The organism is Chitinophaga jiangningensis (assembly GCF_900142605.1).
Lineage (GTDB): Bacteria > Bacteroidota > Bacteroidia > Chitinophagales > Chitinophagaceae > Chitinophaga > Chitinophaga jiangningensis.
The window spans coordinates 519,043-576,713 of the sequence record NZ_FRBL01000004.1 but is presented as its reverse complement, the minus strand read 5'-3'; the positions used below and the strand labels follow the sequence as shown (position 1 = coordinate 576,713).

The following is a 57,671-nucleotide window of genomic DNA, read 5'->3' as shown; positions in this document are numbered from 1 at the left end:
GTATCCCAGCCAGATCAGTCCAAAGATGTCAGTGTCATTTAAAATAAATGACTACCTGAAAGTGCTCGGTACTGTAGGCAGGGGGTACCGTGCGCCTGATTTCAGGCAGCTGTATCTGCACTTTAATAATGCAGCAGTAGGTTACAGCGTAGTAGGTACAAAGCTGGCAGCTGAGATCATCCGGCAAATGCAAGCCGCAGGAGAAATAAAAAGTATAAACTACGACCTTGATAAATTATCTGACCTGAATGCGGAAAGCTCCTGGTCTTATAACGTGGGACTGCAATCAAGCCCGGGGAAGTATACACATGCAAACGTGAATTTCTTCCTCAATCGCGTAAGTAATCTGATAGATACCAGAGCAGTTGCACAAAAAACAAATGACTTCAGTGTTTATAGTTATGTAAACGTAAACAGCATTACTACCTATGGCGCAGAAGTAGAAATAAATCAAGCCATAACAAAACATTGGCAGGTGGCGGGCGGATATCAATACCTGATGGCTATTGATAATGAACTGCTCAACAAAGTAAAGAGTGATGAAGTATGCACAGTCGATGAGCATACACACCAGACGCGTGTGTTGACCCGCCGTGAATATTTCGGGCTGTTCAACCGCTCCCATCATGCCGCTAATCTGAAAGTGCGATACACCAATCCACTGCGGGGGCTGGATGCGAACCTGCGGCTGCTCTATCGCAGCAAATATGGCTTTGTAGATGAAAATGGAAACAATGTACCGGATAAGAAAAGTGAATTTGCTCTGCGATATGCGACCGTGAACCTGGCTGTCGCAAAGAGCTTTATTGATCATCGCCTCCGTTTCCAGATAACGGCAGATAATATTTTAAACTATACAGATGCTGCACATATACCTACCTTACCGGGTAGGGTGTATACCGCGGCTTTTTACTTATACATTTCAACATATCAAATAAATTAAATACACTCTATGAAAGTTTTAAACAAACTAACCGGTATCTCTGCTGTAGCATTAGCCTTATTCCTAACCAGCTGCAGTAAAAGCGATGATAATAGTAAAACTCAACCGGTAGTTGAACTCAAAACCACTACTGTTACAAATCTTGCCGCAGATACTGCGAATAAGGGCTCCTATACGCTTTACAGCCTCGCAGATAATAAGGTTATTGCTAATGCTGATTCCGCCTCTTCGAAATGGGACATTGGCTTTAAAGCAACTTCCATCATCATCAATGGTGGTGTAAGCGGCCCTGGTAAAGCAGTAGGCCAGGTAGTAAACGGCGTTTTCAACAATCTGACGGAAGCTCCGGCTACAGGTTATGTCACAGACTCCACCAGTAACCTCACTTTCAAAAGCTGGTATAGCTACAATGCTACCACGCATATTATCTCCGCCGTTCCAGGCAAAGTACTGATTATTAAAACACCTGGTGGTAAATATGCCAAAGTGGAAATCCTCAGTTATTATAAAGACGCGCCAACCAATCCGGACCTGACTGCTGTATCCAGACTGTACAAATTCCAATACGTACTGCAAACAAACGGTACTGCTAAATTTTAAGACCAATTAACCTGCATTATATATACATGAACAAGATCGTTAAAATTGCCTTTGCAGGCATCGTATGCCCACTTTCTCTTTTTGCACAGAAAGAGGCCGCCAGGCTAAAAGAAGATAAAGCGGCTATAAAAAGTATGTGTGGCTGTATGGAAGTGACTTTCGAGTACACGGAAACATTCCCGGGAGATTCTTCATATAAGCCTAAAGGTTATCATAAAATCACTGATGCGGTAGAATACGTGACTGTAGCGGAGGAAAAAGGGGATCGTATCATTCTGCAACACCTCCTCGTAGCAGGCGGAGAAGTGATCAAGCACTGGACGGAAGATTGGATGTTCCAAAACCAGCAACTGCTGACCTACGATAAAAATGATCGCTGGGAAAAGAAGATCCTTCCCGTGTCAGCGGTGAAAGGACAATGGACACAGAAAGTCTATGGTGTTGATGATGAGCCCCGCTACGAAGGCACTGCCACATGGATTCATGCCGATGGCCGCCACTATTGGGAAAGCACCGCCGATGCGCCCCTCCCGAGAAGAGAGTATACTACCCGCAGCGATTATAACGTATTGCAACGTACGAATCGCCATGAGCTCACCAGTTTCGGCTCCCTGCACATCCAGGACAACAAAAAAATCAAACGCGAAAATGGTAGCGACCTTTTCATCGTAGGAGAAAAAGGGGTGAACACCTACAAACGCATCGATGAAAGCAAATGTGAGCAGGCAAAAGCATTCTGGGAGCAAAACAAGGCCTTCTGGGCTGTGGTGCGTGCACAATGGGAGAAGCTATATGCAGCTGGTAATACCATTGAGCTGAAAAAGAAGGTAAACGACCAGCCATTCTATAAAGTAATGATGGACCTGGAAGCGAAATCCCGCAGTAAGGAGCTGAGCGGCGCTGCATTGGAAATTGCTATCAGCGGCGTGTTGCAGCAGTTTATTCCGAAAGATATACAATTGGGAAAGCAATAATACGCGTGCACAACGGTCATGTTGTTTGTGCGTCTGGGAAACCGCTAACCAATTGGGGAAACATTTTCAGCTCCCCCAACCGGTAGTTGTAATTAGTTAAGTATGATCCAATCGCCGGGATCAGGGATATTGCATTCCTTCCCGGCTACTGCTACCGCTACCGCCAGGTCTTCGCGGGTCAGCGGGCAATGATTGATCGCTTCCATATGAACAGCAATTACATTGGTATTAGCAGGATGATTGATCACCTCCAGTACATCGTTGGCCGTCATGGTAATCGGATCGCCCTGTAGAAAACGGGCAGCACCGGAATTAACCACCGTATGATTCGGTTTATAGGTGTCCAGTGCCTCTTTTACTTCATCGCACCAGATTGTATCACCGGCAATGTATAAACGTTGTTTGCCGTCCGCAATAACAAAGCCCGACACAGGCGCCATGAGCTTTCCTATTTCTCCGGTGCCGTGCTGGCCACCGGTACGGTGTATGGAGAAGTGTTGCCACTTCATACTATCCACAACGGGCAAAACGTTGGTAAAGCCCGCGGCGGTAATTTTATCCGCGTCTTCCGGCTGACAGATAATAGTAGTGTCTTTAGGGATCATCTGCTGCGCTGCTGCATCCCAGTGGTCACGGTGGGTGTGTGTAACGATCACCGCATCGAGATCTTGCAGCATGGTTTGCAAAGCAATGTCGCTGAGGGTAATATCCGCCGTAGGGTTGCGGACAGGGTTGGCAGTGTTGGCAACGGGGTCCATGCTACCCTTAGGACCCAGCATGGGATCCACCAGGATTTTCTTGTTGTCCCATTCCAACAGGAACGTGGCATTTCGTAAGAATAGTAATTGCATGTTGATCAGGTTTTCCTGAGTTTGATGGATTGAACAAAATGGTTACTGCCTTTCTCCAGTATCAGTCCGGCTCGGTAGCGTGTAGGTGCAATGTTCTGCTCCAGGTTGGGTTTGTTGATGTCGTCCCAGATCTGGGTAGCCAGTTCCACGGTGGCGCCGTCCGACAAACTTGCATACCGGTGAAAGAATGAGTCCGGATTCTGAAATGCTGTCTGCCGCAGGGACTCAAAGCGGGCGATATACCATTTACGGATATCTTTTTCAGCAGCATCCACATAAATAGAAAAATCAAAGAAGTCGGATACGAAAACAGCCGGGTCTTTCTGCTGCTGACGCGGACGAACCTGCAATACATTTACCCCTTCCACAATCACTACATCTGGTTGCTCTATCCATTGTAACTGTCCCGGCAGCACGTCATATTCCAGGTGGGAATACAGTGGCGCCGCCACGCGCTCCTTACCGGATTTTACGTCCGCCAGGAAATGGATCAATCGCTTGATATCGTAGCTCTCAGGGAATCCTTTACGGTTCATGATGTTGTTTTGCTCGAGTACCTTGTTTGGATACAGAAATCCATCTGTCGTAACGAGGTCTACACGCGGATGTTCCGGCCATGCCTGTAATAGTCGTTGCAAAACCCTTGCTGTCGTGCTTTTGCCTACAGCCACACTCCCCGCGATGCCGATGATATAGGGTACCTTATGCTGCTGGCTACCGAGAAAACTGTTGGTAGCCTGGTGTAAACGTTGAGAAGCGCTTACGAATAAGTTGAGCAGGTGTGCCAATGGCAGGTATACCTGGGTTATTTCATCCTGGGTCAGTGGCTCATTCATACCGTGTAATTGTTCCAGGTCATAATCAGCCAGCTGCAGTTTAGCATCGTTGCTTCTTTCTGCCCATTCTTTGCGGGAGAAAGTGATATAGGGAGTATAGCGGTCGCGTTTAAGAGATGTGGTCATGTTCTTAAGCCTAGTGTATATAAACGGTTTTAACGTTTAAAAATTCGTGTGTGCCTTCCAGTGATAATTCCCGGCCATAACCGGATTGCTTAACGCCCCCAAATGGTAACCTTGCATCTGAGCGCATCATCGCATTTATAAATACATTGCCGCTTTCAATCCGTGTGGCCAGCCTCGCTGCCTTTTCCAGGTCTTTGGTCCATAATGCGGAGCCAAGGCCAAATTCCGTTTCATTGGCCAGGGCGATAGCAGCATCTTCGTCAGCAGCTGAAATAATAGCCGCCAGTGGTCCGAATGTTTCTTCCCTGAAGGCAGTAGCATCTACGGTGACACCAGTCAGCAGTGTAGGGGCAAAGTTACATCCTTCATGCGTGCCACCCAATACCAGCCGCGATCCCTGCTTTACACTCTCCCCGAGCTGCCGGGCCAGGTCGTCTGCCAGGTCGGGGCGTGCCATCGGTCCCATATTAGTGCTTTCCTGCATCGGATCACCTTGTTTCAGTTGACGGATGATATCGCTGACGGCAGCGGTAAATTCTTCCAATACCGGCTGTTCCACGATCCAGCGCTTGGCTGCAATGCATGATTGCCCTGCATTCTGCATGCGCCCCTGCACGGCCGTTTTAGCGGCTTCTTTTAGGTCGGCGTCCTTTAATACTATAAACGGATCACTTCCGCCTAGCTCCAACACGGTTTTCTTAATATACTTTCCTGCCAGCGCAGCCACACTTTTGCCCGCCGGGGTACTGCCGGTAAGCGTTACGCCCTGGATGCGGGGATCGGCAATGATGGGCTCTATATGTTTGGATGATAGCAGCACCGACTGGAAAGTACCCATCGGAAAACCTGATTCAGTAAAGAGCCGCTCTATTGCCAGCGCGCAGCCGCTCACATTGCTTGCATGCTTCAGAATGCCCGCATTTCCCGCCAGGATGTTGGGAATTGCAAAGCGGAAAACCTGCCAGTATGGGAAATTCCAGGGCATTATAGCCAGGATAATCCCCTTAGGTTCATAAGATACATAACTTTTTTGTGCATCTGAAGTAATAATACGTGGTTGGAGTATGGATTCAATATTTTCTACATAATAATCAATGGTAGTAGCGCATTTCAGCACTTCTGCAGTGGCTTCCTTCAGGGTTTTACCCATTTCCCGGGTAATAATGGTGGCATGTTCGGTCACATTGTTGCGCATGGATGTTGCAATTCCGGCCATCCACTCCCTGCGCTTGTCCAATGGCGTTTTCAACAGTTCCCGGTAAGCCTTTTCGCCGGTAAGCAGCTTGGTGGCAATCTCATTTTCCGTGTGCTCCTGGTATTCCGCAATTAATTCCTGTGTGTAAGGATAGATACTCTTAAACATAACTATCTGCTTTTAACGGTGAACAATCCCTACAAATTTACCGTTTCCGGACTTATGAAAAGCACCCCTTCAGTTGAGCCGTTTGGGTTATCTTTGCATCTCGAAAACCGGATTTTATGGCCTTAAGCAAGTGGAATATCGCCATCATGGCGCTCTGCACGGGATTGATAGTTGCAAATATCTATTATAGTCAGCCCCTGATGGTATTGATGGGAGAGGAGTTTCACGTATCAGAATCCAATGCGGGGCAGGTAACCTTTTTTACCCAGGTAGGGTACGCCCTAGGACTCCTATTTTGCGTACCACTGGGGGATATGCTGGAAAAACGGAAGCAGATTGTCATAATGACACTGGCCTCTGCCGGCGCCCTTGTGGTATCGGCCTTATCGCAGTCGATCGGCATGCTCAAAGCTGCGGGCCTGCTCATTGGTTTCACTTCCGTTGTACCACAGCTCATCCTTCCGCTGGCGGCCACGCTCAGCACCAACGAAAACAGGGGGAAAGTAATCGGCATCGTTACCAGCGGTTTGCTCATAGGCATCTTATTATCACGCACATTAAGCGGTATTGTAGGCCACCATTTCGGCTGGAGGGCCATGTTCTGGATTGCGGCAGGGATCAGCGTATCGCTGGCCGTCCTCATGTTTTTCTCCTTTCCGAAGAGCCAGCCTACATTTAAGGGGCATTATGGGGACTTAATGCGTTCCCTGCTCACGCTCATCAGGGAACAGCCGGTACTCAGAGAAGCGGCGGCTATCAATGCCTGTTGCTTTGGGATGTTTGGCCTTTTCTGGACAACCGTGGTTTTCCTGTTATCCGAAGCACCATTTCATTACGGGAGTGACAAAATAGGCATGATGGGCCTTGCCGCAGCTGCCGGTGCTTTGGGGGCACCACTGGTGGGCCGCATAGCGGATAAAAAGAATCCGCGTATAGCCGTTGGGTATGGCATCTGCTTCCTGTTTCTCGGATACTTCCTGTTTTATATTTTCAGTGCAAATATTATCGGCATCATTGCGGGGATCATCGCGATAGACCTGGGCGTACAGGCGATTCATGTGTCTAACCAAACGCGGGTGTATTCCCTGATCCCTTCTGCACGCAACCGGCTCAATACCGTGTATATGACTGCCAGTTTTATCGGTACCTCACTGGGCTCAGGCATCGGGCTATGGGTGTGGGCTGCCGGCGGCTGGACGGGCGTTTGCATCGCCGGTACCTGCCTGATTTCCATTGCCGCCATCATCTATTTATTCACCTATAATAAGCGATAAACCATGCAGTATGAGATTTCGCCTGTACCTGTATCCGCCTATCCGGAAGTAACAGCTGTATGGGAAGCCTCGGTGCGGGCCACTCATGATTTCCTGACCGAAGCAGATATACAGTTTTTCAAACCGCTGATCCTGAATGAATTTCTGAAAGCGGTGACCTTATGCTGCATCAAAGATGAAACGGGGCGTATTGTAGGATTTGCCGGTACTGCAGAACAAAAACTGGAGATGTTGTTTGTGGACCCTGCCGCAAGGGGGAGGGGCATTGGAAAGGCCCTGCTGGCGCATGTAATAGCCAGCCAGGAGGTGACCAAGGTGGATGTTAACGAGCAAAATACCCAGGCGGTAGGTTTTTATCTCCATAATGGATTTAAAATAATTTCCCGCTCAGCGTTGGATGGGATGGGAAAGCCTTTTCCGCTGTTATTAATGGAGTTGGAGAAATAACAACGGTCAGGCATATACGTACGTAGTTGCCTGACCGTTAAAAATAAAGAGATATTCTGCATATGCTTGTATGAGTGATTTTTTCTCCGGATGTGTAATTCGTTTGTGCCATAAAAATAAAAACGCCCGATCTCTTGCTGATCGGGCGTTTCATTAATATGCAGATAATTACTATTCTACTCTTGTAATCTTGAGTGTATTGGTAGGCAGATGCAGTTTTACCGGTGTGGAACCAGTGTTTACTACTACATCACCCGCTTTGATGAAACCTCTTTCTTTCAGGATATTGATCTGATCGAATACGATATCATCCAGTGATTCTTCTTCTTCGTAGAAGAAGGCACGCACGCCCCAGCTCAGGCTCAGCTGATTTACCAGTGTTCTTTCTTTGGTAAATACATAGAGTGGAGAGCGTGGACGGTAGGAGCTCAGCATGAAGCCGGTGTAACCGCTCTGGGTCATACCGATCAGTGCGTCAGCGTCCAGGTCTTCGGCGATTTTACATGCATTGTAACACAGTGCATCGCTGAGGAAGGTAGGAGAGTGGCGGTGAGGGATCAGGTTACGGTTGTAAATGATCGCTTCTTTTTCCACTTCCTGGATAATTTTATTCATGGTCTGGATTACCAGCACGGGGAACTGACCTGTAGCGGTTTCGCCAGACAGCATCACCGCGTCAGCGCCTTCCAGCACCGCGTTTGCCACGTCGGTAATTTCAGAGCGGTTAGGGCGGGTACGGTCCATCATGGATTCCATCATCTGCGTAGCCACGATTACAGGCTTCGCACGGTGGATACATTTACGGATAATATCTTTCTGGATCATTGGGATCTGCTCTACCGGCAGTTCCACTCCAAGGTCACCACGGGCGATCATCACGCCATCGCTTTCCCAGATAATCTCTTTCAGGTTCTGGATCGCTTCAGGTTTCTCGATTTTAGAGATCACCTTCATTTTAGAATTGCGTGCTTCCAGGCGCTTGCGCAGATCGATCAGGTCTTTTACGCTTCTTACGAAGGAGAGCGCCACCCAGTCACATTCCTGGTCAATGATGAATTCCAGGTCAATGATATCTTTTTCTGTCAGGGCAGGGAGAGATACTTTGGTATCTGGCAGGTTAAAGCCTTTTTTACTGGACAGTACGCCTGGCAGCGTAACTTCCGCTTTAATTTCTCCTGCAGGAGTAATTTCTTTTACTACAGTCTCGATTTTACCATCATCCAGCAGGATTTTCTGGCCTGGACGCAGATCTTTATACAGGTCTGGGTAGGAAACATAGATTTTCTCCATATTACCCACCACTTTTTCGTTGATAAAAGTGAGGATATCGCCGGCTTTCAGCGGGAGGGCGTTGTTCTCAATTTCACCTACGCGCAGTTTAGGACCCTGCAGGTCGGCGAGAATTGCTACGTTGTATGGTTCAGTTTTGTTGATCTGGCGGATGTATTCGATGATCCGCAGTTTGTCCTCATGCGAGCCATGGGAGAAGTTCAGACGAAAAACGTTTACACCTGCTTTTACTAGCTCCAACAATTTGTCATAGGTATCACTAGCTGGGCCTACGGTAGCCACAATTTTAGTTTTGTGGGAAGAGTGCTCTCTACCGGCAGCATTGTCCATCTGCTTGTGATAATATTTGGAAAGATCCTTTGTACTCATAAGTCTTATTTTTTAACTCGCAAGAATTTTAACTATCTTAAACCATTCAGGGTCAATCTCCTGTTTTGCTTTCACCGCTTTGTCCAGTGGAGTGTACTGAATTTTATCATTCACTACACCGATCATTACATTGTGAATACCTTCGCGGAGCGCTTCAACGGCTGCATAACCCAGTCTGCTCGCAAGGATACGATCCTGGCAGGTAGGGGAACCGCCACGCTGGATATGACCGAGGATGGTCACACGTGTATCCAGTTGCGGGCAACTTTCTTTAATTCTGCGGGCTACTTCGTTGGCGCCTCCGGTTTCATCACCTTCCGCCACCACAATTAGATTAACGAGTTTTTTACGACGTTCGTTGGCCTGCAGTTCTTCAATAATTTCGTTTACTTCTGTCTTACGCTCGGGCATCAATACGTGCTCGGCGCCAGTGGAGATCCCGCTGTGTAATGCAATGTAACCGGCATCACGGCCCATTACCTCAATTACAAACAAGCGATCGTGTGCATCTGCAGTGTCCCTGATCTTGTCAATGGCTTCAATCGCAGTGTTTACAGCTGTGTCAAATCCAATCGTAGAATCAGTACCCGCAATGTCCTTGTCAATAGTACCAGGCAAGCCTATACAAGGAATGTCAAATTCCTGGCTGAACTTCTGCGCTCCATTAAATGATCCATCACCGCCTATCACGACAATGCCATCAATGTTGTGCTTCTTCAGATTCTCATAAGCCTTTTTTCGCCCTTCATATTCATAGAACTCTTTGCACCGGGCGGTCTTCAATATGGTGCCTCCGCGTTGAATGATGTTGGCAACAGATTTTGACTCCATCTGGAAAATGTCGTTCGTCAACATTCCCCGGTAGCCATACATGACGCCAAATACATTCAGCTGATGATAAATGCCCGTTCTTACGACAGCACGAACTGCGGCGTTCATGCCAGGAGCATCTCCTCCTGAGGTAAGGACTGCAATGTTGTTCAATTTTTTCATATAAATTGCTAAAAAAATATCTTAAGGGCGCACAAAAATAACATTTTGGAATTGTTTTTCTAACTGTTATCTCATGAAATAACCTAAATTTTTAATTTTCATCAAACAAAGTAGAATTTTTTTTTAAAAATTATAGGCATGTTGAAAAAAACTAATAGGAGTTTGTTAATTATGAGTATGACTATTTTGACGGGACAGGCCATGGCACAGCATTCTGGAAATATCAAGTATCCGGAATCGAAGAAAATCGATGTAACAGACGATTACCACGGCACAAAGATTTCCGATCCCTATCGCTGGCTCGAAGACGACAACTCACCAGAAACCAAAGCCTGGGTACAGGCACAAAACAAGGTAACACAGGATTATCTTGCCACTATCCCTTTCCGAAAAGATGTTAAAATAAGATTAGAAGAACTCTGGAACTATCCGAAGTCTTCCGCTCCTTTCAAAAAGGGTAATTATTACTATTTCTACAAAAATGACGGACTTCAGAACCAGTCCATCCTCTATCGCTCCACCACCCCGCAGGGCCCTGGTGAAGTGTTTATCGATCCCAACAAATTGTCCGATAACGGTACCGCCGCCCTCGGCAGCATCTCCTTCTCCAAAGATGGTAAATATGTTGCCTACCTGATCGCCAGGGCTGGCTCGGACTGGCAGGATGGCTTCGTAATGGACGTAGCTACCAAACAACTCCTCTCCGATAAACTGGAATGGATTAAGTTCAGCGGTTTCTCCTGGAAAGGCGATGGCTTCTACTACAGCCGCTACGATAAGCCGGACGAGTCCTCTAAACTCTCCCGTAAAAATGAATTTCAGAAAGTATACTTCCATAAGGTAGGCGACCCGCAGGAAAAAGATGTGCTGGTTTATGAGGACAAACAACATCCCCTCCGCAACGCCGGCGTTGGAGTAACCGAAGATGAACGTTTCCTCATCCTCAGCACCACCGAAGGTACATCCGGCGCTGAAATCAGTGTTTGGGACCTGAAAAACCCTGCTCAGAAGAATTTCAGTCTCCTCATACCTGGTTTTAAATTTGAACCGGATGTAATCGACAACAACGGTGATAAACTGCTCGTGCGCACCAACCACAACGCGCCGAACTATAAAATCGTAGAAATCGATCCTGCTCATCCGGAAGAAAGCAACTGGAAAACCATCGTTCCTGAAAAACCGGAAGCCCTGCAGAGCGTAGGTACCGGCGGCGGTAAGCTGTTTCTCAACTACCTGAAAGATGCTTCCTCCTATGTATATCAATATGATTACAATGGCAAAAACGGGAAAGTGGTGAAACTGCCGGGCATCGGATCTGCCGGTGGCTTTGGCGCAGATAAGGACCAGAAGGAGTTCTATTACAGCTATTCCTCTTTCGTTACACCGGCTACCATCTATAAATATGAGATCAGCAGCGGTAAATCTACCCTGTTCAGCAAGGCACAGGTGAAATTCAACCCGGAAGAGTACGAAACCAAACAGGTGTTCTTCCCTAGTAAAGATGGTACCAAAGTGCCGATGTTCGTTTCCGGTAAAAAAGGATTCAAACTGGATGGCAACAATCCGGTGCTGATATATGGTTACGGTGGCTTCAATATTCCGCAAACGCCGGGCTTCAGCGTGTCTAACCTCTATTTTATGGAGCAGGGTGGCCTCTACGCAGTAGTATGCCTCCGCGGTGGCAGCGAATACGGCGAGGCATGGCACAAAGCCGGTATGATGGAAAAGAAACAAAATGTTTTCGATGACTTCATTGGCGCCGCCGAATACCTGGTAAAGGAAAAATATACCAACCCATCCAGGATCGCCATCCGTGGCGGCTCCAACGGTGGATTGCTGGTAGGAGCCTGCATGACGCAACGCCCTGATCTGTACAAGGTAGCATTGCCAGCAGTGGGTGTAATGGATATGCTCCGCTTCCAGAAATTCACCATCGGCTGGGCATGGGTAACCGAATACGGTAGCAGCGATAATGCGGAGCAGTTTAAGTATCTCATTAAATACTCACCGCTGCATAACCTGAAACCAGGTGTGTCGTATCCGGCGACCATGGTTACCACCGCTGATCACGATGATCGCGTGGTACCAGCCCACTCTTTCAAATTTGCAGCTACTTTGCAGGAAGATAATGCCGGCCCTAATCCGGTGCTCATCCGCATTGAAACGCAGGCAGGACATGGTGCCGGTAAGCCTACTTCCAAACTGATTGATGAGGCAACTGACCTGTGGTCGTTTACTATGTATAATCTGGGAATGAAGAAATAGGTTTTTTACGAAATAGTCGGAAGACCTTCGGTCCTCCGACTATTTCGGTAGCGCATCCCCGGCGATGCGCTACCGAAATGCGAAAATCTACCGAGGGGGAGGTCGCGCACCAGCGCGGCCTCCCCCTCGAATTTTACCGGCACCGAAGGTGCCTGGTAAAATTCGAGGCCAGCCAGCAAAAAATTTTCCTTATCTTTAAAAGATAGCGTAAGAACTTGGCTTATGAACGTACTAATCACAGGCAGTAACGGACTTCTGGGTCAGCATTTGATTCCACTATTTCTGAAAGACAGTAAATACAATGTCATCGCCACCGGGAGAGGACCCAACCGGATCCCGCAACGCGATAACTACGTCTATGAGCCCTCGAACCTCCGAACCCCCGGGGCGGCAGCATCTCTCATAGAAAAATATAAACCTGAAATCATTATTCATACTGCGGCCATGACGCAGGTAGATGAATGTGAGAAAAATAAAGACGCCTGCTGGGATATGAACGTAGGCGTTACCCGCTACCTCGTGCAGGCAGCAGAAAAATCAAATGCATTCTTCCTGTTTGTATCCACCGACTTCATCTTTGATGGCCTCAGCGGACCATATTCGGAAGAAGCACTTCCCAACCCGATCAACTACTACGGTACCAGCAAGGTGGCCGCAGAAAGAATTGTGCAAAACAGTAAGCTGCAATGGGCTATAGCACGCACCGTGCTGGTATATGGTACCGTACACGATGCACAACGCAGCAACATGATCACCTGGGTTAAAAATAATCTCCAGCAAAATAAAAAGATAAAGGTGGTAGACGATCAGCTGCGTACACCCACGCTCTGCCAGGATCTGGCACTGGGCTGTAAGCTCATCGTGGATAAAAAAGCTACCGGCGTTTTCAATATTTCCGGCAACGAAACCCTCACGCCTTACGATATGGCCCTGAAAACAGCCAATTACTTCAATCTCGATACTTCCCTGATCGAAAAAATCAGTTCAAAGAGTTTGGCGCAGCCCGCGGCACGTCCTGCAAAAACAGGCCTGATCACCGAAAAGGCTGAAAAAGAACTCGGCTACAACCCCCGTACCTTCGCTGAAGGATTGGAAATTGTAGCCGAAGAGCTTAGCGGGAAATAAATATGCTATTTAGTGCTTTTCCAGGTGAATGGGTCTGAATTTGCCGAATTCCTGCCGTACTTTTTCAAGTGCAGCAATAGTATCTGCATTGTCAATTTCTACTGCCAGGTGGTATGCACTGTCTTTTTGATACATGATAACCTTCCGTCTCCATCCCAACTGGCTCTTCAGTTCCTTTGCAGCAACTGCACTGTCTTTTGTGGTCATATACACTGCCACGTATTTTGAAGTATCAACGATAGGCATCGCTGCACTACTGTCTACCGACATACTATCCACCGGTGCGGTCTGTACAGCCGGCGTATCCTGAATCACAGAATCCATCGGGATATCGGTAGTCGTATTTGCATGGTGACTTTGCTGGTTAATGTACCACCAGGCGCCTGCTGCTGCAGCAACAACTGCCAGGGCGGCTACCGCCCACCACCATTTAAAACTGCTTTCTTCTTCAATAGCCTCCAATACATTTTCTACTTCCTCCGTCATCACAGGTTCTATAGGTTCTACAGGAGCCGGAGCGGAAGTAGTAACCTCCTCTTCTTCTTCCCGGATAGGAAACAGGTCGAGAGATTCCTGGGTTACCGGCAGCTTTTCGGCAAAAAAATGAATGTTTCCTGCAAAATCGCCCTGTAAAGTCCCAATTCCGGGCAATTCCATCGGTTTGCCGGTACGCAGCTCGGCTTTTATTTCCTCCAGGTACTTATCCAGTTTACGTTGGGCAACGGAAGGTACCAGGTTCTCTTTCAGGGCAATCCATTCCACGCAGGATCCGTCATCCTGGTAGGTTTGACTAAATAACACCTGATCCCACGGGGGTGTCAGCGTTTGGCTGTTGACGTTATATTGGGCCGGGAAATGTTGTAAGGTAAAGGTGCCTAACTGTGGGATTACACAAACGCGCTGTCTGAAGAGTACTTCCTGTATGTATTGCTGCAAGATCATAGAGATAGTTAATAATTACATTGACCAAAACGTGATTGTATCGAATGCCGCGAAAGAAAGGGACCTTCGGTCCCTTTCTTTCGCGGCTCCTGGTTGCTGCCGAAGGCAGCAACCAGGAGCCGCCACAATGAATACGATGTCACAATAGCTTAATTACCAATATGAATTTAGAATTTAAATAGCAACCCACCAACTATATTAAAGCCATAGGATGGATATAAGTAATAGCGTTGGTAGTGGGAATTGAAGATGTTATTGGCATTCACCCACAAACCAAAGTTCTTCGTAATGTCGTAAGAGGCTCCCAAATTCATATCCCAGGCACCATCTGTTTTACCGAAATCAGTTTTATCAGGGAACAGGTAATATGCACCGCTCATGCTAAACAGATCAGCATTCAGGTGCAGCTTTTTACCAAGCAGATACGTAACATTCAGATTTCCCTGGAAAGCAGGCAGTGCCCATGGCTTCTGCTGCGTTTCCTGTTTGTTATAGTTAAACCAGTCGAACGATACGCGCGCCTGGAATTTTTCTTCCTGGATGTATCCTACTTCCGCATGCAGCTGGAACGCGCGCATTTCCGCCTCGTTCAGGGTGATGAAACGTTTGGAATCCAGGGTGTCATTGATGAACAGTGGCAGGTTGTACCAGGTTACAGACGCAAACTTGGTATTGTAGTTAAAGTGACTGCCCAACGTTCCTTTGATACCGGTATATTTTTCCTCTATACGGGTGTTCTGCATATCGCTCAGGCTACCGAGGAAATACGGATTACGTCCGGTGAGGTTGCGGTAAGAATTCTTCTCAATATAGCTGATCCATCCACTGCTCAGGATCAGTTTCTTACGGATCAGGTGCGTTTCGTTTACGATGTCTGGCAGCAGGTAGAATTTGCTCACACCAGGCGTATTACTCCAGGTAGGGTTTACACCTGCATGTAACACAAACCCGGGGTAAATGATATCTACCGCAGGATGAATCGCTACTACGTTATTGTTGATTGTTTTATTGTCGCCTTGCTTGTAGTTCGACAGGTCCAGCACTCCTTCCGCCTGCAGGAATATGTTTTCGAAGATCTGCTTGCGCACTGGCAGGTTCACCATGAAAGCGCCTTCGTTGCGTTTATAATTATCGTTGAAATAGATAAACTTCACTTTCGGCTTAATGGAAAACGCCCAGTCGTTGTTTGGCAGGTTGGAGCCGGAAACGGTAGCGGTGATCTGGTTAAACACCTGGGCGATATCGCTTTTTTCTACCGGTGTCGTATGGTCGTAACCGTAGTAATGCAGGCTGTTACGATCGTAGGCCAAGCTACCATTCAACTGAAATTTGTCCATCAGGTAGGTACCGGCAGCCAGGGTGTTCAATGTGCTGTAGTCCTGGTTTTCAATATCCTTTCCTTTTGATCCGGTATAATTTACAAAGAGACCATAGTTATACTGCTCATGGCGGCCGCTTCCAAAGCCCGCCTGCACGTATGGGGTGCTCAGGTTGCCATATCCCAGCTTCACAAAATTATTCTGCAGCAGGTCCAGCGAATCTTTACCCAGCGCCAGCGGTTTCAGCGGCGCCGCCTGATACATGAAGTTGAGGTTTAAGGAAGGAACTTCATACTTCAGTGAAGGCCGGGCAGTGTCCACACCTGGCAGGGAGGCAGTCAGATTCAGTTTGGCTGCATCGCGAAGGCGGGGCTGGTAGGTAGAAATGATGTCGATGGTTTCCTGTTTCAGGGAATCCTTTTGGGCAAAAGCTTGTTGATGCATCAGCCCGGTGAGGCCGAATGCGGCTATAAAGAAAAATCGTTTACCGTATATGTGATGAATGTTCATGCTGTCGTTATCTTAAATCCGGAGCCCGGACGCTGATGAAAAATTATTTCTGTTTTTTGCCGGCTGCTTTTTCATCAGCTTCGGCTTTAGCCAGTTTATCTTTAGCTTCCTGTTTCAGTTCCGGAATGGTAGAGTTGGTAGCGATACTCTGGAAGGTTGCTTTCGCATTGAAGTAATCCTTTTGTTTGGCATAAACATCACCCAGCAGGATATACGCTTTTGCTACCCAGTACTCGTAAGATGCGGTATTTTTGATCACATCAAAGCCTGCTTTCTCTGCGGCATCCAGCTCATTTTGCTGAAGATAGCTGTCAGCAATATCATAGCGTGCTTCGGCGCCGATCTCTGATTTTGTTAAACCGGTAACGGTTTTAAACTCAGTGATAGCGGCAGCATACTGACCATTTTGTTTCAGTGCTTTTGCATGATAGAAATGACCGAGGATCTGATCGTCGGTACTGTTGTTACTACCGGCCAGCAGCATTTCTGAGTAGTTGGTTACTTCATCCCAATGTTTCAGCATATAGTTACTGCGTAGCAACCCACGGGTGGCGGCCATCGTGTTTTCTTTGCTGCTGCTCAGGTCCTGCAGCTGTAAGTAGTAGCTACGTGCCTTATCGTAATTTTTAACCTGGTAGTAGTTGATATTAGCGGCCTGCAAGGCAGAACGTTCGGCGTACAGGCTGTTGTTGCGGGACAATACAAACTCGTACGCAGGTAAAGCCGTCGTATAGTCTTTATTGTTATAGCTGCACTCCGCCTTGTAGAAGTTAGCCGGTAATATGAACTGCCCTTCAGGGAATTTGCGGATGTAGTTGTTGAATGCGTTGATGGCGCCGTCGCAGTCGTTGCTGGTAAAGCGTGCTTCTGCTGCGGCATATGCCAGGGAGTCTTCAGCGGAAGCGGTTACGGTGCGACCGGTAGATTTCAGGAAGGCGAGGTAATCATCGGTTTTGCCTTGTCCTACGTAAATCGCTTTGATGCTCTGTAATGCTTCGCTGCTTTCCGGTGCACCCGGGAACTTCTCTACCACCTGGCGGTAATAGGTCAGTGCTTTGGACTCGTTGTCCTTGTTATAGTAGCAGAGACCTAATTTCAGCAGGGCACGGGGTGCATTGGGGCCGTTAGGTTGTTTCTGCAATACATTTTCCAGGTAAGGAATCGCTTCATTGAACTTCTCGGAGGCGAGATAAGTGTTAGCGATTTCCATATCTGTTTCATTGCCGAAGTTGCTGTTAGGGAACTTGTTGCCCAGCTGTTTCAGCAACGCCAGTTTCTCACTCTGCTTGCCCTGCAGGCCGAGGATAATACTTTTCTGGTAGGTGGCATAGTCGGCGCCTGGTTCATTATTGCTGATGATACGATCATACAGTGATAATGCTTTCGGGAACTGACGGAGCATATAATAGCAGTCGGCCGCTCTCACCATGGCATCGTTGCTGATGCGCTGTGCATTGGGGCCACTGGCTTTTTGAGCGGATTCGAACCATGGCAGTGCTTCGCTGAAACGGTCTTGTTTGAGCAAACTATAACCGAGGTTGTAGCTGGCAGTTTGCGCATTAGCCTCACCGGAGAGGATGGCCGTGCTGCCGAGATAGGCGTTCAGGTTACTGATAGCTGCTTCGGTTTTGTTCTGGCGCAGGGCTATTTCACCTTTCCAGAAATATGCGAGCTGTTTGATCTGCGCATCGTAAGGATTTTTGATGGCGATATCCAGCAGGCGGTCGGCCTCAGCGAGCTGGCCATCATTGATCAGCTGTGTGGCGCGGCCATAGGCCACTTTCTGGTAGGCTTTCAGCACGGTCTGATTTTTTTCAGGAATCATTTCGATGGTAGCCAGGCCTTCTTTATAATTATTTGAATTCATGAAGAGGTTGACCATGATTTCACGGGCCTCTTTATTGTAGGTCGAATTCGGATATTTCTGAACAAATTGCGTCAGCTCGGTGAGTGCAGCGTCAGGGTAACCCAGTTCATAGGATAATTTACCGTAGTTGAAACGGCTGATTTCCTGTTGCTGTGCGTTGGAGCTGTTGTTGGCACAATAAGCGAATGCGTTGCGTGCATTGGCTTTCTGCCCGGTGCGGAGGTAACAATCTCCCAACAGATACATAGAGTTCTGACCCAGGGAATCTTTAGCGCCACTCAGCTGCTTAAAGCCGGTGATCGCTTTTTGCAGGTTCCCGGTTTGATAGTAGGAGTAGGACAGCTGGTAGATATCTTCATTTCTTACTTCGTCGGAATTATCCTGGAACTCTTGCAGGTAGGGGAGTGCCTTTGGATAATTTTTCTTTTCGAAGTAGGCTTTACCCACCAGTTGCTTCAGTTCTGCTTCGTAATATTGGCCGCCCTGTTTGATCAGGGGCTCCCCATAAGCGATCAGCTGATCCGCTTTACCCTGGAAGTAATAGATTTCAGCGATGTAGTATGGAACGATGTTGCTATATTTCGGTTCTTTCACCACGCGCTGGAAGCTGTTAAGGGCTTCGTTGTACTGGCGGTTATTGTAGGCGATAAAACCGTAGTAGTAGTTGGCGGGCAGGTAATATTTCCCTTCAATTTCTTTGATGGAGGCAAACAGCGGTTGTGCTTTTTTGAAGTCCTTCACATTGAAGTAGCAGTAGGCCAGTTCAAACTTAGCATCGGCAATTTCATCGTTGGAGAGGTTGTCGATATTGGCTTTTTCGTAGTACGGAATAGCCTCTTTCAGTTTGTTGGCGTGGAAGTAATATTTGGCCAGCTGGTAGGATACCAGTTGTTCGCGGGCGTTGTTATTGAAATATTTCAGATAATCCAGCGCGATCTGTTCTCCATTTGCCTGCTGCAGTTTCAGCGCACAGATGGTATAGTAGTAATACGCATCTGACCTCACGAGGTCACGATTGGTTTCGTGCCAATAGGTGATGTTGTCGATAGTTTGCTTGAAAAGCTGCATGGACACGGCGTATTTTCCATGCTGGAAATATTGTTGCGCATCCTTGAAGGTTTTTTCCGGATCAGTGTAAATGCGCGTCTGCTGGGCGTGAGCGGCAGGTAAAGCCGCCAGTGTGGCACCGGCAAAGGCAAAAAGGGATAAGTACAGATGTCCCGGAACAATGATTTTTCTTATGACCTGCATGTTTTGCTATTATCTTGAATATGCGATTAAAACGAATACCGGGCAGAAATATTTTCTGTCCGGGCGAATACCTCCTGTTACATGATCCTCCAATCCGCTGTTTTGCCTTTACTAGTACGGGGAATAGTGCCGACAGAACAGATGAAAGCAAATATATATGTTATCTCCATTCTTTTCCGATTGTGTTCTACACAATGTGGATAACTCCGTATAGGCGGCAAAGGCATATACGCTATCTTGCGGAAAATCACTTTTCTTAGCAAAAACCTTACCTACTATGAGAAAACTGTTTTCGGCGGGTCATACCAATGGTGCCATATCTTTCTCGATGCTCTTGATGCGATTGGTTTTCGGGGGATTGATATTATTACATGGATGGCCAAAATTGATTGGATTTGCATCAAAAAAGAATACCTTTCCTGATCCTTTTCACGTAGGCCATGCCGTTTCGCTGGGTATGGTGGTGTTTGCGGAAGTGGCCTGTGCTATCTTCCTGATGCTGGGTTTATTAACCCGGCTGGCCAGTGTACCGCTCATTATTTGCATGTCAGTCGTTATTTTTGTGGTGCATGCACATGAGCCTATTGATAAGATAGAATTGCCGCTCATGTATCTGGCGGCTTACCTGACCATCCTCTTCGTAGGACCAGGGAAGGTAAGCATCGATAATCTGATTGCGTAATTAAAAACAGCATGGACCATGTTTATTAGTACAACTACAATACGGGTAAGATACGGAGAAACAGACCAGATGGGATATCTCTATTACGGCAACTACGCGCTTTATTATGAAGTGGGCAGGGCAGAAGCGATCCGGGAGCTGGGATTTACCTACCGGGAGCTGGAGGAGCAAGGGGTGATGATGCCTGTGGCGGAATTGAATGTGAAGTATTTCAGGCCGGCCACTTACGACAACCTCATAACGGTAAAGACTATATTAAAAGAGTTACCTAAGAGCTCCAAAATACAGTTTCATAGTGAGCTGTATAACGAAAAGGGCGAGTTGCTCAATGTGGGTGTTACCACGCTGGTGTTTGTAGATGTTAATACCAGGCAGAAATCGGGTCTTCCGGAAGTACTGAGAGAGCGCCTGGCACCATTCTTTAATTAAAAAACCTGCGACGTGGATAAAATTACTGTCAGTATCATCACCATTGGCGATGAGTTGCTTATTGGCCAGACCATCGACACCAATTCCGCCTGGATGGCACAGCAGTTGAATGCCATGGGCATCTGGGTGCATCGTCGTGCAGCCATTGGGGATATACGGGAAGATATTTTGGCTACGCTGGCAGCCGAAGCGGCCTTGTCGGACGTAGTACTGATGACAGGTGGCCTGGGCCCTACCGCGGATGACATCACCAAGCCTACCCTCTGCGAATATTTCCATACCCGCCTGGTGCAGGACAGGGATACCCTTCAGCGGGTGCTCCATATGTTCGAGAGCAGGGGGCTGCCTATTTTGCAGCGTAACGTAGATCAGGCACTGGTACCGGAAGCGGCCACCGTGATCCAGAATCACCGGGGTACGGCGCCGGGGATGTGGTTTGAAAAAGACGGAAAGATTTATGTATCCATGCCAGGGGTACCGCATGAGATGAAGGGCATCATGGAAAGTTTCGTACTGCCACGCCTGGAAACCCATTTCAACACCCCGGCGGTAGTACATCATACCCTCATTACCTCCGGTATGGGGGAATCGTTTGTAGCGGAGCGACTGGTAGACTTCGAAGCGAAACTGCCACCGCATATCAAGCTGGCCTATTTGCCAAGTTATAGTTTACTCAAGCTGCGCCTTACCGCCCAGGGAAAGGATAAAGTGAGCACCGCCACGGAGCTGAGTTTATACTTTACTGAGCTCAAGGAAAGATTACAGGATATATATGTTACCGACCAGGATGTGAGCATCGGCGAGGTGCTGGGGCAGGTGCTGCTGAAGCGTAAAAAAACGATGGGTGCCGCCGAAAGCTGTACCGGCGGCCTGATAGGCAGCTGGATTACCGCTGTTTCGGGGAGCAGCGCCTATTATAAAGGGGGCGCTATTACTTACTCCAACGACATGAAAATGAAGATGCTGGGGGTAAAAAAAGAAACCCTGGCTGCCCATGGCGCTGTGAGCGAGGCTACCGTAAAAGAAATGCTGACCGGGGCGCTGGACCTGCTGGAAGTGGATTATGCCATAGCCGTATCCGGTATTATGGGCCCTACCGGCGGAACCGATGAAAAGCCCGTTGGTACGGTGTGGATGGCTGTTGGCAGTCGCGAAAAAATGGTGACTGTGAAGTATCAGCTGCGCTACGACCGTGAACGAAATACACAGATGGCCGCTGTTTATGCGATGAATGAATTAAGGAAGCTGATATTGGAACTGGAGCCGGAAGAATTGAATTGATACAATTCCCTTATTTTTGTTCCGCACTAAACAAAGCTAAAATTCAAGCTAAAATCAATCTTATGGCTATTGTAGAACTGGTAATGCCGAAAATGGGAGAAAGCATCATGGAAGCTACCATCCTGCGCTGGCATAAAAAGCCGGGAGATTCCGTTAAAGTGGATGAAACTGTGCTGGAAATTGCTACCGACAAGGTGGATAGCGAGGTCCCTTCCACCGCGGAAGGTATCATTGCTGAACTCCTCTTTTCAGAAAATGACGTGGTGCCTGTGGGTACTGTCATTGCGCGCATTAATACCAATGCCGATGCAGCAGCGGACACAACACCTGCTGCCCCTGTAACTACTGAACCCAAATTTACTGCTGCAGCTGCTCCCGTAGTAGCTGAGCAGGTAGCTGAACCTACGCCTGCCGCTGCTGGTGGCGGCGCACGATTCTATTCTCCGCTGGTACTCACCATTGCCCAGCAGGAAGGAGTTAGCTTCGCTGAACTGGAAAAACTGCCAGGCAGCGGAACAGAAGGCCGTGTAACCAAAAAGGATATACTGCAATACGTAGCTGATCGTAAAGAAGGTAAAGTAATCGCAGATGTAACGCCTGCCAGCAACCAGGGCACTGCTGCCGCAGCGGCCGCTCCGCGCCCGGCAACGGCCGTTACCGTTCCTTCTGCTACTTATAGCGGCAATGTGGAAATCATTGAAATGGACCGCATGCGCAAACTGATCGCCAATCACATGGTGATGAGCAAGCAGGTGAGCCCGCATGTGACCAGCTTCGCAGAAGCGGATGTAACCAATATGGTAAAATGGCGCGACCGCGTGAAAGGTGAATTCGAAAAGAGAGAAGGCGAAAAGCTGACTTTCACGCCGCTGTTTGTAGAGGCGATCGTAAAATGCCTGAAGCGTTTCCCACTGATTAACTGTTCACTGGACGGCGATAAGATCATTATAAAGAAAGATATCAACGTAGGCATGGCTACCGCGCTGCCTTCGGGTAACCTGATTGTACCGGTTATCAGAAGTGCAGACCAGCTTAACCTGGTAGGACTTACCAAACAGGTAAACGGCCTCGCTAATGCGGCACGTAACAATAAACTGAAACCGGAAGATACACAGGGCGGTACTTTCACGCTCACCAACGTGGGCACTTTCGGTAGCCTCATGGGCACTCCTATCATTAACCAGCCACAGGTAGCTATCCTGGCGGTGGGCGCCATCAAAAAGCGCCCGGTGGTGATCGAAACAGAGCAGGGCGACAGCATCGCGATCAGGCACATGATGTACCTGTCCATGTCGTACGACCACAGAATTGTGGACGGTTCCCTGGGTTCTACTTTCCTGTCGGCCGTGGCTACAGAGTTAGAGAACTTTGATCCTAAAAGAGGAATTTAATAATGGTTACCTGGGGCCGCAAGCCTTGGGAATCCGAAACAAAAAAAGAGAGCTTTGCTCTCTTTTTTTGTTTCGGTAGAAATGCGGCTTTCCGCCGCTGTTATCCCGTAAGAATTCACAGATAAAAGGCGATTGTTGATTTATATGGCATATAACCGTCTTTCCGCCGCGATTATCCCGTAAGAATAAGAATATCGCAGATAAAAGTCGATTGCTGATTTGTATGGCATATAACCGGCTCTTCACCGATTGTCCATTAAGAATTTACGCCAATAAAAAAGGCGATTTCCGAAGAAACCGCCTTTTGAATTTTTTTAACAGCTTTACCGATAAAAAATAACTTAGTAGCGTCCACCACGATCGCCACGAGGACCACCATATCCTCCGCCACCACGGTTATTTCCACCACCTCTGAAATTATTGTTCGGTTGTTTTGGTCTTGCTTCGTTAACCATCAGTTGTTTGCCTTCAATTTCGCTACCGTTTAAGCTTTCCATAGCTTTGGTTCCTTCTTCTTGATTAGGCATTTCCACAAAACCGAAACCGCGTGAGCGACCAGTTTCATGGTCCTTGATGATTTTTGCGGAGGTAACCTCTCCAAAGTCGCTGAAAATCTGATGCAGATCCTCATCGTTCAACCTATAATGCAGGTTGGCTACGTAAATGTTCATGATAACTGAAATTAAAAAAATGAAAAATAATGTACTGAAGTTAGGAAATTAAAGCCAATAAAATAGTAGCCCTCCAAAAATATTTAAGATTTTATTATGTTTTTAGCATAACTACCCCCTTATATCGGCTACCAGCTTGTATTATAAGCGAAAAAATATTTTTTTCAGAAACCTGTTTTTGCAATTTATAAGCACATTTTGCGGGAAAATTTTCGTAAATTAATAGTATAATCCATTAAATTAAATTATCATGGGAGCCTTGAGCGAAACCTGGTTTGCGGATGGCTACATAGATTTCGAATTAAAGAAATACACGTTACTCGCATACCTGCAAGACATCAATCAGTACTTTGGTCAGCAAAAATTATATCCTCAGCTGGCCGATATCATTTTTCATTATAATAACCTGGTATCTTTTAGGGAGAACAAGCAGTTCCTTCAGCAGCGATTTCCCAAAAAGCTCAGTGAGGTAAACCTGGAAAAACTGCAGCTACTGTATGAGCAGATCATAGCAGACGATGAGCTGATGCAGGAGTTGGAAAGCATTATTGAGTACGCCATGAAAAAAATGGATGGTACTATCCGGGAGGGCACTGAGCTTTACGAATTTGTGGAAGATCAGCTGCACATTGCACCGGTGGGACTGGTGCCGCTGGAGAGTTCTGAAGGGTACATGTTCCTCAGCGATGGCCGCTTCCGGGAAGTGTTGGTATACACTTACCGGCTCACCATCTTTGAACGGGCCGATGAAAAATTCAGGGGCATTCATATGAGCTTCCTCGATACTTACAAGAAGGACCTGATGCATACCTTCGAATACATCAAATCCCAGCTGATCCGCAGTCATAAGCAGTTACCCAATCCCGCTGTTTACAGCGTGGAAACAAAATTAGTACTGCCAATCAACGAAACGTTGTTGCCGGTAGCCAAAAGAACCCTGGTGAAATATATTGCTGCCTGAGGTGTTATTGCAGCGTGGCGCCGCTCAGGCGGGCAGTGTCTCCTTCAAACTGTACATCCAGTATATGGTCTTTCAGGAAAGGGGCATAGTACTGCTGCATGATCCCTACTATCTTGCCTTTGGACTTTTCTATGTAGGTAGGATTGTTCTCCAGCTGCGCCCGGGAGGTCTGGTACAATTTCTTCTGTACATCGGTGTAGGTTTCGTCGTCCTGTGAAAGAAACAGTCCTTTTCTGTTGGCCGTTTCCATCCTATCCACCTTGAGCTCATAGCTGAGCAGCTTTGGTGCCGGTAACTTTACAGTTATCCGCTTTTGGCTGATGTCTACCTTAAAATTATTATCATTTATATCCACACCAAACTTAGCCTGGTAGGGAATAGTAACCCAAATGGTATTTTCCAGAAATGTCTTTTTCAGGTTGTCTGTCCAGTCGCTGGCGCCTTCTTCCAGGTTGCTGCGCTTGATGCTGGCAGAACCCTGTACGTCCAGGCTGGCCAGCTCCGCGATTTCCTTTACTATAAGGCCATTGGAGATAACCTGCTGACTCACGTTCTTACTGCCAAAAAAACGGCCAAGCCAGAACATGGCAAGCGCAATTAAAACAAATACCAGTATGTAAATGATTTTCTTCATGACTGAAAATTACGAAAATTTGTGGGAACGGCTGCGGCGTATATGCATTACTGTTAAGGCGCCTTCGGCGCCAGGAGAGCGGTCTTTTTTTCACGCAAAGCAGCAAAGCAGGTAAGCAGCTAAGGCTTGTGTTTTGTTGTTTGTAAAGTAGCTAATGCTTGTGTTTTGTTGTTTGTAAAGTAGCTAATGCTTGTGTTTTGTTGTTGGTACAAAAATAGCAATTGTATAAGCGGCTAAGTATCTAATTATCAAAAGGTAGTTTAATATAACGAAGCATTATTGAAAACAATTTTATGCAGGTATTTCTTAAAACAATAAATGCAGGTCTTTGCTGCTTATGCCCCTTATGCTGCTTTGCGAGCAAAAAAGACAAAACGCAGGCACCTAAGGTGCCTACCGCGTAAGCTCCGCAATCAGCCCCGCATGCTGCGGATATGCCGCCTGCAACGGCGCTCTTTCTGCGAGTTCAAAGTCAGCAAAATCGAACCCGGGCGCTACGGTGCAGCCGGTGAGGGCGTAACCGCCTTCCACCTCTGTACGGCTGGCAAACCAGTTGCCGGCTGTGATAATCACCTGCAGGCGCTCACCTTTTTCGAAGTCCCTGCCGAGTTTATGGGTAATGAGGTTGCCACCCGGTTCTATTTCGTAGATAGTCAGGGAGTGACCATCATAAAAATGCCAGATTTCATCCGCTGCAATGCGGTGAAACGCTGAAAACTCGCCATATTCCAGGAGAAAATAGATGCAGGTGGAAGCATTCCGGTTACCGGTCATGCCCGCCGGGAGGGTGCTCATATCCAGCATCCACTCGGAACGGTATGTTTCCCGAAAGGCGCCTCCTTCTACGTGCGATTGTAATTGCAGCTTTTCCCGCCACCAGCTTGCTGAATATTGCATAGGTAGTTATTTGAGGACGGAAAGGTAGCGAAAAACCAGAATTTCAGGACTCTTTTTTCGTATATAGGTCAGGTTTAGCCACCCCCATGAACCGGGAAGGGTCTTCCAGCGGCTTAAAACCGAACTGGGCATAGAGGCCATGGGCATCTTTGGTACCTAATAATATCCTGCGAAGCTGCTGAGATTCAAAGTAATCCATGATTACCCGCATCAGGAATTTGGAGAGGCCCTGTCCGCGGTATTCGGGCAATATAAACACATCTGCGAGGTAGGCAAAGGTTGCTTTGTCAGTAATCAGCCTGGCGAAGCCCACCTGGGTGTCACCTTTGTATACACCATAACACAGGGAGCCTGCTATCATTTTTTCTACCACCTCGAGTGGAATATCCTTTGCCCAGTAAGAGTCCTGGCTGAGGAAACGCTGAATGAGCGCAGTATCCAGTTTACTGTTATCGGTAGATATGCTAAATGGGCCTTCGAAAATTTCTGTAGTCATCTTGGGTTAATTTGCGAAGGCCCAAGGTAGCTTATTCGTAATTAACTCGCAACTGCTACCATTTGGCGGTTGCCGGAAGGCATCTGCGCAATGGTGGTAGCTACTGGTTCAAAATAATCAGGCAATTCGCCGTTAAACAGCAGGTAATCCTTTACAAACATGGCCTGGTTGTAATACACATTGCGGCTCATGCTGGCCTGCCACTGCGGAAAATTCAGTTGCTGTAATGATTTTAAGGCGGTCTTAAATCTTGTCATGCGGGTGAAAAGCTGTGGCGGAATACCGGTAACGGAGGTGAATATACGCTCCATGGTAGGGCGGGAGAGGTGGAAGATATGTGCCAGCTCATCCAGTGAAATATTGCCTTTGCGGGCAACGAGGTAGTCCACCATTTCATCCACCTGGCGGAGGGAACGACTACCGGCATCCAGGCAATCGCGGTACGCATTGTTCAGGATGGGAATAATACCATCTGGTGTCCTTACTTTGGCTATCCGGGCAGAGATATTGGCCCACATGTCGCCGCAGGTCACGTCCAGATTGCGGTAGTAGTTGGTGAAAGCGGGCGTATCCAGGCCCAGCAGTTTGTAACAGCCATATACGTTCAACTGCACAATCACCATTTTCACAGGGCCCTTCACCTGTAACTGACAGGCACAGGTAAAGTGACCAATGATCGCGTGGGCAGGCAACGTATAGGCAGGATGGTTAGCCGGCTTCACCGTGGCTTCGCCCTCCTGAATGAAGACCATGTACTGGTCGCCCAGTGCAAATAAACTCTGTGGCAGCTGAATAACGCCACGGGTGTTGTCTTCCCAATAGTAATACTGCTTAACATACGGACGCAATGCGTCTTCCGGGTGAAAAATGTGGAAGTTCATAGGCACAATGTTGCTGGTTTTATAGGATAATTTCTCGCTGCATAGGGTCATCACTGCTACATGATGATATTGTAAATATATGATAAAATATTATATAAAGATTTTTTTATTATTGCTCAGGTTGGTATTTGACCGATACCTTCGGTATCGGTTGGGGAGGGGTGCGCTACGCGCACCGCTGCTGATCATTTCTTATAAGTGTTGTGTGGCGTGCAGAGCACGCCACACAACACACCACCACTGGTGCCGAAGGCACCAGTGCAAAAACGAAAGGCCTGGCTGTTATAGCCAGGCCTCATATACTTATCTTAACATCCACTATTTCACCAGGTCAAATCCCCAGTTCACCCCCTTCTGCGTAGCCGGAACACCATATTCCATCCACTCAGGTGCCGCAGCACCCTTCAGCAGGTGATCAAAAAACTGTTGCTCACGGCGGGAGATATCCTTGCGGTTCTGGCGCTGTACCAGGTTGTGTGCTTCATTATTATAGTTCAGCATCCAAACCGGTTTGCCCAGGCGGCGTAAGCCGGTAAACAGCTCAATACCCTGGTACCAGGGTACTGCGCCATCGGCATCATTGGCCATAATCGCCAGCGGCGTAGTTACTTTCGGCAATGAAAACAGCGGCGAGTTTTGCAGATACAGCTCCGGTTTTTCCCAAAGGGTAGCGCCAATTCTGCTCTGTGAATGCTCATACTGGAACTGCCTGTTCATACCACTTTCCCAACGGATACCACCATACGCACTCGTCATGTTAGCCACCGGCGCACCTGCCCATGCAGCTGCAAACATATTGGTTTGGGTAATGAGGTAAGCCACCTGGTATCCTCCCCAGCTCTGGCCCTGGATACCCATATGCTTACCGTCTACATACGACTGCTTCGCTAAATCTTCGGCAGCACTTACGATATACTCGTATGCGCTTTTACCAGGGTAACCTGGTTCATAACTAATGTCCGGCGCAAACACCAGATAACCGCGACTCACAAAGAAACTGATGTTCAGCCTGGAAGGAGTTGGAGCGGGGGGCTGGTAGTTATACAGTCCGTCGGTTAACTTCTCATAAAAATAAAAGATAACAGGATACTTTTTGTTGGCATCGAAGTCCTCCGGTTTGTACAAAATACCTGCTGCTTTTTTACCGCTGAAAGTAGTCCAATTGTAAAGCTCCGCAGTACCCCAGTTATAATTTTGCTGCTGTGGATTAGTGCTGGAAATTTTTACCGCCTTGTCAATCGCAGCACCTACATAAACATCCGGTGAAGCCACATAGCTGGCTTTTACGAAGGAATACACGTCCGCATTTTTTGCTTTGGACAGGTCGTTATAACTGTTAGGGCCCAGTACAATCTGCACCGGATTAGCCAGTTTGGCTTTACCGCCGGGCAACTGCATGGAAAAATAACCATTGTATTTAGTAGTGTCCGCAAAGGCAGTCATGATACGCATTTGGCCAGCTTTGTACGCTGTTTCTTCGGGGTCCAGGCGCACAAAACGCAGTGACACCGCATTTTTGCGACCGTAGCCGTTAGTCACATTCACCGGCGCTTTAGCAGCGGTAGGGTCTAACTGCCAAACGTCATAGCGGTCGTATACATACACGTAGTTGTCCTGCTCCATCCAGCCGGCCAGTCCGTAAGCCTCCGGTAAATCTGGATGATCATCTTCCTCGTCGTATAATTTCACCGGCACTTTGGAGGAGATATTAGTGGTGGCACCACTTTCGTTGTTGTACGTCCACCAGCTTTTATCTGCCAGGTCGTACCACAGTATATATTTTCCTTTGGGAGATATCGAGTACATGCCGTCCAGCCGTTCTTTTACCTTTTTGCGGGTACCGTCTGTCAGGTTCACCAGGTAAGCCGTTTTAAGACTGCGACCTATCCATTGCAGCTGGATACGGTCATTCTTATCAGTATAGCCCAGTGCATATTTGCCGTCACCTTTATCGGATGCAATTACTGTTTCCAGGTCTTTATCCGCCAACTGAATAGCCCTGTTAGTTCCAGGATAGTACACAGCGAGGTAGGTTCTTTTCAGTTCCTTATCTGCATTTTTCAGCTGCATGGGTTGCAGGTAATCGTCCTTGTAGTTCCAGATATCCACTTTTGCTACTTCGAAATCCACGATGGTAGTGTCTTTCGGAGGCAGGATCGGAGCAGTGCCAAAGAAGAGGCGTTCATTGTTTTCTGAGAAGCTAAGGTTACCGTTAGCACTTACGTTCCATTTGGTAGGGATGGCACTGTTGGTTTTATCCACTACAACGATGGCGCTGTCGGCACCTGGCTTATAGAAATAAAGGGAGTAAAACTGCTGCAGCGACTTCGCGCTGTCGCGGGTAGCCAGGTAGGCCGCCTGTTCTCCTTTATTATCCAGTGTAAGCTGTTTATAATCGCCATAGCCGCGGCTCAGTGTATCTGCTTTGCGGCTGGCAGTATGCCAGAGCAACACGCCGGTGCTGGAAAGGGAATCTTTTTTATTGCCGCTGATGGCTACCAATATGTTGTTGCCTGGTTTGGCGATTGTATAGGCGCCGGCGTTTTTAATTGTATCCTGTGTGCCTTTGAGCAGCTGACGGATCACGAGTAAGCCATTGTCACTTTTATCGGCGCCTGCTTTGTCGTCGTCTTCACGGTCCTCATCTTTTTTAGCAGCAACCTTTGTGTTTTTGGCTTTGCTGGTATCAGCGGCAGGGGCTTCAGCGAGGTAGGCGAGCAGGCCACTGCCTTTGGCAGGCGTTTTAAAGGATTTTACGTTCGCGATTTTTTCGATCTGACCAGTGGCCAGGGTAACGATCACGAGTGAATCCTTGGGCATGTCGGCTGCCTTTTTCTTTTTGATTTTAGCCTCACGTACTACTTTAAAGGGAGGTTTGATGGTGCTGATCACAAATTTTGAATCTTCTGTGATCACTGGCAGGCCACCACGAGGCACCACGGTTTCCTTGCCCGTTTTGCGGTCAAAGATAATGAGGCGGCCATCGCCTTCCTGCGGGTTAATGGTATAGGCGATCCATTGCCCGTCGTTGCTGATCACTTTTGCTCCGGCAGTTTCCCATCCATCGTACACGCTGTGGTCCAGCGGTTTTTTGGATGGCTGTTGCGCATAGGTCATAAGGGCGGTTCCCATCAGCAGGGAGCCCAGAACGTACTTTCTCATAAGCGCTAATATAGATTGCAGATTTTAATTGGTCAAGATACAAAACGCGGGGTGTTACACATAAAAAAAAGGATGGACGTACAAAAGGCTACATGGAAAGCCGGCTGTTTTTCGATAGTTTTGGCACAAAGTGGACCGGATTCATGAAGCATGTCATGACAGATGAAGATTTATTGCAAGCTGTTTCAGCTGGAGATACAGCGGCTTTCAGGATCTTTTTTGACTCCAACCGCCCAAAACTATATGGATTTATCCTGAATATGGTCAAATCCCGGGAGGTGGCAGAAGAGATTGTGATGGATGTATTCATGCGCATCTGGCAGCAGCGGGAGCTGCTGCAGTGGGTAAATAACATCGATGGGTTTCTTTTTAAGGTAGCCTACAATAAAACAGTGGATTTCCTGCGGGCCGCTGCCCGTAGCCCGGAGCTGGAACAGGCCCTCTGGGAGGAGCTGCAGCCGGTGAGCGACGTGTATGCCGATACCCGCCTGCTCCTGCGCGATTACGAAGCACGCCTCCGCGAGGCCATGGACCAGCTGCCCGCCAAACGCCGGCAGGTATATATTCTTAGCCGGGAGCACGGCTATTCGCACGACCAGATCGCCGAAATGCTGCATATCTCCAAAAACACCGTCAACAATCATATCGTAACCAGTCAGCAATTTATCCGGAACTACCTGGTAAAACGGCTGGACCTGGGTAGCACCGCATTTATTGCCTTTGTCATCAGCCGTATCTAAAAAAAATATTTCGGGAGCATAGTTGTCCGATTAATTTCTGTCGTCAATACTTATAACAGTGAACAAATCATCTATGCCGGAGGCAGACTGGAAACATATTGTAGATAAATACCTGAATAACACCTGCACGCGCGAGGAGCTGCATCAGCTATTGCAATGGGTGAACGAGGAGCCGGATAATGAGGCGCTCATATCCCTGTTGCGTTTACGCTGGGAGCAGCAACAAGTCCTTACTGCGGATGATCCGGAACGCTGGAATCGGCGGTTCGATCAGCTGTTGACCACTACGCCGCCGCACCGGAAGGTGGTGATCTCCAAACGCGCCATCATAGCGGCAGCAGCTACCGTATTGCTGATGCTTACCACCGGAATAACCTATTATTTATACAGATCCCATTCATCCATTGTTACTCCCCCGGCAATGGTAAAGTTTAATGATGTACCGCCGGGCGGTAACCGGGCGATGCTCACCCTCGCTGATGGTACGCAGATTTCGCTGGACAGCGCCGCCAACGGCGTGCTGGCCACACAGGGGGGCACCAGCATCAGCAAACAGCAAAACGGGCAGATAGCCTATAATGGTACTGCCACAGATGCCAGGTACCAGTATAACACCATGAGCATTCCCAAAGCAGGTAAATATTCCCTGGTTTTGCCTGATGGCAGTAAAATCTGGCTTAATTCCGCATCTTCACTACGCTATCCGCTGGCTTTCGGCAAGGAAAGGCGCGTGATGCTTACCGGTGAAGCCTACTTTGAAATAGCCCCAGATGCCAAACGTCCGTTTATCGTGGAGGTAAACAAGAGTGAGTTGCACGTGCTGGGAACCTCCTTTAACGTAATGGCCTATGCCGAAGAAGCACAAACCAAAACCACACTGGTAGACGGCGCACTGGCCGTAAACTACCAGGGCAGCCACACCCTGCTGAAACCTGGCCAGCAGGCCACCATCACCACGGAGAATAATAAGATAACAGTAGAACCAGCCGACCTCGAAGAAGCACTTGCCTGGAAAAATGACCGGTTTTATTTCAACAACACGGATATACGTACCGCCATGCGCCAGCTGGAGCGCTGGTATGATGTAGATGTCACCTTTCGCGATACGCTGAATATGCGGCTGAACGGTACGGTAAGCCGGACAGTGAGCATATCCGGAGTATTAAAACTGCTTACCCTTACCGGAGAAGCCAACTTTAGCATCCAGGGAAAAACAGTCTCAGTAGGAAAATAGCTGTAAATATTTATCAACCAAAAATCTAACACCATGAAAAGCAACTAGTCTATTTCGCAGCATTAATAAAAATGCCGGAGGTCTCGAACACCACCGGCACGTTTGAAATAATGCGTCCACATTTTTTGACAGAACGTATTCAACACTACCCAAACAGTAACAAAAGTATGTATTTGCGCACTCTAATCAAAGGTACGCACAGGCGTAGCCTTTGCCAGATCACAATTATTCGTGTGATGCAACTGAATTCTATTTTTATACTCGCTTTTATGCTGCAGGTAAACGCTGCAAGCTTTGGTCAGGCCAAAATCACCCTTTCGAAAAACAATGCACCGCTGAAAGAGGTGTTTAAGGAAATCAGCCGCCAGACGGGCTTTGATTTTCTCTATACCAACAAAGTACTGGCCGCCGGACGTCGTGTAAGCTTACACGTGAAGGATGCTGAATTGAAACAGGTGATGGGAGCATGTATGGCCGGCCAACCACTCAACTACACCATTGTAGATAAAACAGTGGTCATCAAATTGCAGGCAGCTACCGGTGCCAGCACCCTTTCCCCGGCCGAAGTGCCGCCGGTAGACGTTCGGGGTAAAGTAACGGACGATGCCGGTAACCCCATCCCGGGGGCAACCGTGATGCTGAAAGGTGCTACCAAAGGTACTGTCACCGCAGCTGACGGGTCATTTCATCTCTCCGTACCAGAAAATGCCACACTGGTAATTACTTTCATGGGCTTTGAACCCCGTGAAATAACGGTGGCTCCAGGCAGCGGTGCGCTGGACATCATCCTGAAAACTGCCAGCGCTAAGCTCGATGAGTACATCGTTACTGCGATGGGTATCAAAAAGGAGAAAAAAGCACTGGGGTATTCCGTACAGGAAGTGAAGGGCGCCGACCTTACCAAAGCCCGCGAACCCAATCCGGTGAGCGGTTTAACCGGTAAAGTAGCCGGCCTGGTGATCACACCTAACCCTAACCTGTTTGGTGATCCCGGTATTCAACTCCGCGGGCGCAGCAACGTGCTGATAGTAGTAGACGGGGTGCCGGTCAGCTCTGATTCCTGGAACCTAAATGCGGATGATATTGAATCCTATTCCGTACTGAAAGGGGCAAACGCTGCTGCACTCTATGGCTCCCGCGGCCAGAACGGTGCCATCGTTATCACCACCAAAAGAGCAAAAACAGATAAAAAAGGTTTTAAAGTAGAGATCAATTCCAGCACACAACTGCAGGCAGGGTATAATGCTATCCCTAAGTATCAAACGGAATACGGCCCTGGTGATGATTTTGAATATGCCTTTAAAGATGGCCGTGGCGGCGGTTTAAATGATGCCGACTATAACATCTGGGGGCCTCGCTTTGAAGGGCAGCTGATCACACAGTACAACTCCCCTAAAGATCCGGTTACCGGTGCGCTCACACCTATCCCATGGCTGGCCAGAGGTAAGGATAACCTGACCAACTACCTGCGTAACGGGCTATTGAGCACCAATAACATTGCCATCTCCACCGCTAATGACAAAGGCGACCTGCGCATTTCTTTTTCCCAGGTAGCACAACGTGGACAGGTACCTAATACCAAATACGGCAGCAGCAATGTCAACTTTGCCGGCGGCGTGAACGTAGGCGATAAACTGCGTATAGAGGGTGCCGTTAACTATAGCAAACAATATACACCCAACTATCCGAGCCTTGGCTATGGCCCCAGCAGCATGATTTACCTGATTACTGTATGGGGTGGGGTGGATTATGATATCAACGACCTGCGCAATTACTGGCAGCCGGGTAAGGAAAATGTACAACAATACAACAGGGAATATACCATCTACAACAACCCCTGGCTGATTGCTAACGAGGCATTGCATTCCTACAACAAAGATGATGTGTACGGACACCTGCAATTGCTGTATCACATTACGCCGAAACTGGATTTTAAAGTACGCACTAACGTTAGTACCTGGAACCGCAGGCAGTCGTGGCGTTATCCGATGTCGGCCGACTTCTACGAACCCTACCGCCGCGTAGGTGGCTACCGTGAGTATTACGACTACTTCTGGGAAAACAATACCGAAGGTGGCTTTACTTACAAGGATAAAATCAGCAGTAGCTTCAATTTTACCGGTTCCTTAATGGGCAACCTCAGAACAGTGAAAGTGAGCAGCCTGAACGGTACTACCAAAGGCGGCCTTATCACACCGGGTGTTTTTGATCTCTCCAATACAAAAGAACAAAACAGCCCTACCAATGACTTTGGTAAAAGACAGGTAGGCAGCCTGTATGGCTTCCTGGACATGGATTGGAAGAGCATGATCTTCCTGAGCCTGACCGGCAGGTTTGACAAATCGTCCACCATGCCGCTGAAAAATAATACCTATTTCTATCCTTCTGCCTCCCTGAGTGTGATGCTGTCGGAAATGCTGCACCTGCCTGACTATGTATCCATGCTGAAATTGCGTGGTGCTTATGCCAACGTAGCGGGCGACCTGGCCAACACCAGCAGTGATTATGATATTTACAAGCTGTTACCTGTGTACAATACCAGTGGTACCCGTTGGGATAATAACGTAGGTATCAACTACACCGGTACTTTATTTAATCCTGACATCCTGCCTAGTCGCGTGCAAACTGCCGAAGTAGGTGTGGCGGCTAATTTCTTCAATAACCGCCTGGGTATTGATGCGGCCTACTACCGTAATATCGAAGGCCCCGGTGTGGTGAACGTGACCGTTTCCTCCGCATCCGGTGTAAATACAGTACAACGGAATGCCAATACGTTTATCCGTAAAGGTGCTGAAATAACGCTAACCGGAACGCCTGTACGTAAAAAGGATTTCAGCTGGGATGTGATGCTGAACTGGTCTACCAACCACCGCTGGCTCAAGGAAATTGACGGCATTCAGCAGCGTATTGACATGATTAAGGTGGGTGACAGATACGATGGTTATTACATCACTGATTTCCAGCGCGACGACAAAGGAAATATTCTCGTGGGTAATGACGGATTACCATTATACAATCCTTTCCAGACAAAAATTGGTTTTGAAGATAATAAGTTCATGCTGGGCATGAACAACAATTTCCGCTACAAAAACTTCGGGCTTAGTATGCAGATTGATGGCCGCTTTGGTGGCCTGATATCCAACTATGTGGACTATTACCAGTGGAAGTCAGGAACAGCGCCGGCATCAGCCAGCGAATACCGCTACCAGGACTGGATGAACCGCGATAACCCGGATTGGAATGGAAACGTAATGACGAACGGACAAAAAGTTATTTCTGGTAAACTGAATGCTGACCGCGATGGTAACATCATTTCCGATGACCGCAAATATGCACCTAATGATGTACCGGTGTTATGGAGGGACTGGGCTACCGATTATTACATTGCCGACAAAAACCTGGTGCACGATGCTACTTTCGTGAAACTGCGCGAAGTGGTGCTTTCCTATAACTTCCCGGCTACCATGCTGCAGCGCACTAAATTCTTTTCCACTGCCAGCATTTCCCTGGTAGGCCGTAACCTGTTATACTTCACCAGCAAGCATAACAAGAATATGGAGCTGGACCAGTACACTGCTGATAATGCCGGCTTCCAGACACCGGCGGTGAAGAGCTATGGCGTGAATATTAACCTGTCCTTCTGATCTTAATAAACTGAAAAGAAAACATGAAAGCGATTATATCCAAATATTTATTAGGTGCTGCCCTTGTTACCGGACTTTGGGGTTGTGAGAAGATGGGGACCCTGCAAAAAGATCCATCGGCCGTATACGATGGTAATCCTAAACTCGTGTTCACCGGCATCTTACTAAATATGAAAGAGGGGCCCTGGAACGATGTGCAGCGCCACAACCAGTATGCCACGCAAAATAATTCCTACTATTACGGCCAGCCGTACGACTGGACTACCAGTGGCGAAGGTTTTTCTGCGTACGACCGTTTACGTGATGTACGCCAGCTGTTGCTGGAAGCGGCTAAGTACGGGGATGTAGCCAAGGGATATGTTCCACTGGCGCGGTTTGTAAAGGCCTGGTTTCTCGTGAGGGCTACTGAAATGTATGGGGATATTCCGATGACGGATGCCATTAAAGGCATTACAGAAGGGAACTTCACCCCTAAATATGATGAGCAGAAAGAAGTATATCGTTACTGCCTGCAATTACTGGATTCCGTAAATACGGAGTTGACGCCGCTGGTAGCCAGCAATGTGAAAGTAGAAGGCGACTTTTATTATAAAGGCGACCTTGCAAAATGGCAAAAGCTTGTTAACTCCTTCCGCCTGAGAGTGTTGATGAGTTTGAGTAAACGTGCGGCGGATAACGCTGATCTGAAAATTAAGGAGCAGTTTGCTGAGATCATTGGTAATCCGTCCAAATATCCGCTGATCCTTGGTAATGCGGATAATTTCCAGTTGGTGTACAACGGTAATGCCCGCGATAATAACTATCCGCTGTGGCCTGCGGACGGTATTGTGATTAAGAGAGATAATGATAACAACCTGGCAAACACCATCGTGGATATCCTGAAACGTACTTCCGATCCACGTTTGTTTGTGATGGCGCTTCCTACCGATTCAGCCAAAAAGAGCGGGGATGCTGCTTATGCCACCAAATTTACCTCTTTCAGAGGAGGTTCTGTGGGTATGATTCAGTCCGACCTGAAAGCGCTGGCTACTGCCGGCAAGTTGTCCAACCTGAATTTCGATTTCTGGGAGGTAACGCCTTCCGGTGTTCCATGCATTCAACTGGGTGCTGCTGAAACCAATTTTACCATAGCGGAGGCTATTAACCGGGGTTGGGTTAGTGGAGATGCCAATGCTTACTATACAGCGGGGATCCGTGCTAACATGGCTTTTTACAATGTAGCAACTGCTGCCCAGGATGGATTTATCGGTGGTGCTGAAATTGTTTATGCCGGTAATACTGCTGCGGGTTTAAAGCAGATATTAGAGCAAAAGTATGTGGCATTTTTCCAGAACTCAGGCCGTCAGGCGTTTTATCAGAACCGCCGTACCGGCGTTCCGGTATTTGAAGTGGGGCCTGCTAACAAAAACTCGCAGATGATTCCGGTGAGATGGAAGTATCCTTCTTCGGAGTATAACGCGAATGAAAGTAGTCTGAAAGCTGCACTGCAAAGGCAGTATGGCGGGTCGGATACGCAGAATGATAAGATGTGGCTGGTGAAATAAAAAATAACAATTGTATCGTTTAAATTATGCCTCTATACCGCAATATATACCAGCATTTATGTCTATCAAATTTTGAATAAAGTATTTATATGATGGATTGAACAAAGTCGGGTTTTAATGACTTATCTGATATCCACCCTACTAGTCTTTTATTTTATTTGAATTTAGAGGGAGTTAACATGCCAACCTAGTCATCACAATTGTATTTAAAATTTTAATACCATTGTGATGGCTAGGTTTAATAAGTGGACTTATACAAATAAGTATATTTATTACTTATAATTTATGATAATTGCTGTCACTTTTGTCACTAATAAAAATTTTTATTTGGTTTTGAATTGAATCGCGCTCTAATATAGTTATAAGTGGACTTTGATTGTTCACACTCACATATACTACTGCATCTTTGATAATTATTCCTAGTGAATCAATTGTTATCCTAAGTGAGATATTGCTTTCGGTGCTTCTCAACAAAATTTGTTTGGAAAAAAAACAAGTTTGTGAAGATGTACTGCATTTTGCTTGGAAGCTTAATAATGTATCCCTATTATTTAAGATTGTAATTATTTCATTATTAGACACTATTCCGCTAAGCTCCAAATGTTTATTAGAAATACAGCAGGATGTCAGGAGTAATATCAGTATTCCGATTGATTTAAATTTATGCATTATTGAAGTTATTAAAATAATTTTCGCCCAGTATTCAGAAAACCAGAATAGTAGTACCTTAATATTGCTGCAAGTTGACCTCGTGTTGCCTGACCTGGGTTTTTTATTATCTCTTGATATTTTGCCTTTCCTTGGGGTGTGCGAGTGTCCAGATATCTCTGAGGGTAAGTCATGAAATTAGTTTTTAGATCGACCTCTTTCTGATTGTAAGCAGGTGCACTTCGTGGAAACAAGCTACCCAATAAGCCTTCTCCTGGTACAGTAATTTTGTCCCCAAAGGAGAATGGATGGTCTAGGCCTCCTGTATGCCCAAATTCGTGTGTCAAAGCATTGTTATTATCAGTTGTGCCATCAGAATTGATGTAGCTTGAGTTCATAGTGATTTCTGTTCCTCCAAGTTGGCTTTGTCCTATAACACCACTTTCGAGGAAGTCATCGCCAACTATTTTAACTAAGTGTTCCTCCGTCTTTACATCTTCTTCCTTTTCAACCGCCCTCATATTAAGGGTTGAGGTGATCGAAAATTCTTTTCTATCCATTGATAATAATTTGGAAAATATTGCAGATTGAGTCTTTATATAGTTGTCTAAATCAATTTTTTTTCCAGACTTATTTACGACAGCCGCGTTAACTACAATATTTACGACAAATTTACCTTGCTTGTCTTTGGTAATATTAATACTCCAATCTTCTCCATTCGGATCTGAAAGTAGGACGGGATTATTTACAGTATAAGAGAACGGAGATGTAGGATAAAATTTTTCAGCTTGAGGATCTGGTGAATGCCACCTTCCTAATTGTACATCATACATTCTTGAGCCATAATCATACCATTCCAAGCCAGTGCCATCACTGAACTCTTTGGTTTGCAACTCTTTTCCGTTATACTTTAATTTGTTTTCCACATAAGCTGGTGCTTGGAAAGCACTTGTACTAATTCCTGTCATTGTCAGTCCAAATGGATAATAATGCGTCTCCTCCAATATTGGGCCAGTCGATTGCGTAACAACCACATCATCAAAATACACATCCTGTTGACTTTCATTGCTTGTATAAACATAGAGGAACCCACTTTTTTCGATAGGCATTTTGTCCTGTGAAATTGTTTGTAACTGATCTGGTTCCCCTTTTACCTGTTTAACTCCACTATTATTTTCTACTAATTTAAACTGATCATCAAACATAACAAAATTAAGATAAGCTTTTGGCTTGTCCGACTTGTGCTTATCCTCATCCTTTTCCTTTAGGCGTTGATAATCATGGTTGTAAAAATCCGTGTTGAAAGGTGATTGACGTGATTGTGCCGTATTCCCATGGACTGTTCCTGCAGCACTATGACCGAAGGCCGCAAGTAGATCTGCCAGCATGTTTTCCACTTGTGGTGCATGGTCGGTTTTAGACTGTGGGCTGATGGATTTGTAAAAGGCCTTAGCGCCGATCTGTATGGTGTCACCTGCCATTACACGTAAGACTATGGAAGGCCCTATCTTCTTAGAGTTGCCCTGTGCACTCAATTTAGCAACAGATTTGTTTGCCGAGCTTCCATCCGCAGGATAGCCCGCTGGCTTTGTTACTCTGGTATCGTCAATATTGCTGAAGAGTAATGATTCAGTGGGGGCATTAGCTGTTTCCATGGTAGCAGCATAGATGGCCGTATTATTTTGTTCAGTTAGGACCATCCTGATATTTCCGAGGTGATCTTTCTCGAAATAATCATAAACGAAAGATGTTGGGGCACCTGACGTAACAACGGCACGTGCACGGCCTTCTTCGTGAGAAAACTGCTGTAACCTATTTTCTTTATATTCAAAAATCCCTTCGTAATCAGTTGTGATAGTTTTGGCTGGGTTAGCTGTATTGTCATACACAACCTTACGCAATTTTTTACCTGTTGCATCGTAAAAATACCGGATACTGCCTTTACCGGTTATGTCAATTATTTCAGGAAGATTGAGGTAGTTGTAGCTGATAGCTGTAATATTCTTATTGTTGTCTTTGGTTAAATTACCATTGTCATCATACCAATAGTCCTGCGTTTCATCTTTATTAATTTCCTTAAAATCTCCCAGCATACTGGAAGGATTGTTACTGGCATCCGTAACATAGTTTAATTTATTAGTGCTGCCGTTTTTATAGTCATACTTCAGATCATCAATAATGGTCTTTGTGTTGCCGTTCATGCCCCATTGTTTCAAGGCTAGAATATTTCCATTCTTGTCATAGGAAATATTGTCGACACTAAAATTAACCAGGTCTTTTGTCCAGGATGCACTTCCGCTATTCTGCTGATTGAAATCTGCCACCGTAACTCTGTTTAATCGATCATAGACATAATCGTATTTACGACCAATATTGTCAGTTCTGCTGCGCCAGATGGTACCAGCAATATTGCCATTATATTGTTGCTGGGCATAGGTGGTGCCTGCAATAATTGCCGTAGAGCGATCATATCCTAACTCAAACCCAAAAAATTTATTTGTTGTGGGAGAGGATACAAAGTCTCTGTTTACACCGAGTAACCATCCCCGAATATTATAATCATAGGATAATTCATCTAAACTATTGCCAAGGGTTTTCTTTGATATATTACCAAGTGCGTCATACTCATTTTGTGAAACTGGCTTTAGTGGTCCAATATCGTCAATTTGTTTGCGGATGGTTAAAATACGGCCGGCGGGGTCATAGTCATTGACGGTTAAAACTTTTGTTTCCGGTGTCTCACCACTTGCTGGATTCTTTTGTCTTACATAACTACTTACCAGTTTGCCATTAAAGTCGTATAAGTTAGAAATAACCTCTAAGCCATTTGTGATATTATCGGTAATTATCTGGATAGGCTTTCCCCTATAATCATAATATGTGGTGGAAGTAAGCCACTGATTGGTCCCCAGTACCCTGTTTTTGACACCTGTAACCAAGCCAATTGTTTGTGCATTGGCTACAGACGCAACAGTATAGAGATTGTTTCCTGCAATTGGTTTTGCGAGATCACTGGTGATGCAAGATTGACTGCCGGGGAAAGTATAATTATCATAAAAAATGTAACTAAGCGGAGTAATCAACGCAGGATTGAGATTTGGTAGTGGATTATTGATTGAGAGATTTATTACACCAAGATTTGCCGTAGGATCAATATATGCTTGTATTTCGGCATTAATGGGCGTTTCAAATCCTGCTTCGAAAGTTATGCTGTTAGTGGCGATGTATGTATTGCGGTCATGTGTTGCCACCATCAGGTCGCTTATGCCGGGGAAAGTATAACTGGAATTGCCAGTTGTATTTATTGCAGTATTCATTGCGGCCTGCAGCGATTCCCTGGATATGTCAGACTGGTAAAGCGCAGTTTCTACCGGGCGGTTTAGGTTATCATACAGTGTCATTATCCAATGCTGATTGCCGTTTTTATTCATATTTCCGTCCCTGCTAAAAACCAATCGGTTCCGTATATCATACACCATTTCAATCGGTTTGGCACCCGGTATTTTTTTATAGATCATGCGGCCCTGTTCATCATATCGATATTGAAAGCAATATTCCTCTTCTACTGCAGATAATGGAATGTTTGCAATAATCTTTTCCACGGCCATCGGAGGAATGACAAAACGTAACCTGTCTAAGTCATCATAAATATAGTAGGTGCAGGACCAACCACTGTGAGCGCCAGGTGGCGTGAAAGCTTCCTGCACCTTTTTCAGTATCAGTTGTTCATTTTTATTTTTATACTCAATGGTTCGGTTATTATGTTCATCAGACACAACAGACTTAAACAATTGGCCAGCACCATATTCACCAACCAAAGTGGGCAGCGTACCAGTGATACTCCATATTTTTACTGAATCTAATAATGTATTTACATCAAAATCTGTTTTAATAGGGTGATTACCAGCTGCTTGTGCCCAGCTGTTTCCTGGCGCATAAGTTTTGAGGACTCTGTTGAGTGGTGATTGGTCATACTCAACCTGAGTATATAAGAACTGCTCACCCTGAAGTGCAGGATTTAATGCAGGATCTTCATAGAAAATTTTCTGCGCAGCGAACGGGTCGGTTTTAAATTTTCCATCGTCGATATTTCCTGTAGTAGGCACGTACGGTAAATATTTATAGGATTCACGGCCAAATTCATCATAGAGTATGGGTGCAACGATATCTCTGTTATTTCCACTGGCTCCTTTGATTACCGTTTGTAACAGCCGCCCAAGTCCATCAAAATATTGGGTAGACTGTTTAATCTCTGCCGTGGTCCTGGAAGGATCAGTAACAAAGGAGGGGGCAGTTGTCGGAAGAGAGGGCTCCCAGGTTCGCACATAATTTATGGAATTGGTAGTATAGGCACCAGGTACCGCGACAGGTGTACCGGTTTGCGCATGAACTGAACCTATGTAGAAACAGCATAAAAGGGCAGCTATGGTATAGGATTTCATTGATCGTACGAATTTGGAACTAATTGTTAAAAGGTTTTTGATACTGGTAATCGAATTGACGGATTATCATCCCGTTTTGGTCGCGGATTAGCAATAAACGTCCAATAGGATCATAGCTGTAATAGGTAAGCATTCCTTTTTCATCACAATGGCTGGTAATACCAATCATAGGATCATAGGTATAAGTTTCCATTTGTGCCTCGGAAGGGCATAAACGAAGTTCATCCACCTGGCCACTATTCGGGAAATTGACGGAGGGTATCCCAGATATAATGTGCATAAATTGCGACCAACCATTGAAATCTCTTAGTTTTACAGGATAGCCATTCTGTGTACCAATAATTGTAAGTGCACTGGTCCCTTGGGTCCAATAAGTGAGAATGTAGGTTTTACCCGCATTTAAACCATCTTTTGAAAGTCCTCCGGTCAGGTTATAACTTTTACTGCCGGTTGGTGCGGTGGCGTCTGGCACCGGAGTGCCGAAGAATTGCCAGTTCCCTTTTTGATCCGCTTCAAAGGATGTATAGGCAATATCATTTCTATCTGCATTGGTTGCCTTAGCAATCGGATAAATATTCTTGTAATCCCATAAATAGGACATCAGTAAGTTACCGGTTAAATGACAGGTTGTAACATTATTGAAATTATCATAGCTGTCAAATGTTGCTTTCTCTTCGTAGCGGTTATCATATACAAAATCACCTCCTGTATTGATATAGCTTTGTATAAATTGGGCCAATGGAATTGGGGTGGCTACTTTTAATTGTAATACCTTGCCCGTTACGGCTTTGTCATCCCGATAGCAAGTTAGCATGCCACCTGTCACATAATCAACACCATTGATAGACTTGATTTGCAATTGTTCCACAGGGACCAAAATATTTAATCTTTTCAGGTTACGAATGCCATTTGCTATACTACTGGTTATCGTGGTAGTATCATAGTCAAAGGAATAAGTGGTTTTGGCTGTAACGAGCTGTTGTGTGCTGGTTAGCTGGGAGGAAGTGACTGGTAAGTTATGGAAAGCCGAATTGGCGTTTGTATTCGTTTCGGTGGAAATGCTTTGTGTTGGTGAAATATAGTCTGTAGTGACGGTTTTAGAAAGGTAGTATTGTTCTGTGAATAAGGTGGACAAGCTTTGATTAATGATTCTTCCGACCGATGCAGAGCAATACGCGCCGTAGTCAAGCTTAATTCCATTTGCCATATTCAACGAGCTGTTAACTGTATATTCATTATTAATTTCACGTACCAATTCAAAATGGTCTTTATCCTCTCCTTTATAAATTTTCTGATTAGCTAATAATCCTCCTCTCCAACTTGTATTTACAGGAGCGACGAATGGCTGGGCGTAACTGCCTGCAATATTTTGAGATGTCAGAAACTTACTTTCAATTTTACCAAGCAGTTTGTTTTCGCTGGAGTCATATTCTGTTACAAAAGCATACTCAATGTGACTGCCTGCAGCTGGAACAACACTTTCATCATGTATTGTATACAGATTGCCACATTCGTAGCAAGTGAGTTGTGCATTTGGGTTTACAACAAGTGACGTTTGGCGGGTCAGGTAATTAGGTATATTCCGGAACGTTACCTGATCCAGACTATCACTGTAAATAAAGCGTTTGACAACAATAGGATGGCTTCCAGTATTTTCTATGGTGGAAATTTTAGCAATCCGACATCCCCCTACAATAAAGGGCTGTGCTGGATTAGGAGTTTCAACATAGATGTAAAATTGGCAATGTCTTGGTATATACTGGTTTGTGTTGAGATCATACGTACGCCCGGCTGTAAGGGAATAGGTATATGTGCCAGCCGGAAGTAAAGCAAATACCTCTCCCCCAGAGGTTCTGGTAACATAATCATAGTTCATTGAGACAGCCTTGCCTATGTCATCTAGTTTGGGCCCAGTGAAAGACAGTTGGGGGTCTTCAAAAAAGTCGGGGTCATAGTTTACAAATGCAGTAATTCTAACATATTTATCCTCGTCAAGGGTGAATGAACCCTCTATATGTCCTGTCGTATTGTCAAATGTACTCCCGCCCGCCTGGAATACATAAGAGCTGGCATTATCAATTTTGAAAAAAGATGATTTTTTGAGAATGTCAGAGTAGGAACGAACTTTTATTTGGTTCGGTTCATACTCCAATAAATTTTTCCCCCCTGTTGGATAGGTAATCTCTTTTAACATACCAGTGAGTGCACCATCAAAGTTGCTTTGACGATTTGCATATGCAATATTATAGGACTTCCAATAGGGGGCAATTTTATTGTAATCTGCCTCCGGGATTAGAGAAGTATTGCTAGCCCTATTATAGTATCCCCAATGATCTTTGCTGAAATCATAAAAGCTAGGAAATGTCCACATTTCATTGTAGTAACTAAAGTTCCATTTTCTTGCAGAGATATTGTTGTTATGCTCTGTGACTCCCGTCAATTTCAAACGTTTATTGGTGTCAAAATACCCCTGATTGAAGTGAAATTCTTTTACTTTTTGTCCATTGTAATTTCCAATTTGGAAGCCGGTAATGGAAGGCACTGCCGCAGTATTGGAAATCAGCATAATATCCTGCCTGTAGGTAGGACTTTGGTTGAATTTAACATAACCCTGATCAAATAAGATTGAATCAGGTAACAGGTATTCGATTTCTACATGTTCGTCAAAAGGGTTTACCATAGAAATAGGACACCCTGATGGAGCGCCTGGATTGGCTAGATGGTCAATCCTATATTTTGTCTTAGAATAATTGAAACTGTAAGACTTATACTAAAATTCAATAATGCGGTTTTCAGCAGTTATTACTTTACTTAATTTATAAGCTGAAATATCGTTGAAAGAAGCCCTGACTTCTATCTGCGTGGGATCGGATATGCCGGTACGTTCAATTGAATTAAAAAAATACTGATTTCCTTGATTATCATTAATTTGAATACCATTTGTCAAATGTATCACCTGTAAATCGGATTTGGGCATCAGGACCGCTTTATTAGGGTTTTCAAAGAAAAATGAACCCGCACCTGAAGGTAAACTGTAATGATAAAGATCATATTCACCGTCTTGCAAATCATTAATTACCTGATCCAGGTAGTTACTCCGTTCAAACTCTGTCATAGTTCCGCTAAAGAACTTTGTAAGATTGGCAGTGCCCATTGTCATGAGGCCATAAGGGCCAAAGTCATTGGTGCCGCGCTGATTGAAGGATACCATACCACCAGCATCTAACACCCATCCCTCCCCAACCGAAGAGGCAATTTCATCCACTTTCAGACCATTACTTTGGTACCGTAAAGTAATTGGAAGCTTGAAGTTGCCAACTTCAATAGTGGCAAGGTTGATAGACAAATTGGTAGCACCCGTGCTCTGAGAAACAGGTATTTCACCAAATTTTTCCATCTGAGCTACGTCAGGTGACTTAGGGACAATTTGTGGTAAGGTGTAATTTTTTGCTTGTCCAATAGTATTTACGGTAAACGACATGAATGTCAGAACTAATAATAATGTTTTAGGAACACTCGTTAGGCCAGGTCCTTTTTTCTTTATAATCCCTTTTTTATTCATAGGTTAATTTTTCATATCGGTATAGAGCAATTCTAGCAAATAGATTTTCGAGCGCTTTTGCTTGTGATATTCACCAGAATACAACTATTTACCAAAATAACTATTATGGATGTTAAACGCAAAAAATCTGCACTATTGTATTGGTCTGCAATTGTTTACTTTATGCCGTTTTCAGACTTATTAAGCTGATACTATTAAGTAATAGTTTCCTGCCTACCCGAACTACTTATCAAGTTCTCTTCTTTCTCCCAACTTATCAGGATCTGTCGCATATGCCCTGCCGTTGTTCCTTATTCTTACACATTGCTATATGATGGCAGTGGATGCGGTTAAAATTGTTGCATTACTATTTAAAACCGCGTTTTATGAAAATGAAAATTACCCTATTGATTTTTGTACTGTTGGCGCATGTATCCCTCCACGCGCAGCAGGTAGTAGAATCCGACACTTCCGGCAGCGGCAGGCCCCGCGTGATCAGGTTTGATCCAAAGCAACGTCCGCTGCGGGCTAATGAAGCACCGGTGTTTTTGAGGTCGGCACTGAAGCTGGGTCCGGAAGATAGTCTGCGACTTACCAGGCGTATCGCAGAGGATAACGGCCGTAGTCATCAGTATTTTAACCAGTATTACAAAGGTTATCCTGTAAGAGGTGGCAGTTACGCCGTGCATGGACGGGATGGCATCATTGAATCAGTGGATGGAGAGCTGGTGGAGATAGGCAAAGTATCCGTTGACGTTAGGGTAGATGAAAATGCGGCATTGGCTAATGCGCTCAGCGACATCCACGCTGCTAAGTATGGCTGGCAGGATGAAGCAGTGCAGGCGCGTTACCGGGAAGTAGAGCGTGACCCTAAGGCCACGCTGTATCCAAAAGGATCACTGATTATCTTCAAAGATGAACGGCAGACAAAAAGTTTCCGGTTGGCCTGGCAGTTCCACATTAAAGCGCTGGAGCCAGATCTGGATCTGGATGTATTTGTAGATGCTGCCACTGGCCGCATCCTGGCGAAAGAATCCCGTATGTTGCATGTAAACGTACCCGGCACCGTAGCCTGTTTGTATTGGGGTACCCGTAATGTAACGATGGACAATAACACCCCGGGTAATTACCGCCTGCGTGAAGTGCGTACTACCAATGGCAGAACCGCGAATATCCATACCTTCGATAATCATGGTTCCAGCTCTGCTACAAATCCCGGCTTTACAGATTTTAACGGTACCACCACCAGCTGGACCACCCCTAATGCCGGCCACGACGTGCACTGGGGCGCTGAAATGGTATTTGATTACTGGGCTACCGTGCGTAACCGCAACAGCTATGACAACCTGGGTGGTACCCTGGAATGCTTTGCACATGCCGGCAATATAGATAATGCCGGCTGGGACCCCACCGTCAGAAGGGCCATTTTTGGAGATGGCGATGTTAAGTTTAAACCAGTGGTGTCGATAGATGCTGTAGCGCATGAAATTGCCCATGGTATAACACAATCCACCTGTGCTTTAAACGGAACGCTGGAAGCGCGCATGCTCAATGAAGGGCTGAGCGACATCTGGGCGTCGGTAGTGGAGAGCTGGGCAAATGCCTGTTGCGACCGCTGGGAGATAGGAGAGTACATCGTGAAAGACTATACCTGCCTGCGCAGCATGCGGAATCCTAACCTGAAGAATAATCCCGATACCTACGGCGGTACTTACTGGGATAGTGATCCTTTTTCCGCTGCGGCTATTCATACCAACAGCACCGTATTTAGCCATTGGTTCTTCCTGTTATCCGAAGGTGGCAGTGGCACTAACGACATTGGAAACAGTTACCGGGTTACCGCGCAAACGATGGACGTTGCAGCCAATATCGTATGGCGCGCGCAGCAATTTTACCTGAACGCCAACAGCGGTTATTCGGCTGCAAGAACAGCCATGATCAGTGCTGCAACTGATTTATATGGTGCAGGTAGCTGCCAGGTAAAGGCAGTGCAGGATGCCTGGTATGCGGTGGGCGTGGGTGCTGCCGGCCCGAGTGCACCACTGGTGCTTACCGGCCCTGAAGGCTTCTGTAGCACGGCTACCTATACTTGCACCGGTGTGCCATCCGGTCAAACCGTTACCTGGTCCGTTAACCCGACAGGTGTAGCGTCAATGTCAATATCCGGCAACAGTGTGACACTTACTAAAGTTAGCGCCGGCAGCTTTACACTCACTGCCAGTTTGCCTAATTGCGTGAATATTTCCAAGGAGGTATCCACCATACCTACGATGCGGCTCACTTCCACCATGAGTGGTTCCTGCAGAGATGGCGGATGGCAGGATTGGTTTATTTCCGCATCACCCAACATGCCGCTTACCAATTACGTATGGACATCCACACCGGGGGGCAGTACCAGTCAGATTAATATTTACAGTCCTTCATCCTCCACTTCATGGGTGGCCGTAAAAGGCGGTGGCGGAGTGAATATTACTGCTAAAAATGCCTGCAATCAAACGGTAAATGATGGGGTTACCGTGTATGCACCATGCCCGATGACTTTATTTGCGGTATCACCTAATCCGGCAGTGAGTTCGGTAAGTATCACGCCGAAGCAGGATGGAAATATGATGAAAGCGGCAGGTACAGAAAGGGCGTTGCAAATACAGGTGGTGTCCGTGTTTGATCAGATGGGTAACCGGGTGAAACAACAAAAGTTCAGTAATACAGGAACAGCGCAACTCAATATCAGCGGGTTGAAACAAGGTATGTACTATATTGAAATTGAATATAACGGTACCAAGGAAAGACAACCACTGATAGTTGGTCAAAAATAAGAGGAAGCCGATTTATTTTTATCAGCCTGATGCCGCCGGCGGCATCAGGCTTTTTATTTTAATGCGCTGTGGACAAGCTTTCCGGATGGCGGCTTACTCTTACCATTTGCAATACCACGGACAATATGATGCAGGCCAGCCCTCCGTAAAATGCCGCGTTGAGATATTTGTTCTCATGAAAAATAGCGAAGGCCAGTATGATGCTGTAAACCGGCTCCAGGTTGAAGCAGAGATTTACAGTGAATGGAGAAATCTTTTTGAGTGCGCTCATGCTCAGGAGGTACATACAGATGGTGCATGCCCAGGAGAGGATGAGCAGGTACAGCCAGTCCATGGTGGATGGCAGCAGGCTGGCTACCGGAAACAGGTGCAGGTATAACGGTGCGAATATACTCAGCACGGCCAGGCCGGTAGTAAGTTCGTAGAAGGTGATGGTTTTGGTATCAAATCGCTTAATGAGGCGTTTGTTGAATACCGTAAACAACGCGGCAAACATGGCGGAAATAATCCCCAGAATAATACCGGTGCGGTATTGTGTATCGAAGTGGAAGATGAGTAGTATGCCGGCCAGGGTGAGCATGCTGAGCAGCATTTCCACCGTATCAAAGCGGCGGCGGTTGATCAGCGGATCGAAGATGGCGGTAAACAGGCTTGTTAACGAAAAACACACCACGCCTATGGATACGTTGGCGTATTTAATGCTACCATAGAAAAAGAGCCAGTGTAAGGCTACGATCACCCCTGTGCTGCCGATAGGTATAATATCTTTCCATGACAGCCTTTTAAGGGCGCCCTGGTAGCGAAACAGGAAATACATGCTGATGCAGGTGATCAGAAGGCGATACCATACAAGCATTCCTTCGTTGAGGGTAATGAGTTTACCTAAAATACCGGTGAACCCTGCGAGGAATACCGAAAGATGGAGTTCGAGAAATGCTTTTTTCATGTTGGTCCGCCGGTGGCGGGTTTGCAGTCCGGTGCAATGGCGGGGAAGCCATTACACCGGTGCTATCTAGTTACTTACTCTTTTCTTGTACTTGCGGAAGAGGCTTTGCCACTGGATTTTCAGTACACCCAGTACGCCTTCTTTAATAATGCCCTTACTCATTTTGGAGTATCCTTCTTTGCGATCCTTGAAAGTAATAGGCACTTCAGCGATTTTAAAGCCCAGTTTCCAGGCGGTGAATTTCATTTCTATCTGGAAGGCATAGCCCACAAACTGTATCTGGTCGAGGTTGATGGCTTCCAGCACAGCGCTGGTATAGCATACAAAACCTGCGGTAGGATCTTTAACAGGCATCCAGGTGATGAGGCCTACATAAATGGAAGCTCCTTTGGACAGCACTGCCCGGTCCCAGGGCCAGTTTTCAGTTTTACCGCCACTGACATAGCGGGAGCCTACTGCAACATCTGCACCGCCTTTGGCGCAGGCATCGTAGAGGCGTACCAGGTCTTTGGGGTTATGGGAAAAATCCGCATCCATTTCGAAAATATAGCGGTAACCCTTGGCCAGAGCCCATTTGAAGCCATGGATATAAGCCGTGCCAAGACCTAGTTTGCCGGAGCGCTCTTCAATGAAAAGTTCGCCGGGATGCTTGGTTTGCAACGATTTTACAATGGCGCCGGTACCATCCGGGGAGCCATCATCAACAATCAGGATATGAAAATCCTGCTGTAAGGAAAATACAGCGTCAATGATGTTCTGGATGTTATCCTTTTCATTGTACGTAGGTATTATGACAAGCTTTTCCAACTCAGCAGATAATGTTTTTTGGACTGCGAAAATAGTTCAATTCGGCCGCAAGATAGAATGTTCTAAAAAAAGATTACATTTTTTTTAACATCATATTATAGTAGATCTCGGACAATTTCTGCTTTGTGTTCAGCGGGAAATCGGCTTTCATCATCCAGTCGTAGTACTGTGGCTCGGCCTTCAGTACTTCTCTTACCGCCCTGCCTTTGTATTTACCGAAGTTGAAAACTTCCTGTCCTCCCTGCATCACAATTCTGCGGGCAAAGTCCACGTAGTCCTCTTCTTTAGTGAAGGTGGCCAGGGAGTCGATATCAGATTGTAACTGCTCGTAGCGGGTCAGCTGCGCTTCCAGGATCTCGTAGGTAGCCAGTGCATCCGCTTCGGCGCTATGGGCATTTTCCAGGGTTTTATCGCAATAAAACTTATAGGCTGCTGCCAGGGTACGTTTTTCCATGAGGTGGAAAATACGCTGTACATCCACGAATTTACGCTTATTGATATCAAACTCGATTTCCGCACGGAGGAACTCTTCTACGAGTAAAGGAATATCGAAGCGGTTGGAGTTGTAGCCCGCCAGGTCGCAGTTGTCCATAAACTGTTTGAGTTCATGCGCAGCCTGTTTAAAAGTAGGGCAGTCTTTCACATCCTCATCCTTAATGCCATGAATTGCTGTAGATCCTGCCGGAATAGGCATTCCGGGATGAATGCGTTTTACTTTAGTCTGTATAGTTTTATCAGGAAATACTTTAATGATAGCAATTTCAATGATACGATCCGTGGCCACGTTTGTACCGGTAGTTTCCAGATCTATTACGGCCAGTGGCCTCTTGAGGAGCAAGGAAGACATTATATGTTTTTTAAATATTGTAAGATGTTATTTTTCCAGCAGTCGGGCCAGTCCGTTAAAGTCAATACCATCATAGGTACCGGAGCTCATCAGGAGCAGATTGGTATTGTTGTACTGCTGGGCATTCAGGAACGCTTCGAAAGCGGGCCTGTCGGTAAAGATATGCAGATCTTTTCTGCCAAAGCGTGTCCTAACCAGTTCAGGATCGAGATCGGGCATGCGCTTGATTTCCAGGGCATGCTTGCTGTAGAATACACCGGCAATGTCCGCCGGAGCCATAGCCCCTTCGTACTGGGTTAAGAAATCGGCATTCAGGCTACTATAGGTATGCAGTTCCAGCACCGCAATCAGCTGGCGGTCAGGGTATTGCTGCCTTACGGCTTCCATAGTGGCTTTTACTTTGGACGGGGCATGGGCGAAGTCGCGGTAAATAGCGCTGCGCTCATTTTTTGCCACCAGTTCCAAACGTTTGGCTGCTCCTTTAAAGCTGGCGATGCCTGCCAGGAATTCTTCATCGGTGAGGCCCAGCTCATTGCATACCAGCTTGGCTGCGTGCATATTGAGCAGGTTATGGCCACCGAATACTTCCAGGTCGGCGTAGCCTTCATCGAAAAACACGCGGGTAACGCCTTCGCGGATCATGTGAATAGGCGTGGTATAAGGCACCAGTTTAAGGTGGCGGCCTTCGGCAGCTACCAGGTCTGAAAGTTCCGTATCGCTGCTGTTATAGATCAGCACTGCCCCGGGTTCCATCTGGCGTATGAAGATAGCAAACTGCTCTTTGTAGATTTCATATGTAGGGAACACGTTGATATGATCCCAGGCGATGCCCGTGAGCACGGCAATCTGCGGGTGCAGGAAATGGAATTTCGGTCTTTTCTCGATGACGGAGGCTGGGTATTCATCTGCTTCGCACACGATGATGGGCGCATCGGTAATATTAACCGACTGGCTGAAACCTTCCAGTTTGGCGCCTACGAGGTAGTCGAATTTTTTATGGCTATGCTGTAACACATGCATAATCATGGCGGTGGTAGTGGTTTTACCATGACTACCGCCTACGGCTACACGGGTTTTATTTTTACTTTCCTGGTAGATGTATTCAGGGAAGGAGTAAATTTTCAGGTTAAGTTCACGGGCGCGGATTAGTTCCGGGTTATCTTCCCGGGCGTGCATGCCGAGGATCACCGCGTCTATATCCGGTGTGATGCGGGTAGCATCCCAGCCGAAGGAAGCAGGCAGTATACCGGCCTGGCGGAGGTTAGTGAGGGCAGGTTCATAGATCTCGTCATCACTACCGCTAACGGCATAGCCTTTGATTTTCAGGGCTATTGCCAGCTGGTGCATCACACTTCCTCCAATCGCAATAAAATGTACTTTTGTCATAGCGTCGTTCAGGCCACTACCGGATATATAGTGTTGTTTTTTGTAATATATTTTTTATCTTTGCAAAATAACGTTACAAACGACGATTAAAAAAGAGGTCTTATCATATTTCCTGTGAAATTTCGTTATAACTTATTAAAACTCCCATCATGAAATCTTACTACAGAATTTTGGGCTGCACCGCTCTGTTTTTTATCTTTGCAGCTTTCTTAACATCCTGTGCTACGCACCAGAAACTGGGTTGCCCGATGAGGGGAATGGGGATGGCTCCGGTTCCGCCCAGCACAGAACAAATAAAGCACTGCTAATCAAATGAATTGGAAACTGTTAACCAACGAGGAACAACTGCAGGAAATTGATGCTGCCTCTGCTGATCAGACGATTGTCATTTTCAAGCACAGCACCCGCTGCTCTATCAGTTCTATGGCCAAATCCAGGCTGGAACGCTCAGAAGCGCCTCAGGGTATAACGTTTTACTACCTGGATCTGATCACCTACAGATCTATTTCCAACGCTATTGAGTCAATGTACAACGTACCTCATGAGTCTCCGCAGATATTACTGATCCGTAACGGCAAATGCATCTATGATGAAAGCCATAATGGTATCCGTATGGAAGACATCGTTAGCCACGCCGCGTAAGTATATTCCTTTTAGATAGTTGAGGTCCTGCTGGTTTATCGGCAGGACTTTTTTTATCCCGAAAGCGCCGGCACCGAAGGGGCCGGTGGAATCCCGAAACTTTACTAGCTTTGCCCCATGAAACATCGTATAGTTGTAGCTGTTACAGGAGCCAGCGGCTCCATATATGCGCGGCAGCTGCTCAACAAGCTGGCCGCCTGTAAGGAGCAGCTGGATGAAGTGGCAGTGGTACTCACGGAAAACGCCAAAACAGTATGGCAAACGGAACTCAATAACACGGAGTACCAGGATATACCTTTTAAATGTTATACCCAGCAGGACTTTCACGCACCTTTTGCCTCCGGCTCCGGCAGGTTCAACACCATGATCATCATTCCCTGCTCTATGGGCACGCTGGGCCGCATCGCCACAGGCATTTCCAACGACCTGATTACCCGTGCTACCGATGTAATACTGAAAGAAAGGCGTCGCCTGATCTGCGTGGTTCGGGAAACGCCCTATAACCTTATGCACATAAAAAATATGGAAACGGTGACACTCGCCGGAGGTATTATTTGTCCTGCCACACCTTCATTTTACAGCCTTCCAGCCACCATTGAGGAAGTGGCTGCCACTGTGGTGGATCGTGTGCTGGACCTGGCAGGAATCGACATTCAAACCTACCGTTGGGGTACGGATAGTAAAAGTAAAGGCGAATAACTATCTTCGTGCATTTACATACCTTACTACATTATGGAGATCGCAATTATAAACGGACCTAATCTGAATCTGCTTGGTAAAAGAGAACCGGATATTTATGGCAGCGAGTCGTTCGAGGATTACCTGACGCGACTGAAAAAGCTTTATCCCCAGGTGAATTTTAGCTATTATCAAACTAATTCAGAAGGGGGCATCATTGACCAGCTGCACGCTGTGGGTTTTTCAGCAGATGGTATTTTGCTCAATGCCGGTGGTTATACACATACCTCGGTAGCCATCCGGGATGCGATAGCGGCGATTAAAACACCGGTACTGGAAATTCATATCAGTAATATCCATGCACGTGAAGAGTTCCGGCATAAATCCATGATTGCACCTAAGTGTGTGGGGAGTATATGTGGATTAGGGATGAAGGGGTATCAATTAGGAGTGGAATATTTCTTATAGCGATAGCTCATGTTATTTACCTGCGGGGAGAGCGGCGACGATGTTCGCCGCTCTCCCCGCAGCTTTTTCTACCCTGTGGCGGAAAAAAGCTGCGGTAAAACTATGCTTTCAGGTAGTTGAAATTCGTTTTAGGCGTAATATTCAACAACGTCTGATAAATCAGCTGAATTGTATTTTCAATATCATCTTTCTTCACCATTTCTACGGTCGTGTGCATATAGCGCAGTGGTAAGCTGATGAGGGCAGATGGGGTACCATCGTTGGAATAAGCGAAAGCGTCGGTATCAGTACCGGTGCTGCGGCTCACTGCATGCAGCTGGTAAGGGATATCGTTTTTCTTCGCGGTTTTGATAATCAGGTCGCGCAGGATGTTGTGCACAGCCGGGCCATAGGTAATGCTCGGACCCGCGCCGCACTTGATTTCCCCTTCGATGTTTTTGTTGATCATCGGGGTGGTGGTATCGTGGGTAACGTCGGTAATAATGGCTACATCGGCTTTAATGCGTTTGGCAATCATTTCCGCACCGCGCAAACCTACTTCTTCCTGTACAGCGTTTACGATGTACAAACCGAAAGGCAGCTCCTCTTTCTTTTCTTTGAGCAGTCGCGCTACTTCAGCGATCATGAAACCGCCGATACGGTTATCGATGGCGCGACAAATAAAGTAGTCGTAGTTCAGTTCTTCGAAGCCATCTTCGAACGTACATACGCAGCCAACATGGATGCCCAGGTCTTCTACTTCCTTGCGGGAGCGTGCACCACAATCCAGGAAGATGTTGTCTACCTTAGGCTGCGGCTCTTTACCGTCGGCACCACGCAGGCGGGTATGGATGGCCGGCCAGCCGAATACGGCTTTTACAATGCCTTTTTCGGTATGGATATTTACTCTTTTAGAAGGAGCAATTGCCTGATCGGAGCCACCATTACGGATTACATAAATAAGGCCCTCCGGGGAGATGTAGTTGACGAACCAGGAAATCTCATCGGCATGTGCTTCAATTACTACCTTGAATGGTGCCTTTGGATTAATGACACCTACTACGGAACCATAGGGATCCACGATATGCTCGTCGATGTAAGGCGTGATATATTTAAGCCATAATTTCTGTCCTTCCTTTTCAAATCCGGTTGGAGAAGGGTTGTTAAGGTAATCTTTCAGGAATGCGAGGGATTCCTTTGTCAGTATTGATTTCTGTTTCTTAGCCATAAGTTTCCAGATTTGTGATCGGACAAATGTAAATTATTTTGAGAAAAAGCAGACGTATCCTAAATGCAGTAGTGCCGACAGCATCATGAAGCCATCCAGTACCACATAATAGAGGTAATCGGAATTATCCTGCCAGGCCTTGCGGGTGATGAGTGCAGTTGCTGCCACAGCTATCAGTAACGTGACCACCCCAACGAAATCCGTGTAGGGGTATAGTCCCAGGGCGGTGATCAGTGCCAGCAGCAGGGATCCGTAGTATACCTTCCGGAGTTGTGCGTTGGGCAGGTGCGTGATCAGGCTCCGTATGCCTGCCTGTCTATCTTCCTCAATATCCCGGCGGTCGAATAATATGCAGATGGCATAAATGAGTGCGAAGCGATGCAGCGTAAACAGGATGGTAGGCGCCAACGGTGTGTTGTCCGCAATCAGTGCGGGCAGCAGAGTGGTAACGTAGGTCCATACGAACGTGAGAAATAGCGTCTTCCCGATAGCTATTTTACTTAACCACCGCAATGATTTATGCGGCACTTTAGGGGCGGAGTAGAGGAAGGTGAGGAACACGGCGCCTGCAATTTCGAGCCAATGGGCTTTGAGCTGCCAGAAGTACCAGGCGGCTCCAAGGCCTGCCAGCATGCAGAGCGTCATCATGAGCCATCTGTTTCTGCCGCCCCAGCGGACCCTTTCGGAATGGGTGTCGGGGGAGTCGGGAGTCAGGTACCAGTGGAAGTTATAGCTGCAGATGGTGGAGAATAAAACGAAGAGGTAGTAGTCGGTTTGCAGGTAATGGAGGTCCAGCAGGTAATTGGTTTGCCAGATCATTACCAGTGCACATGTAGTAATGTAAACAGAGGTATATACGAAGAAGTTGAGCAGCTTTTGCGCCATGCCTGTAGTTGTTTTTTAGCGGAGTTGAAGTCCCGCAGAAGGCGGGACTTCAACTCCGCGTTTCAGGAAGGCCTTCGGCCTTCCTGAAACGCGGACTATACTACAAAGGTATATTGCCGTGTTTTTTTCTGGGCATGTTTACCACTTTATTTTCAAGCATTTTAAATCCTTTGATGAGCTTCACTCTGGTTTGTGAAGGTTCCACCACCTCGTCGATATAGCCCTTTTCGGCCGCCAGGTAAGGGTTGGCGTACCTTTCGGTGTACTCACTAACGAGTTCATTCATGCGCGCTTCCGGATCGGGTGCGGCATCAATTTCTTTCTTATAAATGATTTCTACTGCTCCTTTTGCGCCCATTACAGCAA

At 46.6% G+C, this 57,671-nt stretch carries 44 protein-coding genes (2 of these 44 only partly in view); 20 read left to right on the top strand and 24 right to left on the bottom strand.

The features are described from left to right. The 3 genes in view from BUB18_RS12590 to BUB18_RS12580 are tightly spaced (at most 26 nt apart) and all read left to right on the top strand, a layout consistent with a single transcriptional unit that may run on beyond the window. Nucleotides 1–943 carry the final stretch of a TonB-dependent receptor plug domain-containing protein gene (locus tag BUB18_RS12590; RefSeq protein ID WP_073081207.1) on the top strand. It extends 1,139 nt beyond the left edge of the window, so the window shows 943 of its 2,082 coding nt (coding positions 1,140–2,082); its start codon lies off the left edge, out of view; the stop codon is at nt 941–943. A gap of 9 nt (nt 944–952) precedes the next feature. Beyond that, entirely contained in the window at nt 953–1,543 is a 591-nt protein-coding gene (locus BUB18_RS12585) for an HmuY family protein (RefSeq protein WP_073081205.1), read from the top strand. A 26-nt stretch (nt 1,544–1,569) separates the two neighbouring features. Beyond that, the gene (locus BUB18_RS12580) at nt 1,570–2,517 is read left to right on the top strand and encodes a DUF6607 family protein (RefSeq protein WP_073081203.1); all 948 of its coding nucleotides are present in this window, start codon (nt 1,570–1,572) and stop codon (nt 2,515–2,517) included. A 92-nt stretch (nt 2,518–2,609) separates the two neighbouring features. On the opposite strand, the gene BUB18_RS12575 is transcribed toward BUB18_RS12580, so the two are convergent. Genes BUB18_RS12575 through BUB18_RS12565 form a run of 3 tightly spaced genes read right to left on the bottom strand, consistent with a single transcriptional unit; the run spans nt 2,610 to nt 5,693 of the window. Next, complete coding sequence (locus BUB18_RS12575; protein WP_073081201.1) at nt 2,610–3,368, bottom strand: MBL fold metallo-hydrolase; 759 nt, start codon at nt 3,366–3,368, stop codon at nt 2,610–2,612. Nucleotides 3,369–3,373: 5 nt separating this feature from the next. Then, the gene (gene coaA, locus BUB18_RS12570) at nt 3,374–4,330 is read right to left on the bottom strand and encodes a type I pantothenate kinase (protein WP_073081199.1); all 957 of its coding nucleotides are present in this window, start codon (nt 4,328–4,330) and stop codon (nt 3,374–3,376) included. A gap of 10 nt (nt 4,331–4,340) precedes the next feature. After that, a complete protein-coding gene (locus BUB18_RS12565) occupies nt 4,341–5,693 on the bottom strand; it encodes an NAD-dependent succinate-semialdehyde dehydrogenase (RefSeq protein WP_073081198.1) in 1,353 nt (450 codons plus the stop codon). Nucleotides 5,694–5,809: 116 nt separating this feature from the next. On the opposite strand from BUB18_RS12565, the gene BUB18_RS12560 reads away from it, so the two are divergent. Both BUB18_RS12560 and BUB18_RS12555 read left to right on the top strand, forming a co-directional pair. Next, nucleotides 5,810–6,967 (top strand): MFS transporter, encoded by a 1,158-nt coding sequence (locus BUB18_RS12560; RefSeq protein WP_073081196.1) that lies wholly within the window; start codon nt 5,810–5,812, stop codon nt 6,965–6,967. A 3-nt stretch (nt 6,968–6,970) separates the two neighbouring features. After that, nucleotides 6,971–7,414, top strand: a complete 444-nt coding sequence (locus BUB18_RS12555) for a GNAT family N-acetyltransferase (protein ID WP_073081195.1) — start codon at nt 6,971–6,973, stop codon at nt 7,412–7,414. 171 nt (nt 7,415–7,585) lie between these two features. Here the strand turns inward: BUB18_RS12555 and pyk are convergent, their stop codons facing one another. Both pyk and pfkA read right to left on the bottom strand, forming a co-directional pair. Next, nucleotides 7,586–9,073, bottom strand: a complete 1,488-nt coding sequence (gene pyk / locus BUB18_RS12550) for a pyruvate kinase (protein ID WP_083549868.1) — start codon at nt 9,071–9,073, stop codon at nt 7,586–7,588. Between the two features lie 12 nt (nt 9,074–9,085). Next, on the bottom strand, nt 9,086–10,066 hold the full coding sequence (pfkA, locus tag BUB18_RS12545; protein ID WP_073081194.1) for a 6-phosphofructokinase: 981 nt from the start codon (nt 10,064–10,066) through the stop codon (nt 9,086–9,088). Nucleotides 10,067–10,243: 177 nt separating this feature from the next. Here pfkA and BUB18_RS12540 point away from each other — a divergent pair, with 177 nt between their 5' ends. Both BUB18_RS12540 and BUB18_RS12535 read left to right on the top strand, forming a co-directional pair. Then, nucleotides 10,244–12,331 (top strand): prolyl oligopeptidase family serine peptidase, encoded by a 2,088-nt coding sequence (locus tag BUB18_RS12540; RefSeq protein WP_245805658.1) that lies wholly within the window; start codon nt 10,244–10,246, stop codon nt 12,329–12,331. 222 nt (nt 12,332–12,553) lie between these two features. Beyond that, complete coding sequence (locus BUB18_RS12535; RefSeq protein ID WP_073081191.1) at nt 12,554–13,456, top strand: SDR family oxidoreductase; 903 nt, start codon at nt 12,554–12,556, stop codon at nt 13,454–13,456. A gap of 9 nt (nt 13,457–13,465) precedes the next feature. Here BUB18_RS12535 and BUB18_RS12530 read toward each other — a convergent pair whose 3' ends face one another. From BUB18_RS12530 to BUB18_RS12520, 3 genes are all read right to left on the bottom strand, one after another. Next, the gene (locus tag BUB18_RS12530; protein WP_073081189.1) at nt 13,466–14,398 is read right to left on the bottom strand and encodes an HU domain-containing protein; all 933 of its coding nucleotides are present in this window, start codon (nt 14,396–14,398) and stop codon (nt 13,466–13,468) included. Between the two features lie 167 nt (nt 14,399–14,565). Continuing rightward, nucleotides 14,566–16,227: a TonB-dependent receptor gene (locus BUB18_RS12525; protein WP_073081188.1), complete on the bottom strand. Its 1,662-nt coding sequence runs from the start codon at nt 16,225–16,227 to the stop codon at nt 14,566–14,568. Between the two features lie 43 nt (nt 16,228–16,270). Beyond that, nucleotides 16,271–19,345, bottom strand: a complete 3,075-nt coding sequence (locus BUB18_RS12520) for a tetratricopeptide repeat protein (protein WP_083549862.1) — start codon at nt 19,343–19,345, stop codon at nt 16,271–16,273. Between the two features lie 277 nt (nt 19,346–19,622). Here BUB18_RS12520 and BUB18_RS12515 point away from each other — a divergent pair, with 277 nt between their 5' ends. From BUB18_RS12515 to BUB18_RS12500, 4 genes are all read left to right on the top strand, one after another. Next, a complete protein-coding gene (locus BUB18_RS12515; RefSeq protein WP_073081186.1) occupies nt 19,623–20,027 on the top strand; it encodes a DoxX family protein in 405 nt (134 codons plus the stop codon). Between the two features lie 18 nt (nt 20,028–20,045). Next, nucleotides 20,046–20,456 (top strand): acyl-CoA thioesterase, encoded by a 411-nt coding sequence (locus BUB18_RS12510; protein ID WP_073081185.1) that lies wholly within the window; start codon nt 20,046–20,048, stop codon nt 20,454–20,456. 12 nt (nt 20,457–20,468) lie between these two features. After that, nucleotides 20,469–21,737 (top strand): CinA family nicotinamide mononucleotide deamidase-related protein, encoded by a 1,269-nt coding sequence (locus tag BUB18_RS12505; protein ID WP_073081184.1) that lies wholly within the window; start codon nt 20,469–20,471, stop codon nt 21,735–21,737. 62 nt (nt 21,738–21,799) lie between these two features. Continuing rightward, nucleotides 21,800–23,128: a dihydrolipoamide acetyltransferase family protein gene (locus tag BUB18_RS12500; protein WP_073081182.1), complete on the top strand. Its 1,329-nt coding sequence runs from the start codon at nt 21,800–21,802 to the stop codon at nt 23,126–23,128. Between the two features lie 341 nt (nt 23,129–23,469). On the opposite strand, the gene BUB18_RS12495 is transcribed toward BUB18_RS12500, so the two are convergent. Continuing rightward, nucleotides 23,470–23,799, bottom strand: a complete 330-nt coding sequence (locus tag BUB18_RS12495; protein ID WP_073081181.1) for an RNA recognition motif domain-containing protein — start codon at nt 23,797–23,799, stop codon at nt 23,470–23,472. A 250-nt stretch (nt 23,800–24,049) separates the two neighbouring features. Here BUB18_RS12495 and BUB18_RS12490 point away from each other — a divergent pair, with 250 nt between their 5' ends. Next, on the top strand, nt 24,050–24,760 hold the full coding sequence (locus BUB18_RS12490; protein WP_073081179.1) for a hypothetical protein: 711 nt from the start codon (nt 24,050–24,052) through the stop codon (nt 24,758–24,760). Nucleotides 24,761–24,764: 4 nt separating this feature from the next. On the opposite strand, the gene BUB18_RS12485 is transcribed toward BUB18_RS12490, so the two are convergent. The 5 genes from BUB18_RS12485 to BUB18_RS12465 all read right to left on the bottom strand — a co-directional run bounded on the left by BUB18_RS12485 (nt 24,765) and on the right by BUB18_RS12465 (nt 30,830). Further along, entirely contained in the window at nt 24,765–25,394 is a 630-nt protein-coding gene (locus BUB18_RS12485) for a DUF4230 domain-containing protein (RefSeq protein ID WP_073081178.1), read from the bottom strand. Between the two features lie 393 nt (nt 25,395–25,787). After that, complete coding sequence (locus BUB18_RS12480; protein ID WP_073081176.1) at nt 25,788–26,291, bottom strand: cupin domain-containing protein; 504 nt, start codon at nt 26,289–26,291, stop codon at nt 25,788–25,790. A gap of 43 nt (nt 26,292–26,334) precedes the next feature. Next, nucleotides 26,335–26,787, bottom strand: coding sequence for a GNAT family N-acetyltransferase (locus tag BUB18_RS12475; RefSeq protein WP_073081175.1), 453 nt, complete (start codon nt 26,785–26,787; stop codon nt 26,335–26,337). Nucleotides 26,788–26,828: 41 nt separating this feature from the next. Next, complete coding sequence (locus BUB18_RS12470) at nt 26,829–27,668, bottom strand: DUF6597 domain-containing transcriptional factor (protein ID WP_143159927.1); 840 nt, start codon at nt 27,666–27,668, stop codon at nt 26,829–26,831. A gap of 318 nt (nt 27,669–27,986) precedes the next feature. Further along, complete coding sequence (locus BUB18_RS12465) at nt 27,987–30,830, bottom strand: alpha/beta hydrolase family protein (RefSeq protein ID WP_073081172.1); 2,844 nt, start codon at nt 30,828–30,830, stop codon at nt 27,987–27,989. A gap of 143 nt (nt 30,831–30,973) precedes the next feature. Here BUB18_RS12465 and BUB18_RS12460 point away from each other — a divergent pair, with 143 nt between their 5' ends. The 4 genes from BUB18_RS12460 (at nt 30,974) to BUB18_RS12445 (ending at nt 37,992) form a co-directional block, all read left to right on the top strand. Beyond that, nucleotides 30,974–31,570 carry an RNA polymerase sigma factor gene (locus tag BUB18_RS12460; RefSeq protein ID WP_073081400.1) on the top strand — a complete coding sequence of 199 codons (597 nt, stop codon included), beginning with the start codon at nt 30,974–30,976 and terminating at the stop codon, nt 31,568–31,570. A 58-nt stretch (nt 31,571–31,628) separates the two neighbouring features. Further along, nucleotides 31,629–32,804 (top strand): FecR family protein, encoded by a 1,176-nt coding sequence (locus tag BUB18_RS12455; RefSeq protein ID WP_143159926.1) that lies wholly within the window; start codon nt 31,629–31,631, stop codon nt 32,802–32,804. A 236-nt stretch (nt 32,805–33,040) separates the two neighbouring features. Beyond that, a complete protein-coding gene (locus BUB18_RS12450) occupies nt 33,041–36,448 on the top strand; it encodes a SusC/RagA family TonB-linked outer membrane protein (protein ID WP_218588037.1) in 3,408 nt (1,135 codons plus the stop codon). A gap of 23 nt (nt 36,449–36,471) precedes the next feature. Next, on the top strand, nt 36,472–37,992 hold the full coding sequence (locus BUB18_RS12445; protein WP_073081171.1) for a SusD/RagB family nutrient-binding outer membrane lipoprotein: 1,521 nt from the start codon (nt 36,472–36,474) through the stop codon (nt 37,990–37,992). Between the two features lie 680 nt (nt 37,993–38,672). On the opposite strand, the gene BUB18_RS12440 is transcribed toward BUB18_RS12445, so the two are convergent. From BUB18_RS12440 to BUB18_RS12430, 3 genes are all read right to left on the bottom strand, one after another. Next, a complete protein-coding gene (locus BUB18_RS12440; protein ID WP_073081169.1) occupies nt 38,673–43,082 on the bottom strand; it encodes a DUF6443 domain-containing protein in 4,410 nt (1,469 codons plus the stop codon). A 19-nt stretch (nt 43,083–43,101) separates the two neighbouring features. Next, complete coding sequence (locus BUB18_RS12435) at nt 43,102–45,762, bottom strand: hypothetical protein (protein ID WP_073081168.1); 2,661 nt, start codon at nt 45,760–45,762, stop codon at nt 43,102–43,104. 90 nt (nt 45,763–45,852) lie between these two features. Beyond that, a complete protein-coding gene (locus BUB18_RS12430; protein ID WP_143159925.1) occupies nt 45,853–46,644 on the bottom strand; it encodes a hypothetical protein in 792 nt (263 codons plus the stop codon). A gap of 365 nt (nt 46,645–47,009) precedes the next feature. On the opposite strand from BUB18_RS12430, the gene BUB18_RS12425 reads away from it, so the two are divergent. After that, on the top strand, nt 47,010–49,439 hold the full coding sequence (locus BUB18_RS12425) for a M4 family metallopeptidase (RefSeq protein WP_073081165.1): 2,430 nt from the start codon (nt 47,010–47,012) through the stop codon (nt 49,437–49,439). 58 nt (nt 49,440–49,497) lie between these two features. On the opposite strand, the gene BUB18_RS12420 is transcribed toward BUB18_RS12425, so the two are convergent. From BUB18_RS12420 to BUB18_RS12405, 4 genes are all read right to left on the bottom strand, one after another. Further along, complete coding sequence (locus BUB18_RS12420) at nt 49,498–50,385, bottom strand: DMT family transporter (protein WP_073081164.1); 888 nt, start codon at nt 50,383–50,385, stop codon at nt 49,498–49,500. Nucleotides 50,386–50,451: 66 nt separating this feature from the next. Next, nucleotides 50,452–51,192, bottom strand: a complete 741-nt coding sequence (locus tag BUB18_RS12415; protein WP_073081162.1) for a polyprenol monophosphomannose synthase — start codon at nt 51,190–51,192, stop codon at nt 50,452–50,454. A 73-nt stretch (nt 51,193–51,265) separates the two neighbouring features. Next, on the bottom strand, nt 51,266–52,039 hold the full coding sequence (locus BUB18_RS12410) for a 3'-5' exonuclease (RefSeq protein ID WP_073081161.1): 774 nt from the start codon (nt 52,037–52,039) through the stop codon (nt 51,266–51,268). A 27-nt stretch (nt 52,040–52,066) separates the two neighbouring features. Further along, nucleotides 52,067–53,425, bottom strand: coding sequence for a UDP-N-acetylmuramate--L-alanine ligase (locus BUB18_RS12405; RefSeq protein WP_073081159.1), 1,359 nt, complete (start codon nt 53,423–53,425; stop codon nt 52,067–52,069). Between the two features lie 312 nt (nt 53,426–53,737). Between BUB18_RS12405 and ytxJ the strand changes: the two genes are divergently transcribed. From ytxJ to aroQ, 3 genes are all read left to right on the top strand, one after another. Next, on the top strand, nt 53,738–54,067 hold the full coding sequence (gene ytxJ, locus BUB18_RS12400) for a bacillithiol system redox-active protein YtxJ (protein WP_073081158.1): 330 nt from the start codon (nt 53,738–53,740) through the stop codon (nt 54,065–54,067). A gap of 117 nt (nt 54,068–54,184) precedes the next feature. Further along, the gene (locus tag BUB18_RS12395) at nt 54,185–54,766 is read left to right on the top strand and encodes a UbiX family flavin prenyltransferase (protein WP_073081156.1); all 582 of its coding nucleotides are present in this window, start codon (nt 54,185–54,187) and stop codon (nt 54,764–54,766) included. Between the two features lie 33 nt (nt 54,767–54,799). Continuing rightward, on the top strand, nt 54,800–55,213 hold the full coding sequence (gene aroQ / locus BUB18_RS12390; RefSeq protein WP_073081155.1) for a type II 3-dehydroquinate dehydratase: 414 nt from the start codon (nt 54,800–54,802) through the stop codon (nt 55,211–55,213). A gap of 100 nt (nt 55,214–55,313) precedes the next feature. Here aroQ and BUB18_RS12385 read toward each other — a convergent pair whose 3' ends face one another. The 3 genes from BUB18_RS12385 to BUB18_RS12375 form a co-directional block, all read right to left on the bottom strand. After that, on the bottom strand, nt 55,314–56,420 hold the full coding sequence (locus tag BUB18_RS12385) for a M42 family metallopeptidase (RefSeq protein WP_073081153.1): 1,107 nt from the start codon (nt 56,418–56,420) through the stop codon (nt 55,314–55,316). Nucleotides 56,421–56,453: 33 nt separating this feature from the next. After that, the gene (locus tag BUB18_RS12380; RefSeq protein ID WP_073081152.1) at nt 56,454–57,305 is read right to left on the bottom strand and encodes a UbiA family prenyltransferase; all 852 of its coding nucleotides are present in this window, start codon (nt 57,303–57,305) and stop codon (nt 56,454–56,456) included. A 100-nt stretch (nt 57,306–57,405) separates the two neighbouring features. Then, on the bottom strand, nt 57,406–57,671 hold the 3' portion of the coding sequence (locus tag BUB18_RS12375; RefSeq protein ID WP_073081151.1) for an acyl-CoA carboxylase subunit beta. It continues 1,273 nt past the right edge of the window; the window shows 266 of its 1,539 coding nt (coding positions 1,274–1,539); its start codon lies beyond the right edge, outside the window — the gene reads right to left on this strand; it ends in the stop codon at nt 57,406–57,408.

Bases quoted from the DNA above. Each gene is read 5' to 3' on its own strand.
- BUB18_RS12585 (WP_073081205.1), top strand. From the start codon at position 953: ATGAAAGTTTTAAACAAACTAACCGGTATCTCTGCTGTAGCATTAGCC.
- BUB18_RS12580 (WP_073081203.1), top strand. From the start codon at position 1,570: ATGAACAAGATCGTTAAAATTGCCTTTGCAGGCATCGTATGCCCACTT.
- BUB18_RS12575 (WP_073081201.1), bottom strand. From the start codon at position 3,368: ATGCAATTACTATTCTTACGAAATGCCACGTTCCTGTTGGAATGGGAC.
- coaA (WP_073081199.1), bottom strand. From the start codon at position 4,330: ATGACCACATCTCTTAAACGCGACCGCTATACTCCCTATATCACTTTC.
- BUB18_RS12565 (WP_073081198.1), bottom strand. From the start codon at position 5,693: ATGTTTAAGAGTATCTATCCTTACACACAGGAATTAATTGCGGAATAC.
- BUB18_RS12560 (WP_073081196.1), top strand. From the start codon at position 5,810: ATGGCCTTAAGCAAGTGGAATATCGCCATCATGGCGCTCTGCACGGGA.
- BUB18_RS12555 (WP_073081195.1), top strand. From the start codon at position 6,971: ATGCAGTATGAGATTTCGCCTGTACCTGTATCCGCCTATCCGGAAGTA.
- pyk (WP_083549868.1), bottom strand. From the start codon at position 9,073: ATGAGTACAAAGGATCTTTCCAAATATTATCACAAGCAGATGGACAAT.
- pfkA (WP_073081194.1), bottom strand. From the start codon at position 10,066: ATGAAAAAATTGAACAACATTGCAGTCCTTACCTCAGGAGGAGATGCT.
- BUB18_RS12540 (WP_245805658.1), top strand. From the start codon at position 10,244: ATGACTATTTTGACGGGACAGGCCATGGCACAGCATTCTGGAAATATC.
- BUB18_RS12535 (WP_073081191.1), top strand. From the start codon at position 12,554: ATGAACGTACTAATCACAGGCAGTAACGGACTTCTGGGTCAGCATTTG.
- BUB18_RS12530 (WP_073081189.1), bottom strand. From the start codon at position 14,398: ATGATCTTGCAGCAATACATACAGGAAGTACTCTTCAGACAGCGCGTT.
- BUB18_RS12525 (WP_073081188.1), bottom strand. From the start codon at position 16,227: ATGAACATTCATCACATATACGGTAAACGATTTTTCTTTATAGCCGCA.
- BUB18_RS12520 (WP_083549862.1), bottom strand. From the start codon at position 19,345: ATGCAGGTCATAAGAAAAATCATTGTTCCGGGACATCTGTACTTATCC.
- BUB18_RS12515 (WP_073081186.1), top strand. From the start codon at position 19,623: ATGAGAAAACTGTTTTCGGCGGGTCATACCAATGGTGCCATATCTTTC.
- BUB18_RS12510 (WP_073081185.1), top strand. From the start codon at position 20,046: ATGTTTATTAGTACAACTACAATACGGGTAAGATACGGAGAAACAGAC.
- BUB18_RS12500 (WP_073081182.1), top strand. From the start codon at position 21,800: ATGGCTATTGTAGAACTGGTAATGCCGAAAATGGGAGAAAGCATCATG.
- BUB18_RS12495 (WP_073081181.1), bottom strand. From the start codon at position 23,799: ATGAACATTTACGTAGCCAACCTGCATTATAGGTTGAACGATGAGGAT.
- BUB18_RS12490 (WP_073081179.1), top strand. From the start codon at position 24,050: ATGGGAGCCTTGAGCGAAACCTGGTTTGCGGATGGCTACATAGATTTC.
- BUB18_RS12485 (WP_073081178.1), bottom strand. From the start codon at position 25,394: ATGAAGAAAATCATTTACATACTGGTATTTGTTTTAATTGCGCTTGCC.
- BUB18_RS12480 (WP_073081176.1), bottom strand. From the start codon at position 26,291: ATGCAATATTCAGCAAGCTGGTGGCGGGAAAAGCTGCAATTACAATCG.
- BUB18_RS12475 (WP_073081175.1), bottom strand. From the start codon at position 26,787: ATGACTACAGAAATTTTCGAAGGCCCATTTAGCATATCTACCGATAAC.
- BUB18_RS12470 (WP_143159927.1), bottom strand. From the start codon at position 27,668: ATGAACTTCCACATTTTTCACCCGGAAGACGCATTGCGTCCGTATGTT.
- BUB18_RS12465 (WP_073081172.1), bottom strand. From the start codon at position 30,830: ATGAGAAAGTACGTTCTGGGCTCCCTGCTGATGGGAACCGCCCTTATG.
- BUB18_RS12460 (WP_073081400.1), top strand. From the start codon at position 30,974: ATGAAGCATGTCATGACAGATGAAGATTTATTGCAAGCTGTTTCAGCT.
- BUB18_RS12450 (WP_218588037.1), top strand. From the start codon at position 33,041: ATGCAACTGAATTCTATTTTTATACTCGCTTTTATGCTGCAGGTAAAC.
- BUB18_RS12445 (WP_073081171.1), top strand. From the start codon at position 36,472: ATGAAAGCGATTATATCCAAATATTTATTAGGTGCTGCCCTTGTTACC.
- BUB18_RS12440 (WP_073081169.1), bottom strand. From the start codon at position 43,082: ATGAAATCCTATACCATAGCTGCCCTTTTATGCTGTTTCTACATAGGT.
- BUB18_RS12435 (WP_073081168.1), bottom strand. From the start codon at position 45,762: ATGGTAAACCCTTTTGACGAACATGTAGAAATCGAATACCTGTTACCT.
- BUB18_RS12430 (WP_143159925.1), bottom strand. From the start codon at position 46,644: ATGAATAAAAAAGGGATTATAAAGAAAAAAGGACCTGGCCTAACGAGT.
- BUB18_RS12425 (WP_073081165.1), top strand. From the start codon at position 47,010: ATGAAAATGAAAATTACCCTATTGATTTTTGTACTGTTGGCGCATGTA.
- BUB18_RS12420 (WP_073081164.1), bottom strand. From the start codon at position 50,385: ATGAAAAAAGCATTTCTCGAACTCCATCTTTCGGTATTCCTCGCAGGG.
- BUB18_RS12410 (WP_073081161.1), bottom strand. From the start codon at position 52,039: ATGTCTTCCTTGCTCCTCAAGAGGCCACTGGCCGTAATAGATCTGGAA.
- BUB18_RS12405 (WP_073081159.1), bottom strand. From the start codon at position 53,425: ATGACAAAAGTACATTTTATTGCGATTGGAGGAAGTGTGATGCACCAG.
- ytxJ (WP_073081158.1), top strand. From the start codon at position 53,738: ATGAATTGGAAACTGTTAACCAACGAGGAACAACTGCAGGAAATTGAT.
- BUB18_RS12395 (WP_073081156.1), top strand. From the start codon at position 54,185: ATGAAACATCGTATAGTTGTAGCTGTTACAGGAGCCAGCGGCTCCATA.
- aroQ (WP_073081155.1), top strand. From the start codon at position 54,800: ATGGAGATCGCAATTATAAACGGACCTAATCTGAATCTGCTTGGTAAA.
- BUB18_RS12385 (WP_073081153.1), bottom strand. From the start codon at position 56,420: ATGGCTAAGAAACAGAAATCAATACTGACAAAGGAATCCCTCGCATTC.
- BUB18_RS12380 (WP_073081152.1), bottom strand. From the start codon at position 57,305: ATGGCGCAAAAGCTGCTCAACTTCTTCGTATATACCTCTGTTTACATT.